We start from the raw sequence: 56,357 nt of genomic DNA, 5'->3' as shown, positions 1-56,357 counted from the left end.
GAGCATCACGTTGTAGGCGAGAAGAGTGCCGTCGCGCGTTTCGAGATAGCCGTATCCGGCGTTGATCTCTTGCGAGGAGTAGAAATCCTGCGACGGAACGTCGTCTGCCGTCTTCACTTCGAACGCGGGGGAGCTGCTCCCGTCAGCGGCCTCCACACGGTAGCCGGCGGCTGCCGCGACGTGGCGATAGATCAATGTGCCGTTGTCGTCCGCGGTGCCCGTCTGCACGACGCTGCCGTCGGCGTCGACGAGCTGCAACTCCGTTCCCGGCGTGGCGCCAACGAGGTACACCTGCTCGACGCTTCCGGTCACATCGAAGTCGGCCACCGGGGCCGGCTCGGGTGTCGTCGTCGGTTGTGGTGACGGGCTCTGCGTCGGTGCGGACGTCCCGTCGCTGCCGCAGGCAGAAACCAGAACGAGGACGGCAAGGCTCAAATGAAGCGCGCGAACGCGATCGAAGGTGGACATTGTTTTAAAGAGCTCCTGGGCAGAGGGGGCCGCGTGGACGTCGCGCGCACTCCTGTGGAGACTACGGATACTCTGCCAAACCTGTCAACGGCCGGTGGCCTCGCGTGTGGCGTGGATTCGGGGTGGCGGACGGTCAGGTGCAGGGAACGTGCGGAGCGCCTTGCGAGATGCCTGGCCGCGTCGGGCCCCGACCGGAGCGCCGGTCGAGTACCTCTTCTACCTGCCGGGAAACTTTGCTCCCTGGTGTCCGGGTGTGCGACACCCAAACGAAGCGCCCCTGATCCGGCCGATGGCGGCCTCGGGAGGCCTGGTGCGCACGGGAGAATGCCCATGGGTTGCCAGTCAGCTCAGCAGCCCCGGGGGCTATCGACCCGTTCGACTGAGCGCGGCTTCGACCCCGAAACGACGGGAGCGCCCCTTCAGGCGAGTTGCGCTACCGTCTTCCTGAGTCGGCTCGCTAGGGCTGCAGGTCGCCGGCGAGGGCGCGGACCGTCGGGTTGCGCATGAGCGCCTCGACACGTCGGTCCTGCGCGAGTGCCGCGAAGTTTCCGGAGCGTACGGCCCGCATCACTCCCTCGTCCTGAAGGAGGCTCTTTACGTTCGGGTCGTTCTGCAGGGACATCACCGAGTCGGCACCGCCGGGTTTCGAGAGGATGGCCTGTTGGACCGCCTGTGCCGTACCCGCGCCGTTCAGCTCATCGTCGGCCGATGCCGCGTCCGCCGCGCAACAGGTCAACATCATCGAGAAGCTCAGAGCCGCAACCGTTCGTCCCATCCCAGCCTCCAACGGAAGCGGTTCCCGAGCCGACCTGGCCGAGTGTGCTCCCTGGACGAAGTCATCGGAGGAATGAGGCGCTAGCTTGAGGCCCGGCGCCGTGCGGCGCCCGCTGTGTTGCGCGCCGTGGGGCTCGCGTCAGGCATACTTCCAGGTCTTCTGGGGCTCTGCTCCGGCCTGCCACTCCATGTTCTGGATGTCGAACCAGATCGGCAGGAGATACTTGACGTAGAACGCGTGCACGACGACGGCGCCCTGGTCGAGGTCCTTGTATTCCTTGATCTGGACGCGGTCGTCGCGCTTCTGGAACGTTCGACACTTTTCGAGCAGTTCATCGACCTCGCCGCGGTCCTCCATCAAGAGGCCCAGGTGATCGTAGCCGGGAGAGCGGATGGGGTTCGGGCTTTCCATCAGGAGAATGAACTGGCTCACGGTATCGTCGACCTGGAGGAGCAACCCTTGCTGGCCGAGGATCGGGACGTCCAGCGACTTCCACCCGAGAATCTCATCGTAGAAAGTTCGGATCTCGTCCTTCTTGGTGTCGTCGAGTTCCCCGACCGGGAACGTGAGTTCCATGTGGTTGAATCGCATCGTGCTCATGTGAGGCTCCCGTTAATCCGCCTGGCCGAAGCGCTGTGTGATCGAGAGCCACGACATGTCCTTGCGGGACTCCATCTCTTCATACGCGCGCTCGTAGCCGGTGTGCTTGATCTTCCACGTGTCGCCGACCTTCACGTACTCGTCCTTGTAGTACGCCGCGCCGCGGACCGTGATGCCCATCTCCTCGTTGATGAAGACATCTTCCAAGCCCCATTCTGCACGGGCGGTCGCGTCGCTCGTGACGTCGATCTCGGGGTGGTGGACGCGATGGCTCGAGAGAACCTTCGGGCTCCCCATCGACTCCTTGAAGAAGGCGATGATGGCGTCTCGTCCCTCGAAGGAGTACTTGCCGCCGCTATACGCGGCGGTGGCGTCTTCGGTGAAGCACTCGGCCATCTCGTCCCATCGCTTCTGATCGAGACAACGCATGTACTTGTACTTCAGTCGCTTGATGGCCTCGATGGTCTGTAGGTCGTACATATGCGTCTCCTTTGCGTTGCGTGTGGATCAGGCGAAAGCGCGTGGGCGGTCATCGCCGAGTCGATGTCCGACCAATGTTTCGTCGTCGATGTCGTCGGCGTGAACCCGGAGGAAGCTCCCCGCGATGGCGCCCTCGGGAATGCGGATGCGAGCGAAGTCGCGAGTGCGGCCGACGTTGCCCGCTTCCATCAGAACCTCGTGCTCTCGCCCGAGCTTCGTTTCCAGCAGTCGTTGGTGGGCGTGGGCCCCGATGGCGCGGAGGCGTGCCGCGCGGACCTTACGGACGGTCTTGGGAAGCTGTGGCATGCGCGCTGCGGGGGTTTCGGGTCGTGCGGAGTAGGGGAAGACGTGGAGGTAGACCAGCCCGAGCTCCTCGACGAGCTCGAGGGTCTGGTCGAACATCTGCTCGGTCTCGGTGGGGAAGCCCGCGATCAGATCGGCGCCGAAGACGACGTCGGGACGGAGGCGGCGTGCGCGCTCGGTCACCGCCCGCACGTCATCGCGCAGGTGGCGACGCTTCATTCTCTTGAGGATCACGTCGTCGCCGGCCTGGAGGCTCAGGTGGAGATGCGGCATGAGGCGGGGTTCTTCACTGAGCACGGACCAGAGGTCGTCGTCGATCTCGACGGGGTCGAGGGACGACAGCCGCAGCCGGCGAAGCTCCGGCACCTCTCGCAGGAGGCGCTGGACGAGCGTGCCGAGAGGTGGGTGTGCGGGAAGGTCGGCCCCGTAGGCGGTCAGGTCGACGCCGCTCAAGACGACCTCGCCGACGCCGGATCCGACGAGGAGGCGCACTTGCTCGATCACCCGTTCCGGGGGAATCGATCGCGACGGGCCGCGGCCGTACGGAATGATGCAGAAGGTGCAGCGATGATCGCATCCGTTCTGAACCTGGACGAACGCGCGGGTGTGCGTTTCGAATCCGCCGATCAGGTGCGAGGCCGTTTCGTTGACCTCGGCAATGTTGCTCACCCGGACCCGAGCCACGTGATTGGCCTCGGCGGTCCAGCTGGATGCCTCCATCTTCTCCCGGTTGCCGAGGACCTGGTCCACCTCGGGCATTTCGGCGAATCGGTCCGGCCAGATCTGAGCGGCGCAGCCCGTCACGACGATTCGTGCATGGGGGCGCTCTCGTCGCGTGCGTCGAATCGCTTGGCGTGCGTGGCGCTCGGCCTCGTTGGTGACGGCGCAGGTATTCACGACCACAAGGTCGTCGTCCGCGCCTTGGGCGAGGTTGCGGATGACCTCGCTCTCGTACGCGTTCAGCCGGCAGCCGAACGTGAGGATTTCGGGGGGGTGTCCCACAGGCGGGAATATCGGGGAAACGCGCCCCGCTGTCCATGTCGCCCGGTGGCGTCGATCGGGGTGCTTTCGGACCGGTGGGCCGCCCGTGCGACGGGACGGGCGGGTCCGTCCTGAGGAGAACTGGCGCGGGGGGCCGGGGCGCAGTAAACGAGGGGAGTTCCGGCGGATCTCAGCCGGGGTCGCAAACTACGGAGGAGAACCATGGCCAAGCACGCATTTCTTTCGGACGGATGGCTCGACACGCTGATCGCGCTGAACGAGGAGTACGCAGACAAGGTGCCGGCGCCCGCCGTGAAGATGCGCCTGAATCAGAACGTGAGCGGGGTTCCGTTCGGCGACGGCGCGGTGCAGATGCACACCGACACCACGCAGGGGAATCCGATTGTCGGGCGCGGACATCTCGAGAATCCCGAAGTCACGATCACGACCGACTACGAGACCGCTCGCGCGCTCGTCGTGATGGGCGACCAGGCCGCCGCGATGCAGGCCTTCATGTCGGGTAAGATCAAGGTCGACGGCGACATGACCAAGATCATGGTCCCGCCGCCGCCGAAGAACGATGCCCAGATCGAGCTCGATCAGAAGATCAAGGACATGACCGAGTAGGTCTGTCTTCAGCCGGTTTTGCGCTCCTGCGCGGTCGCTTCTTGCTCGCGGGCTTCTTCCCGCGAGCGGACGCGGCTGGCGCACGCTTCGCCGGTGCACCGACCAAATCGAGGAAGTCGGCCGCCATCTTCGGACCAGCACCGGCGTCCTCGTGCTTGAAGTACACGAGCGCTGTTTCGTCGGTTCCGAGGACCATCGACATCTACTCGCGGAGCGGTTCGACGGTGAGACTCGCCACGATGGAACCGGCACTGGCGCCTACGAAGACGTCGAAAAACCCGTGTACGAAGCCGCGTCCGAACGTGTCGTCCAATGCGGCGAGGCCGCCTCCGTTTAGTACCGATCCTGCATTCTTCGCCACCCGAGGAGAGCGCTCCTTTGGGAATATCGGTCGGCCGTCCCCCGGGTTCAAATCGGAGCCGGCCCGGTCCTCGGCCGGGCTCGATGGGACTTGCGCCGCGCCGCTCTCATTGATTGGCTGCAGGGGTAATGGCGTGGACCCGAGGTTCAGGCGCGTCCGGTCTCCGGAACTCTTCCGGGAGCTGGTTTCGTGCGCCTCTGGCGGCGCGAAAGCGCTGGCGAGAGTTCGCACCGCTGCGTGGCGAACTCGTCACGCCGGACGACGCGTCCCACGTCGGCTTGCCGCTCCCGTGGTTCCAGCACTTCGTCGAAGATCACTTCAGCGGGAGCGAAGTGCGGGCCGAGCAGTTGCGCTTCGCCATCGATGATCCGTCCATCCGCGATCTCCTTCGTTACAAGATCGAGCAGCTTCAGTTGTTCGAGGAGTTCAGTGAGGTCCTCGACGATAGGCTCAATCCGTATGACGCGATCGCGGCCGGCGTGGCCGACACCAGCTTGGCTGCCGTCGCTCGGGAGGTCTTCCCCGACCAGGCGGACGTCAGCGTTCGCGAGTTGATTCCGGAGATCCTGAGAAGGGCCGTGCGCGACTTTCTCGTCGGGAAAGATGGTCGACCGAGTGCACAGCGGGTGCGTCGAGCGATCGCGCGAGCTCGGGTCCGGCAGGACCAGTTCCGTGAGCTAGAGCCGTATCTAAAACGTCGCGTCGGCATCGACGCCGCGATCCAATCCGGGGCCGCGGACGACGCCCTTCATGGTCTGGCCCGTACCTGGTTTGACGAGAAGGAGTCGCTCTCGGTCGAACAGCTTCTGCTCGGTTCGCATGTCCCTGCCTTCGCCCGGGTTCTCGGCTGGCAGAAGATGATGAGCAACCTGGACCCGACCCCGGCTTCGCGATAGGTCGAGGCCCCGAAAGGGGTTCGTCCTATGCAGTTCGAAGAGATCGTTTCCGGGCTTCGTTTTCCCGAGGGCCCGATCGCCATGCCGAACGGCGACATCGTCGTTGTCGAGATAGAGCGCGGCACGCTCAGTCGTGTGACACCCGAGGGCAAGATCGAGGTCATCGCGGAAACGGGGGGCGGACCGAACGGCGCCGCGATCGGTCCGGACGGTCGTTGTTACGTCTGCAACAACGGCGGCTTCGCCTGGCATCGGGTCGGCGACATGCTGATCCCCGGAGACCAGCCGGACGACTACTCGGGCGGCCGGATCGAAGCGGTGAGCCTGGACGACGGCGCGATTGAGGTCCTGTACACCGAGTGTGACGGGAACCCGCTGCGCGGCCCGAACGACATTGTCTTCGATCGCGAAGGGGGTTTCTACTTCACGGATCTCGGCAAGTCGCACGGGCGGCAGATGGACCGAGGCGCGGTCTTCTACGCCAAGACCGACGGCTCCCTCGTCCGCGAGATCGTCTTTCCCGCGAACACGCCGAATGGAATCAGCCTCTCTCCCGACGAAACCCGACTCTACGTGGCCGAGACGGTTCCGGGGCGGGTCTTCGCCTACCACGTGAAGGAGCCCGGCGTGCTCGAGCGGCAGCTCCCGATGGAGGAATGCCTCGCCGGCGTTTCGGGCTACCAGTTCTTCGACTCGATGACGGTCGACGCGGACGGACATGTCTGCGTGGCGACGATCATCAACGGCGGGATTACGCGGATCTCGCCCGACGGTGCGACCGTCGAGCATTTCCCGACCGACGACCCTCTGACGACCAACATCTGCTTCGGCGGGGAAGGCCTACGGACGGCGTACGTGACTTTGTCTTCCAGCGGACGCCTGGTGAAGAGTACGTGGCCGACCGGCGGGTTGCCGCTCAACTTCTTGAACGTCTGACCGGGTTCAGGCCTTCGCGATCACGGTGTCGGCGTAGCCCCGCAGCGCGTCGAGCTTATCCTGAAGAGGGATGTCCGCGCCCGTGTAGACGTCGCGGAAGCCTACGACGACGTCGGTGACGCCTTCGTCTTCGAGCCGCTTGATCCCGTCGAGAGTGTACGCGTCGAGAGAGATCACGTGGACCTCGAAGGGCGTATTTTCCCGGCCATGCTCGCGGCGCAGGTCCTTCAGCCGGGTCAGGTAGCCGCGCATCTCTTCGGCGTCGCCTCCGGCGTGCATCCAACCGTCCCCCAGACGCGCTGCTCGCTTGAGCGCCGCTTCCGAATGTCCGCCGATCAGCATCGGGATCGGTTCGGTCGGTGTGGGCGAGATCTTGATCGCTTCTAGGTCGTAATACTTGCCGTGGAACTCGAAGAATCCGCCGGCGTTCAAGCCGCGGATGATTTCGATCATCTCGTTCATGCGTGTGCCGCGGCCCTTCCACTGGACGTCCATCACGCGGAAGTCGTCGGGCCAGGGGCTGAGCCCGATGCCAAAACCGAGGCGGTTGTTCGTGAGTGCGGCGATAGACGAGATGGATTTCGCGACGAGGACCGGGTGTCGGATCGGGAGCTTCACGACGAAAGTCGTGAAGCGCAGGGTCTTCGTGACGGCGCCGAGCCACGGGATGAGGGCGAACGGCTCGATGAACGGTTTGTCCTCGAGGAACTCCCGGTTGCCGTCGGGCGTATACGGGTACTTCGAGTCCGACTCTTTTGGGTAGCAAACGCTGTCCGGCACGACGAAGGAGGTCCATCCGGTTTCTTCGCATGCCTGTGCCAAGGGTGCGTAGTGGGTCACGTCGCACATCGATTCGGCGTATGAGAAGCGCATACTTCTCTCATAGCTGGACCGGGGTTCCGTTCAAGCGGCGCTTGTACCGCGCCCCGTCTGGGGGCTTGGCTGCGCGCCTGGGGGAGGTTGCGGGCGGCGCGCGCCTGCTGGTCCGGGGCAAACCGGTGCGAGCCGAGGTCGCCTGGAACGGGGCGACCATCATCACCGATGGGCTTCGGCTTCGTCAGATCCTGCACAACCTCGTTACGAACGCCGCACGAGCGCCCACCGAGGGCGCGATTTCGATCGGTGCGCCGCCGCACGGCGATCGTTGTCGGTTCACCGTGACGGATACCGGGGGCGGGATCCCGCGAGAGCGCCAGGACCAGATCTTCACGGCATCAGAGCAGGTCGACGCCGGTTCCGTCGAGGGGATCGGCCGCGGGCTTGCGATGGCTCGTCAACTCGCCGAAGTGATGGGGGGCGAGGTCACCGTGCACAGTGCTCCCGGCCGAGGGGCCGCATTCATCGTGGACCTGCCGGCCTCGGCCGTGCGTTGGAGCAACCCGGCCCAAAAAGCGACGGGCGCTGGTCTAGTTGCGACGGCGTTGCACTAGCGCTGGCGGACCGAGCGGCGGCGGCCAAACCCGGCCGTGCGGCTTTGCTTTGAACGGCGCCGGCGGTGGTTCGACTCCGCCCGGGACCTCTCGGTATTGGCGCGGAAGATCGGGCGGGGCAGGGTATCCGACTGTTCAGGGTCCACGGACTCGTTGAGTGCTCTCACAGAGAGTTCGACGGCGCCGCGCGGGCAGACCTTTAGCCGCAGTTCCTCCTCTGGTAGCGGTGCCCCTTGGACGGGGCTGGGGACAGGATGCTGAGACGGAACACGAGGGGAACCGTCGGCGCTTTGCTGGCGGGCTTCCTGCTGGCCTCGATCGGTGGCTGCGCCTCGACCCCGAGTTCGCTTGCACCTCGGTCGGTTGCTCTACCGACGGGTTCGTCGGGCGTCGTGGGCGCCTTCGAGGAGGACCGCAGGGGCGTGCTGACCCTGGCGCCGATGCTCGAGCAGGTTACGCCCGCCGTGGTGAACATCTCGGTGCGTTCCCGGGTCCAGGAGAGCAACAATCCGCTCCTCGGAGATCCGTTCTTCCGGCGCTTCTTCGGAGTTCCGGAAGATGTGGAGGAGGTCCCCGGCCGCGAAGTCGTGAGTGCCGGCTCGGGCGTCATCGTCGACGGTGCGGCGGGCTACATCCTGACCAACCACCATGTGATCGAAGACGCCGAGGAAGTCCGGGTCACCCTCCTGGACGGCCGGTGGTTCGTAGCGCGGCGAATCGGCAGTGATCCCGAGACCGACGTCGCGGTGCTTGACATCGACGCTTCGGGCCTCGACCAGATTCGTTTCGCGGACAGTGATCGGCTGCGCGTCGGCGATTTCGTGGTCGCGATTGGAAACCCCTTCGGCTTGGGGCAGACCGTTACCTCCGGGATCGTGAGCGCTTTGGGCCGCACCGGGCTGATTCCCGAGGGCTACGAAGACTTCATCCAGACGGATGCATCGATCAATCCGGGAAACTCCGGCGGTGCGCTCGTCGACAGCCTGGGGCGATTGGTCGGCCTCAATTCCGCCATTCTGGCGCCGAGCGGGAGCAATGTCGGGATCGGCTTCGCGGTGCCTAGCAACATCGCGCGCAACGTGATGCGCCAGCTACTCGAGCATGGGGAAGTGCGCCGCGGTCGTCTGGGCCTGCTCGTCCAGACACTCACCCCCGATCTCGCCGACGCGATGGACCTTCCGCGAGGGGCGGGAGCGCTCGTGAGCCAGGTTTCGCCGGATTCACCGGCAGGACGAGCCGGGATCGAGCGGGGTGACGTCATCATGTCGATGGACGGCGAAGCGGTACGGTCCTCGTCGGATCTCCGGGCGCGAGTGGGCATGCTCCCCATCGGCCGGCAGGTGACTCTGACGATCCTGCACGAGGGTTCGAAGTATGTCCTCCCAGTGACGGTCGAGGCTCGCTGAGCGCGCTCGTGTAGTCGCCAAAAAAGGCGGGTGGGCGGAGATCGTTCGCGGGCGCCTCAGGACCGAGGTCGTTCCCGGCGATCACTACGAGATGTTCGCGGCGGGGCACGTTGGCGCCCTCCAACGGGCGCTCCATGCGTTCGAGGTGGGCCGAGCGATGGCGGTGGGATCCAGACGGGACTCGGTGGCCTCTCGCTGGGGCTTTGCGGTTGCCCCGGGGCCGGGCGGTGGGTAGAAGCGACGGCGACGCCGCCGATGGCCCTGTTGCGAAGATTTTTCCGCGGCCCAGGGGGACAGCGCGTCGGGCACGCCACGGGTCGCGCCGGACGGCAGACCTTTGGACGTCTCCTCGAAGCGCTCCTGCCTCGCGCGGCACGCGTGTCGCTCGACGAGGTCCGTGACGTCGAGCGGGTTCTCGTGGTCAGGCCCAATTTTCGCATCGGCAACACACTGATGACGAACGCGATCATCCCCGCGCTCCGCGAGCGCTTCCCGGGGGCGCGGCTCGACTATCTTGCGGGTGACACCACGAGCAAGCTCCTCGAGAACCTTCCGATCGATGCGATCCATCCGATGTCGCGTAGCTACGTCGCGAAGCCGTGGGAGTTCGTCGCGTTGTTTCGACGGCTGCGCAGTGAGCGCTTCGACGTGGCGGTCGAGGCTGGGATGGGGTCGTTCTCCGGCGGGCTCTACTCGTACTTGAGCGGCGCGCGTTACCGGGTGGGGATCGAGGGCCCGGGCGAGCGCTTCATGAACGTCCTGTTCCCGCGGCCGGTGTGTATGCACGCGTACGACGATGCTCTGGAGATCGGCGATGCGCTGGGCATGGGGTGCTCGGATCGGCCGTTGTACGAAGTGGGGGCGGACGAGGCCGCGGCTGCAGTCCGGGTTCTCGATGAACTGGGACTGGTTCGGGCCGGTGTCGTGCAGACGTTTGTTGCCGTCTTCGTCGGCGGGCATCTGCACAAGCGTTGGCCGAATGAGCGTTGGGCGGAGTTCCTGCGGGCGCTGGACGCGGCCGGGATGCCCTTCGTCGTGCTCCTCGGGCCCGAGGAGGCCTCGCTGGACGGCTTCTATCGTACCGTGATCGGCACCCACGGGCGGATCCTTGCGCCCCAGCCGCTCCGGCTTTTTGCGGCCGTCCTGGGGCAGAGCGGCGCTCTCGTGACACCGGATTCCGGCCCGATGCATCTGGGCGTGGCGCTCGACGTGCCGACGATTGCCCTTCTGACAAGCGAGGATTCCAGCTTTTACGAGCCCCGCGGGCCGGCCGATCGGGCCGTCGTGGCGCCCGGGGTGGCCGAGGCGCTGGAGTTGGTGCTCGCGCATCCGATTGTTCGAGAGTCCTTGGCAGACCGGGCCTAGTTAAGGCATCCTTAGTGCGACGGTCGCGCCCGGGGGGAGCGGCCCGGGAGGCCCGGTGGACCCGAACGACCAACAACAGGAAGTCCTTTGGACGTACCGCTGGGAGATCCAGCCGGCGACGCCGGGGATTGCGGCGTGGTTGGTCGACGACGACGGCGTCACGGAGTCCGTCGGCCCGACTTTCCTCGCGTTCCAGGTGCGCGACGCGTCGGTCCGAACGTTCGCGTCCGTACCCAAGTTTGCCAGCGGCGGTCGCCGTGGTGGTCAACTCAAGTTTGCGGAGCCACCGGAGCACTTCCTGGAGGTGACAGGCGGCGAGAACGGCCTGTGGAGCCAGGAGGTGTTCGCATTCCTCCCCGCCGCGCTTCCGAGTTCGGAACGGATGCCCTGGTTCCGGGTCGGCGTACACGTCTTCTTCATCGAGGACGAAGCGCACGCGATCGCAGAAGAGCGCCGCGCCGCAATCGGCACTGAGGTCATGGTCGCCCACGCGGGCGCGGGGGCAGGGACGGGCGATGGCGGCTCGGGCGGTCCCGGTTTCGACCACGGCTCCGACTGAGCCGCAGACGCGTTTACCTCGATGTGGTCTCGTCTCGTAGCGTGCGCTTGAGGACCTTGCCCGCCGCGTTCCTCGGTAGCGGTTCGGTTCGAATCTCGATGCGGCTCGGTATCTTGAACGAAGCGATCCGGGCGGCGAGGTGCTCGCGCAGCACTTCCGGGTCGAGCGTCTCTCCCGGCTTCAAGTAGATCGCCGCGGCAACCTCTTCTCCGAGCCGATCGTGCGGCGTTCCGAAGACTGCGGCTTCATGCACCGCGGAGTGCTCGTAGACCGCCGCTTCGACTTCGGCGCAGTAGATGTTCTCGCCGCCGCGCAGGACCATGTCCTTGGCCCGGTCCTCGACGTAGATGAAGCCTTCGTTGTCGATCCGGCCGATGTCCCCGCTCCGGAGCCAGCCGTCCTGGAGGACCTCGGCGGTAGCTTCGGGCTTGTTCCAGTACCCACGGAACACGTTGGGTCCTCGGAAGCAGATCTCCCCCACTTCGCCGGGGCCGAGGGCCCTGCCGTTTACGTCGATCACGCGCATCTCGAGGACGGGAACCGTTCTGCCGGTACTCGTGGGCTTTCGAATGTAGTCGTCCCCGTCGTTCTGAGGGCCGTAGGCGCAGGTTTCGGTCATGCCGTAGCCGATGTTCGGTCGGGCCTTCGCGAAGGACTTGTCGACCCGGCGGACGAGCTCGGGCGGGGCCGGCGCACCGCCTCCACCGACGTTCATGAGGCTCGACGTGTCTCGCTTCGCGAAGTCGGGTGACTCCAGGAGATCCCAGGACATCGTGGGAACGCCGACGAAGTTCGTGACCCTCTCCCTCTCGATCAGTTCGAGGGCCCGTTCGGGGTTCCATTTGTACATCATCACGAGTTTCACCCCGGCGATGAACGCGTTCAGCATCACGGCGACCGATCCGGTGACGTGGAAGAGCGGAACGATCAAGATGAAGACGATCGGAAAGGGGTGTGGCGGTTGGCCGGCGCGCATTGCAGCGCGGACTTGGGCACGGCACCCAAAGGCCATGATGGCCGACAGGACGTTGCGATGAGTCGAGACGGCGCCCTTGGGAAAACCGGTCGTGCCGCTCGTGTAGAGAATGGTCGCGTCGTCATCGGGCTCGACGCGGACGTCCGGCAAGGTCGCGTTCGGCCGCAGGACGTCGTTCAGGTGCCTCGTGTTTGGCGGTAGTTCGCCTTCCGCGCGGACGGCGAGCGCCTGCAGGGCGCCGTTCTTCAGAGCCGGGGAGGCACGCTCTATTCGTTCGCGATCGGCGATCAAGATTTTCGCGCCTGAGTCTTCGATCCCGTAGGCCATCTCTTCCTCGGTCCACCAGGCGTTGAGCGAGACCGATACGGCACCGATCGATGTGATCGCGACGAAGCTTGCGACCCACTCCGGGTAATTCCTCATCCCGATCGCGACGCGGTCGCCCTTCGCGACGTCGTACTGGTTCACGAGCGCGTCGGCGATCTGGTCGGCCTTGGCCATGGTGTCGGCGAACGTCCAACGCTCGTCTTCGTAGACGAGGAAGATCCCGTCGCGGGTGCGGGCGGTGTCGAAGATGGCCCGGAGATTCGGCGCGGTGTTCTTGAAGTACTTGTACGTCTGACCGCGGACTTCGACGTCTTCGATCTCAAAACGTGCACCGGGTGCGGTGACTGTGGCGAGGGCGTCCTCGTATGTGGGTGCGGCCATCTACTGCTTCAGGTCGGGAGCGTAGCCGGCGGCGGCGTACGCGGCGCAGAAGGCTTCCTCGTCCCCCTGGAAGCGGGGGTCTTCGGCGACGAGGGCCGGCCGGAGTGGGCCCCAGAGGCTGCCTCCGAAGGAGCTGCTCCCGAGATTCTTCACGACCAGAACCATGTCGAGTCCGGGGTGGCCCATGATGAGCTGCCCACCGGCGCCGTTCGCGGTCCAGACGCCGACGTCGAGTTCCTGGTCGCACCCCCACGGAGCCTCGTAATTGCAGTCGGTCGCCTGCGAGATGCCATGGGGGAAGAAGGCGTTGATGGCGGGGGGCGTGCAGGCGTCGAGCGGGGCCTGGAACTTCAGGCCTCCGAGGATGCCACCGAAGTGATAGTTCGAGTTCGCCTCCAGCCAGGTGAGGTAGCCGTAGCTGGTATTGGCGTCTTCGAACGACGGGTGGGTCGTCTTGTAAATCCAGTCTTCGCTGAGAAGACGTTCGCCGTTCCAGACGCCGCGGTTGAGGATCAGAAGCCCGAGCCGCGCCATGTCGCGTGCGATGCCGTTCCAGGTCGATGCGAAGCTCTTGTCCGTCGCGCCGTCGGTCCACGTCGAGTTCCGAAAGCCGAGCTTCTGAACCATGTGCGTCTGCCAGAACTCCTCGATGTTGGCCCCGAGCCGCCCCGGGTCCTGCGCGATCACGGTGTTCACGACGTCGGAGAGCCGATTGATCTCTCGGCTGCCGCCCGCGTCGTAGCGATGTTCCTTGTTGCCGTAAGAGAGGTCTTCGTTGAACGCGACCATCCCGAGAACGTGCGCGATCTGCGCATCCGGATTGAACGTAACGGAGTCGAGCCAGTGATCGACCCGATCGGTGTCGCTGAGCGGCCCGGTCTTGCGGCCAGTGCGCTCGAAGTCGCGCGACTCATAGACGGCCATGCCGGTTACGGTCGCGGCCATGGTCTTCGTTGCAGAGAAGAGGCGCGTCGCCGTGTCGGGGCCGTCGGGGTAGTACTCGTGACAGAGCTTGCCGTACCGGACGACTGCCCACGGCCTCTCCAGTCGAGCGTCGGCGGCCTCGAGGAGATCGGGGTCGAGACCGCATTCCTCGCGAACCCGGTCGGTCGCGACGAGCTCCCAAGGGCCGGTGCCGGGATCGACGGTGGCTGGGACGGCGGGGGGGGTGGGCGTGCCGATGGTGTTGGAGTCGCCGCAGGCTGCGGCGAGGAGGGTCAGGGCTACGGCGGTGAGGAGTGCTCTTTGGGCTTTCGGCATGGACTGATCGTACCGGATTCTTGGGGGGGAGCGGAAGGTCTGGGTGGGGGTTCGGTCGGGCGGATTGATCAACTGGCCGGTTGCAGCTGCGAGTGAACTGGGCGACCAAGCGAGATCGTCTTGCCAACGATTGAATGTGTTCCCCGAAACGCTCGCGGGTCTACTCAACGACGGTCGGCCACGTCTCACGACGCTCCGGCGCCTCGCGATCGTGTTGAGTCGCGCGCTGGAGTCGCTGCATGCGCATGACATCACGCACGGGGATGTCACGCCGAGCAACGTTCTGCTGGACGAGGACGGAGTCGCGCACATCTCGGACTTCGGCTTGTCCGAGATCTAGGGCGTCGGGACCGTCGTCGGCCAACGTTCTCGGGCACGCTCGCCTACATGGCGCCCGAGCGTGCCTGGGGAGCGCCCGCCACTGCGCAGGCAGACATCTACGCGCGTGGCGGCCTCCGCTACGAGATCGCGACGGGGGCCGCGCCGCACGCGGGGTGCGATCCCGACGAACTTCTCCGGAGGAAGTCGGAAACCCTCCCGCCTCCGGTGACTGAAGCTGCTCCCACGATCCCGGAGGCGTACTTTCCCAATGAACGTCCGAAGGCGGAAGCGGTCGCCGGACTGGATTGCGCTGGAGATGATTCCGCGAGAGATCGTGCCGCGGACTTCATCGATCTCGTGGTGTTCGAATCCGTAAACCGCGGACCAACGAGGTTTGTCGGAGCCTTCATCGCGGTCGCACCTCTCCTTCGCCTTCGAGGCGAACAGGGGGAATTGGTTCGAGGGCGCTTTCGCCCTCATGCCACCGCTGCAAGATTTCACCCGCGGAGTGCTAACCACGGGCGACGGGTGTGAACCAACGGAGGCGGTCGGCAACTCAAGTGTGCGGTTCGCCGCACGTTCGTTCGATGCGCAAGGGCCATGCGGAATTCCTTGTAAGTCATTAATTTGCAAGGGAATTCGGCATTGAGAGGCGCCCTCTGCCTGCCCGAGGGACCGGGCCGGCGGGCTGGCACAGCGCTTGCTGTAGTCAGGGTCAAGGAGGAACTCATCATGGCCCCTAAAATCACGATGCTCGATCTGGTCACCGCCGTCTCCGAAGACGCTTCGTCCGAAGCTGAGCTGCTCGCCACGGTCGTCTACATGGTCAACAGCGGTCGCGTCCGCCTCGGGGGAAACTTCCGCGGCTGTCAGTTCGACTTGGAACAGCTCGCGACCGGAATCGCGGCGTAGTTCGAACCCGCAAACTCGCACGGAGGTCACCGTGGAAAGAATGGAAGCCAACCCCGAACTGCAGAAAGTCTACTTCGACGGTGCCGAGGTCGAAGTCTGGGAGAACCCCGACACCCACTTTGGCGCGAGCCCCTCGGACTTGAAGGGCTTCTTTGACGAGGGGAGCTGGGTCGCACTCTTCAACGCGATGACGCTCGCATCGTCCCCCGACTCGAGTGTTTGAGCTCGACGTCGGAAGCCCCCACCTCTGACTCGTTCGACGCGCTCTGCGAGTGAGAAGTGTGGGCTCCCAGGACCACACTAACGATAGGCGATTCACCACTTACCGGCCGTTCTGCATGATGGCCGGTAGGTGGTCGCCTTGGCCGGTCGGGAGGGGGATGTCGCGCATCGTGCGTCTCGCCGGGGAAATCGGCGTCGAATCCCACGCGGACGGCGGCGTCGCGGCAGCGCTCGAGCGAAGCAAGGCCGGCGTCGAGCACGTCAGATAACCTCTCGAGGCTCACGGCCGGCATTCCGAGTTCCCGACCGAGTTCGTCGATTTTGAAATAGGTCACACGGCGCCGGCGGTGTCTCGTACCGTCGTGAAGCCGCGCTTCAGCACCCGGCGCATGATCGGCGCGGCTTTGTACGCGACCAGCATCGCCGGCTTCCGGGTCATTGCCGCGAGATCCATGGCTGTGAGGGGCACGTGGACATGGGCCTCGATCAGGACGTGGTGGCCGTCGCGGATCTTCCCGGCCTCCGGGTCGAGCAGGTTCGGGTTGGTCAGGATGAGGAGTGGGCATGGCCCCTGATAGGCGCGATCTCCGGGTTCTTGGCCAGCCCGCCGCACGGGTTCATGTCTATTTCACAACTGCCCGATAATCTGGGAAGTTCCGACGAGAACTGGAGGACGAGATGGCGCAGGTCAGCTGGACCCAGGAGCAAGCACGAGCCTACCTGGCAGCGATGAAGTCGGTGGCCCTGGCACACCGACGCCCGGAATTGGATGCGATCGAGCGTGACATGCTCACGGCGACCGCGCGCCACGTTCTCCGCGAGGACATCGACGTGGATGCGTTGGCCCCGATCTCGCCGGAGGGGCTTGCTGCGGCACTTCCCGACAGGGAGCGCCGCGAACAGGTCGTGCAGTTCCTGGTCTTGATGCCGTACCTCGATGGCGTCGTCGACAAGCAAGAAGTTGCGATCGTCGACCGATTCGCAAGCGCTCTGGACGTCGCGCCCGACACGCTCATGTCGCTTCATCAGGTGCGTGACAAACGAATGAAGCGCCTCCTGTGGGACTACTCCCGGCGGAGCCTCGCCTCGGGGATCGTTCCCGGCGACGGGTTCCTTGGAAAACTCGGGACCGTCATCGAGAGCTTCCGCCAGTACCGAGGCGACGAGAACGTCGCTCGGCAGTACTACAAATACGAAACATTCCCGCGGGAGACGCTCGGCCGCGTGTTCTACGATTTCTACCGTGAGCGCCAGTTTCCGATTCCGGGAGAGAAGGGCAGCTTCAGCGAAGTCCTGGTCCCGCACGATCTCCTGCACATCCTCGGTGGGTTCAATACGGATATGGCCGGAGAGCTCGATGTGGCGGGGATGGAGGCCGGAATGTCGAAGTCCGGGATCGGCTACGAGCTTCTGCTCGAGGTCATCCTCGACTTCCATCTAGGGCTCACGTTTACGACGGCAGGACTCATCGATCCGGGAGTCGGGCATTTCCATCCAGATACCGTCATGACGGGTTTTGAGAGAGGAAGTCGGATGAACACCGATCTGTTCGTCGATTGGGACTGGCATGCGGTGATGGCGGAGGCTGTGGACGACCTCCGTGAGCGCTACGGCGTCACCGGAGTGACCGTCGTCGAGCTCCCCGCACCGACCCAGAACGACGCGCATCCGCCGCAGCCCGAATCCTGACCCCCGGCTGGGGGCGGACTCGCCGGACCCCATGCCCGATGCTAGCTCCGGCCCATGGCCACACCAATCAGTATCCGCGAAGCGAAAAATCTTCCGGGGATGCGGCTCCTCCTCCTCCAGGGACTCCCGAGTCCCTGGTCGCAGGCCGCGAAGGGCATCATGGAACGCAAGAAGATCCCGTATCTTCTGGTGAACTCCACGCCCGACGACCCTCCCGAGCTTCTTCGCGAGTGGAGTGGCCAGGAAAGCTATCCGGTCGCGGCTTGGGAGCAGGAGCGGCCCCGGAGCGGATGGGCTGAGATTCTCTTCCTGGCCGAGCGAGTTTCTTCGGAGCCGTCTCTGCTGCCGGCTACGCAGGCCGATCGGACACTCTTCTTTGGTCTCGCACACGAGATATGTGGCGAGATGGGCCTTGGTTGGTGTCGGCGCCTGCTCTCGATCCACGAGGGGCTAAGGACGAACCCGGAGGCAGGCTTCCTGCGGCACCTCGGTCAGGAGTACGGGTATCACTCCGCCGATGTTGCGGAGACGGCGATCGCGCGCTGCGTCTCGATCCTTCACCAGCTCGATTCGCTGTTGGAGCTCCGCCGGAACGAGGGCGATCAGTTCTTCTTCGGCAATCGTCTGGGCGCGCTCGACATCTATTGGGCGGCGTTCTCCAACTTGATCGAGCCGCTTCCGCCCGAGCAGTGTGCTCTTCCGGATGCGCTCCGCCCCATGTTCACCGCGCAGGACGAAGAGACCCGCGCCGCGTTTACGCCGGCGCTTCGTGCGCACCGGGATTTCGTGTTTCACGAATACCTGCGCCTCCCAATGGAGCTCTGAGAGCATGAATGATTGGGATCAACACCTAGGGCTCCGGATCCTCTCGGCCGACCGAGACGAGGTCGTCGCCGAGTACGACGTAGGGCCGAAGCATCATCAGCCCTACGGCATCGTTCATGGCGGGGTTCACTGTAGCGTGGTGGAGACGGTCTGCTCGACTGGTGCCGGCATGGACGCGCGGGCGCGCGGCTGCGGCGTCGTCGGGTTGGAGAACCATACGAGCTTCGTGCGGGCAGTTCGGTCCGGGCGCATTACGATTCGAGCGACGCCAGTGACGCGCGGGCGGCGGGTGCAACTCTGGGAGGCCACGTCGCGCGACGAAGAGGGGCGGATCGTCTCGACCGGTCGCGTGCGCCTCCTCTGTGTCGAGCAGGGCTCCGATCTGGCCGGCGAGCCGGTGGGGACGAAGACCGGCCCGTGAGGCCGGTTGTTCGAATCTAGCTCCGGCGGTTCGCGTTGGCCGCGGTCGCTTGGGCTGCGAGCCGGCGTCGGCCGCTCGTCAAGAGAAGGCCGAGTGCGAATGCGGCGATCAGGGCGAGGTTGAGCGCGGTGAGTGGGTCGGTGATCTGGGACATGTAGGCTGAATCCTGTGTTTTGTGGGAAATGACTCAAGCCGCATATCAACTGACGTGGCTTGAGGTCAACATGTTTGTGCGCCCGAGGTGCACAGGCATGGCCCACAGAACTGAGCCCCGGGCTCTAATCGCCGGAGGTACTACGCACCGAAGCCAGGCCCGCGAAGACGGGACCGTCGGTCGAGGGCTGAGGGAACGCCGGGTCGATGAAGTACTGCCCGATGAGGATGAACATCTCGTTCTCGGTGCTCTCCCCGCCGGTGATGTTGCAGGCGTCGCAGAAGCCGTCGCTGGCGCCCGGGGTGGAGTCGCAGGCGGCATCGTCGCCGGTTCCTGAACACGGCGCGCCGATGTTCCCGGCCGCGCAGGCAACCGGCTCACACGCGCCGAACGTCTGTCGCGCGCTCTCGGGGACGCGAGACGAGCGGGTGACCAGTTCGGGGTTCGGAGAGCCGTCGGCGTTCATGCCGTTGTTGTACCGCGCGCAGTAGCGAATGCGGCGGTCGGCCGGATCTTCAGAGTCGAACTCGAGCTCCGGGCTGAAGAACTGCTTGACAGGGTCGTTGTAGATGAAGTTCTCGTAGATCATCGTCCCGTCGGGGAGTTCGGCCCAGAAGTACTTTCCCTTCTCGTGGGTGTGGGACGTGAGCCCGAAGAGTCGCGCGCCCTGCGGGAGCTGCTCGGAGTTGCAGATGGTCTGCTCGGTGTAGGGCGCTGCCGTCGGACTGAATACCGCTTCGACGTTGAAGATCTGCTGTAGAGGGAAGGTCTGTTCTGCTGCGAACGGGAAGTTGATGCGGCCGTTGAGTAGGGTGTCTTCGTTCGTCAGGTTGAAGGCGTGCGAGCTCCAGTACGCGATCCCGCGCAGAGGCATCTGGCCGAACACGCCTTCGCGGAACTCAATGAATGCCTGCGCTTCTTGTGCACCACCGATCTGCTGGGCGGTGATCCCGAAGCCGCCGCCGGGCGGTCCGTACCCGATGCAGCCGATGGAGACCGGGTCGATCTCGGAGTGGCAGTAGCCGTCGTCCCCGCACGATCCGAGGTCGAGGGGATCACACACGTCGCTGTGGGAGGCGCCGCCGCCGCAGGTCCAGGTGCCGAAACTGGGATGGTCCACGCTGGTGTCGGGATCGAAGTCCGCGTGGATCAACACGAGGTGATGGCTCTGCGGATCCTGGCGGAGCTCCTGACCGGAGAAGCGGAAGTACAGACCCGTGGGATCGATCGCCCAGTCGGGAACCTGATCCGTGAAGTCGTAGTGCGTCGCGAAACAGATCTCGTGCTCGCTCGATGCCTTCAGCAGAACGGGGGGAAGGACGAACTGGATTCCCTCGCCGGCGGCGGGCGGGTCGAGGGGCTCGACGATGATCGGCTTGATCTCCGGGAGGCAGGCGCCGAGCAGGTCCTCGGTGCCGAGGACCGTCGCGTTTTCCGGAGCACCGGCGTAAATCCAAAGACGAAGGGCTTCGAGCTCGTCCTCCGAGATGGGCGGGAGCCCGCTGGGCATCGTGGCGCCCGCAACGGTGATGCTCGGATCGAGCTTCGCGGCGACCTTCAGCCAAAGGTGGCTGCGGTCCTTGTCGCCGGGCTCGATGAGTCGCCAGCGACTGCCGACGGAGTCCACCTGGAAGAGGTTCTGGTAGGCCACGTCCGGGCTCAGGTCGAGACCCCCGGCGGCGGAGCTGCCGTGGCAGACCTGCTGCGTGCAGCCGCGCTGCTCGAAGATGTTGGCCTGGATCGCCTTGAACGTGCTTCCGAATACCTCACCCGTGCTGCAGGAGGGCTCTCCAGGGGGAGGCTCGACGGGCGGTTCCGGCTCGGTCGGGGGCTCCGTGGGCCCGGTGCTCCTACCCACACCGCTGGTAGCGTCGCTGCCGCAGCCTGCGGTGAGGAAAAGGCAGATCGCCAGCAATGCTGGCGTGGAAAATGAGAAAATGCGACGCGTCATCGGGGCCCCCTGATCGGCCGATGTATCACGACCGCCGTCGGGAGCTTACGGGCTGTTCCAGCTTGTTTTCAACCTGATCTTTTTTGAGACGCCGGGAGGGCTCGAAAGTTTGATGGTTTTCGCACGCGGGGGGCCTGGGCGTGTCGCCCGAAGCCCCCCCACGGCTCGTTCCGGTTACTCGATGAAGTTGATGTTGAACGGGGGTAGGCCGGTGTCGATCGGGGATGACGTCACTTCGGAGTCGTCGGCGGCGAACACCCGGATGCCTGGATTCGTGAAGTCTTGGCTCGCGAGGAAGAGCTGATCGGTGACCAAATCGTACTCCACGTCGGGCAGGTAGGCCGCGCCCGTCGCCAGCGTCGAGACGAGTTCCCCGGTGGAAGGATTGAAGCGCACGAGGCTGTTGTTGAAGTCGGCGTCGGAGACGACGGCGTAGCCGCGGGTGTCGGAAACGAGGGTGAAGTCGACAATGTTGCCGCCGAGTTCCGCCTCGGTGATGAAGTGTCCCTCTGCTGTGGCGGTGACCGGGTCGATGCGCTCGATGCCGCCGTCCAACGCGCCGAAGTCGCCGACCTCCGCAACCAGGATCTTGCCGTCCGGGTCGAGAAGGAGTCCCTTCGTCTCGGCGAACGGGTTCGGAGCTGAGAGTTCGATGCTGTCGATGAGCTCATCGGTGTCGGTGTCGATGACGGCGAGCATGCTCGTCGCGGTCGGGACGAAGTTGTCGAGGCGTTGCAGGCTCACGTAGAGCAGCCCATTGGTGATCACCATTCGATTGGCCTCCGGAAACCCATCGGCATCGGCGAGGGAGGAGAGGTCGATCTCCTGAATCACGAAGTCTGAGCAGTCCTGGCTGGGACGCAGGTTCACGACCGCGACGCCGCCGGCGTACAGAGCGACGTAGCCTTTGTCGCCGAGCACGACGATGTCCTGCGGATTCTTGCCGTTGCCGACGGAGCACTGCCAAAGCGTGGTGTAGTCGTTCGTTCCGTCGAGGGCCTGGATGTTGTCCGCGCCGAATCGGTTGATGACGTACAAGACGGACCCGTGGGCGCGCGCGATGGAATCGCTGTGCAAGGTGCGGTCGTCGGTCGTGACGGACGTGGGGTTGCTGACGGGCAGCGTTGCGAACGAGCTGCTGGTGAAGTCGGTGGTGAGAACTACGGCGACTCGCTCGAGAGTCGGGCTCGGGGCCGGAGCCGGCGTGGCCGTCGGGTTCGGGTTCTCGCCGCCACCGCCGTCGTCGCTCCCGCCGCCACCGCAAGCGGCGAGGAGTGCGGTCAGGCCGAGTGTAGCCATGAATTTGGTCGGATTGCTGAAGTGCTTCACGAATTCTCCTGCGGGGCACCGTTCCATCGGTAAGCCACGGTTCCAAACAACGAGCGTCCCGGCAGGGGGAAGCCGGCGACGTCCTCGATCTGATTGTCGGTGATGTTTCTCGCCTCGAACGTGAACGTGAGAGGCATCGAAGAGAGCGCGTACTGGAGCCCAAGGGAGTGCAGGAGCCGGTTCGGTACGTCGATGAGGTTCGCGCGATCGAGGAAGTTCCCTGATGTGAACGAGAGTTCGTAGAAGGGAACGAGGTCCCACGGGTGGTAGTCGATTCGTGTGTAGGCCTCGTTCTGCGGAATGCCGGGGAGCTGTTTGCCGTTGCGCGAGGGGGCGGCGCTGCGGTCGCGCGCATCCTGGTAGGTGTAATTGGCGGTGAAGCCGATGCGCTCCCAGGCTTGGAACGCGGTCGAAAGCTCGATGCCCCAGATCTCGGCGCTTCCGATGTTTCGCGGTACGGACGTGCGCTGGGAGTTCTGTATGAAGAGGATCAGGTCGTCGACGTCGCGCCAGAAGAAGACGGCCTCGGCGCGGAGTGCGTCGAGCGGGCCCCACGTAGCCTGCTGGGCGTCGAATCCGAAGTCGACGTTCCAGCCCTTTTCCGGAACGAGGTCGGGGTTGCCGACGATCGAGCCGCGGTTGCCGAAGAGTTCGGAGAAATTCGGGAAGCGTCCGTACCTGCCTGCATTCGTCTTGGCCCAGAGCCAGGGCTGGATGGTGTAGCGGGCGCCGATGCGCGGCGTGAAGAGATGCTGGGTGCCGCCGCTCGAGTCGTCGGTCACTTGGCCGGTCGCGTCGACGAAGCCACCGAAGTCGTCGTGCACGAGCTCGTAGCGGAACTGCCCATCGACGAGGAGATCGTCGTCGAGCAGGCTCATCGTGTCGCCGACGCCGACGTCGAACGAGATCCGCGACTGGGTGACGTCCATCGGGTCGGGCGTGATCAGGTCGCGCGGTACGAGCACTTCTCCGCCGAGGTCGATGCGGCCCTCGAGGAGATGACGGCCGACGGACTCGGCGCCGTGTACGTTCGCTCCCGAAGCGAACGTGCGGAAGCGCGTGTTCCGTCGCCCGAGGCCGATGTCTCCCTTCGGATCCTCGAAGCGTTCTTCCTCGTAGATGAAGAAGAGGGTGGCATCGAACTCGGTCGGTAGATTCTCGAGGCCATCGCCCTCGAATCGCAGGTAACTCAGGTTTCGTAGTTCGAAGAGGTTCGCTTCTTTCGATTGGAACGAGCCGATGCCGGGCACGCCCTGGTCGTTGATGAAGAACTCGTTCATCGCGACGACTCTCGACCGGGCAGACACCTCGCGAACCACCTTCAGGATGACGTCGCCCGAGTTGAACGCGTTGTTCTCGCGTCGGACCCGCTCGTCGTCGTGTGGGTTCACGGGAGTGCCGTTGTCATCGTCGAACGGGAAGTCGCCTTCGGAACCTAGATAGTTGAACGAGCCCAAAAGCCCCCAGTCGCCGAGCATTCCGGACGCGGTGAGACTGGCCTGCCTCGTTCCGAACGATCCGCCGCCGGCGAGAAACGAAAGGGAGGGGGTCTCCCCCGGATCCTTCGTGACCAGGTTGATCACGCCGCCCAGTGCGGAGGCGCCGACCGACAAGGGCGTCGCTCCCCGGTAGACCTCAATTCGCTGGAGTGGCTCGAGCGGGAGGCCCGCGAGATTCACGGTTTCACTTCGCGCGCGGGTGAGCGGGACATCGTCGAAGTAGATTCGGACCTGCCCGGACGTCGCACCGCGGACGGATACCGTTGCGAAATCGCCGAGCCCGCCGAACCGGCGCACCTGAAGTCCGGCCGTCTCGGACAAGACCTGGGCGACGGTCTTGAACTCTTCCGCCTGTTGGGTGACTTCGATCACGGTCGCAAACGCGGTCGCATCGGTGACGGTGCGCAGCGAGGTTTCCGTCACCTCGAGATTCTCGATGTCGATCGGGACTTCGCGCACGGGCTCGGACTCTGGTTGCGCGACGTCCGGCGTGGCAACTGCGGCGGCGTCTGCCTCGTCCTGCGCGAGCACGGGGCGAGGCCCGAGTGTCAGTGTGGCGCACACCAGAGCGCACGCCAGAAAAGCTCGCCGCCTCAAGCGGATGCCCGGTCGGCCATTTCGTCCTTCTATGAAGATAGGAGACCCCGCGTCCTCACATCCCGGAGAACCTCGAGCATCGGCCGCGTGGGCTAGGTTTCCTGACTCGTCGGCGACCTACTACGCGCTGCCTTCCCATCCCTGCGGGGACAGTGGCCTTCGTGCGCTTTCGTTCCGACTTACAGTGGCGGGAGCCGTGCCGGTGTTTCACCGGCTTCCCTCACGCCTACGCGATCTTGTCGTTGGTGCTAGCGAACCTCCGCGGACCCTGTCAACCGGGCCCGGGCCGGAAGGCCCGGTCGTGGAGCGCTCTTCGGCTGGAAGCCGAATGGCTCTATGATCCGCCCGGAAGGATGGCCATGTCGGAACTCACCTGTTTGGGCTGCGGATCCACGATCCCCGCCGACGTGGAGAAGTGCCCCACGTGCGCCGTCGAGATCGCGGGGCGCTGCGGGGCATGCGAGCAGCCGGTCCATCTGACGTTCGTCTACTGCCCCGCATGCGGGGACGGCATCGGTACCGATGAGCGTCGCGTCGCGCTGGCCAGTTCGTTCCGTCGCTTGCGTGAGCAGATGCCGGCCGGTCTCGCGGAGAAGGTTCTCGCGACGCGCGGGCGAATCGATGGCGAGCGCAAACAGGTGTCGGTCCTGTTCTGTGATCTGGTGAGTTCCGCTTCGATTGCGGAAGCGATGGACCCGGAGGAGTTCCGCGATCTTCTCGATCGCTACCTAGCGGTGGTGTTTCACGAAGTCGGTCGTGCGGAAGGTCTCGTGAATCAGATCGCCGGCGACGGAGTCATGGCCTTGTTCGGCGCGCCGCTCGCACACGAGGACGCGCCGATGCGCTCGGTTCAGGCGGCAATCGCGGTGCGCGACGGGCTCGCTTCGCTCAGTGATTCGCTGCGAGCCGAAGGCCGTCCGGCTCTGACCGCGCGGATCGGACTCAACACCGGGCCCGTGATCGTCGGCACGGTCGGCGGCGATCTCAAGCTGGACTACACGGCGATCGGCGATACGACGAACCTCGCGGCGCGGCTGCAGTCACTCGCGCGCCCGGGAGCGATTCTTCTCAGCGAGTCGCTCCAACGTCTCGTTGCCGAGCACTTCGAACTCCGGCCTCTCGGCCCACAAGCGATTCGGGGCAAGGCGCTGCCCGTCGCCGTGTTCGAGGTCGAAAGCGCGCTCGCGACGAAGACGCCGCTGTCGGGGCGCGCGTTGCGCTCGGCTCTGTTCGTCGGGCGCGAAGAGGAGCTTGCGTGTCTGGAGGCCGCCTTCGAGCGCGCGGCGCAGGGGCAGGGGCAAGCGGTCGGGATCGTCGGTCACGCCGGGGTCGGTGCGTCACGGCTCGTCACCGAGTTCGTTCGGCGTTTGGAAGCGCGGTCCAGCACGGTGCTCTGGGCCCAGTGCTTCTCGTACACGCAACGGGCAGCGTACCGCCCCTTCGTCGGTTCGCTCAAGAGCCACGTCCTTCCGGAAGGCGGAAGCGAAGACGCGGCTGCGGCGCGGCTGAGCCGGGTTTTCGCCGAGGCGGGAGCCCCCTCCGGCGACGCATCGGCCACGTTGGCGCGTCTGTTGGGACTCGACGCCGGCGGCTCCACTGGGCTCGAGGGGGCTGAGCTTCGTCACGCGACGATCGACTCGGTCACCGGCTTCCTTCTGGCGGAGAGCCGGAGTGCCCCCTTGGTCCTCGTGTTGGAGGATGCGCAGTGGATCGACGAGGCGTCCAAGGAACTCCTGGGCGTCTTGGTTGAGCGAACCCCGGCGGCGGCCGTACTGGTCGTCTGCACCTATCGCCCGGACTCCCCGGTCCCCTGGGTGCACGACCAGGACGTCGAAGAAATCGAGCTGGCGAGTCTCACGCGGAAACAGACGGCGGCGATCGTGCACGCGATTGCCGGCGGCGAAGCCCCGCCCGAGATCGTCGACGCCGTGCACGATCGGGCGGAAGGGAATCCGTTCTTCACAGAAGAGGTCACGCGAGAGTTGCTCGAAACGGGTGTGCTGGTCGAGGCGGGGGACGGGACGTTCACGGCGCGCTCCTTCGCCGAGATCGAGGTGCCCGTTACGGTGCACGAGATCGTCGCAGCTCGCCTCGATCGACTGCCGCTGGAGGAGAAGCGCGTACTTCAGGTGGCTTCCGTGATGGGGCGGCACTTCTCCGCGCCTCTGGTGGAGGAGCTGCTGTCGCCCGACGGGATCGAAGTCGGCGATCGCCTGGCAGCGCTTCGCGACGCGGGAGTCGTGCGGCTCTCGACGAGCGGCGCGGCGCACGACTTCGTCTTCGAGCAGGCCCTCACGCAAGAGGTCGCCTATCAAGGACTGCTCTTGAAGCAGCGCCGCCAGCTGCACAACGCAATCGCGGAGGCTCTCTCGCGTCGCCATGGGACCGACCCGGGTGAACACAGCGCGGTGCTCGCGTACCACTTTCGCAACGGAGAGAGCCACGACGAGGCCCTCACCCACCTCTTTGCCGCGGCGGCCCACGCGGAGACCGTTCCCGCGTACGGAACGGCCGCGCACCTGTACCGGCAGGCGTGGGAGATCGCGCGTCGCGATACGGCGGGTGAGGGCGCGGCCCGGCAGGCGCTATTCTCGGGCTCTCGACTCCTCTGGCTCGCCGCGGTTTTCGGCGAAGGGAGGGAAGCTGCGATCGAGTCGATGGGAGGGGAGATCGAGCGCCTTTTGGATCTCGTGGGGACCGCTCAGGATCGTATCGCGGTCGAGACGTTCCAGGGACTCTTGCGCGTGTTCGGTGCGGCCGAACAGCACGTGAGTGGCCTCGAGCGTCTGATCCGCGCGCGCGACCTCGCGCAAGCGGAGGAAGAGGTGGAATGGTCCTGGCGCGTTCGCCGCGGCCTCGCGGTGGGGTACGCCCTCGACGGCCGGTTCGAGGAGGCTGCGGAATGCGCGGAGACCGTGCTCGCCGAGGTTACCGCGACTCCGCAGGCCGAGCACGTTCCGGACCTCTTGCTTGGGGCGCGAGTCTCCCGTGACGCGGTGTTGCTTTACCGTGACGATCTCGACGACGCTCTGACGGCGTCGACTAAGACTTTTCATCTGGCGACCGAAATCGGGAATCGGACCGTGCGGATCATATCGGCGGGTCAAGTCGCGTCGGTGTTCCTGTTGCGCGGGGAACTCGCAGCGGCCTTGGCGTGGGCGCAGGAGGGGTTGGCGCTGGCCGCCGCCGTGGGTTCGAGCAGTGGCGTTCCGAACCTGGCGGCGATCGCGGTTCTCGCCGGGCGAGGCGAGGGCGCGCCGATCGACGAGGAGCGCCTTCTCCGGCAGATCGAGAACAACCTGGCAGGGGCCGTGGGCGTACAGCAGTTGCTGCGGTTCGCCACGGAGGCCTTTCTCGCCGCGGGGCATCCGGAACGCGCCGAGCGGGTGGCGCAGAGTGTGCGTCGTCGCGCGGGCGGTCGCCTACGTCGCGCACAAAGCGCGTGCGATCTCGGGGCCGTCGCGTTGCGGCAGGGCTCGGAGTCCTGGAAGCGCGCGGACTATTTCTTCGAGGAAGCGGTTCGCGTTGCACGGGAGATTCATGCGCCGACGACGCTTGCGGCCGCCCTGGCTGGTCGCGCCCGACTCTTCACAGAGCGTGGCGAGAAGAAGAAGGCCAAGTCGTGTCGTGAAGAGGCAGAGAGGATCGCGACGACGGTTGGGCTGCGTTGGCAGTTCGGCAACGATTAGTGCACCGCTCTCGACAGCGCCGTTTGGGCTTCAGTCGATATAGCCGAGGGCGCGCAGCCGCTTCTTTTCGTCTTCAGTCGGTGTCCGGTGCGCCGCGGGCTTCTCGCGCACCTTCTTGGCTGCGGTGTGCAGCAGCGGTTCGAGCTCCGCCCGAACCTCTGGCTGCTCTCCTTCGGGAATGCGCGTCGGCGGCGACGTGCGGGTGTCGAAGAGCTCGACCTTCTGGAAGTCGTCCGCGGCTCCGTTGCGCTGGGGCGTGCCGCGAAGCTCCCACGGGCCACGGCGAATCGCCGTCTTGTGGTTCGAGGTGACGGTATAGGTCACCCGGATGGTCGAAGCGGCGGTTTCGGGTGTGCGAATCGCTGCGCTCAGGTCCCGGCCTGCAAGGCCACGCGGTGGGGAAACGTCGGTCAGCGCGGCAATCGTCGGGAAGACGTCGACCAGAGACGCGGGCGTCGGGTTCCGAAGCCCACGCGGGAGCGCGGGATGACGGAGAACCAGCGGCACGCGGACGGACGGCTCGTTCAGCAGCTTCCCGTGCTGAAAGTAGTAGCGCCCCTCACCGAGGCTCTCGCCATGGTCGGCGGTCAGCACGATGAGCGTGGTGTCGAGTGTCCCGGAGGACTCCAAGGCGGCACGGAGACGGCCGACCTCGATGTCGGTTCCGATGATCTCCCCGTCGTAACGACGGACGTAATCGATGACTCGGGAGTGCTCGGGCAGCTGTTGGTACTTCGGGATGACCCCGTAGCCGTAGTTCTGCTCGACCTTGGGAAGCTCTCGCGCCAGTGGAGGTGTGTCCGGATACTCGAGCGCGGCGCTGCGATCCGACGCGGACGAATTGTAAGGACCGTGCGGGTCCATGAAGTGAATCCAGAGAAACCAGGGCGCCTTGGCCGTCTCGAGCCATGCGATCGCCTTGTCGGTTCCGGCCTTGTCGCGAAAGAACCAGTGGTCGGCGAAGGCTTCGAAGCGGCCGAATCCCTGGCCGAAGCCGTTTTGGATCGCGCCGTTTCCGTAGAACGCGGCCGTGTCATAGCCGGCTTCGGCGAAGGTCTCTCCGATGGTCGTCAAGCCGTCGGGAAGCTCGCCGAAGTTCTCCCGTACACCGTGACCGTCCGCGTGACGTGAGGTGAGAAGGGACGCGAGCGCCGGCGCGGTCGTCGGGACGGGGGTGATCGCGTCGGTGAAGAGGACGCCCTCGGATGCGAGGCGGTCGATCTCCGGGGAGGTTGGTAGGCGATAGCCGTACGCTCCGAGGTGGTCCGCCCGCAGGGTGTCGACGGTGATCAGCAGTACATTGGGCCGCGTGCCGTCCGGAGAGACCAGGCTCGCGTCGGTCGGGCTGCTGAAAGCCACGCTCGCCGCGGCGACTATGACGGAGAACCGGAGACGTCCGATTTGAAGGCGGCGTCGCGCGCGCAGAGAGTCAGCCACTGGGCTGGGAGGCTAGCCCGGCCCTCTTCATGCGTCAAAATCCCGCGTAGTGGCTCGTGAGGAGTCTGGAAGGCTAAAGCTCAGGCAGGAGGACACGCATGTACGAGCACGTTTTGTACGACGTCGACGACCCGGTCGCGACGATCACGCTCAATCGCCCTAAGCAGCTCAACGCCTGGACCGACCAGATGGCGGCCGAGATGAAGCACGCCGTAGGGCGGGCGGAGTCCGATTCGAACGTCGTCGCGATCGTGCTGACGGGCGCCGAGCGGGGCTTTTGTGCGGGCGCGGACATGAAGCTTCTCAAGTCCATCCAGGCGGGGGCGCGACCCGATGCACCCGACACCGCCCTGGACGCCGATCCGGGCCGCGCGGAGATGCAGGACTATCGAGGCCCGTACACGTACCTGATCTCGGTACGGAAGCCGGTGATCGCCGCGATCAATGGGCCGGTCGCAGGGATGGCGGTGCCCATCATCGCGGCCTGCGACCTTCGGTTCGCATCGGACCGTGCCGTCTTCACGACGGCCTTCTCCAGGCGTGGTCTTATCGCGGAGTGGGGATCGAGCTGGCTTCTGCCTCGCCTCGTGGGCCCCGCGCACGCGATGGACATCCTGTTCTCGGCGCGGAAGTTCGACGCCGCCGAAGCCGAGCGGATCGGCCTCGTGAATCGGGTGTTGCCGCACGACGAGTTGCTCTCGTTCGTGCGCTCTTACGTCGAGGATTTGGCAGCGAACTGCTCGCCGACCTCGGTTTCGCTCATGAAAAAGCAAGTGTGGGAGCAGCTCGACGGCACCCTCGGCCCCGCCGAGAAGGATTCGATCAAGCTGATGTTCGAGAGCTTCGAGCGGCCCGATTTCAAGGAGGGGGTTGATGCCTTCCTGGAGAAGCGGCGCCCCCAATTCCCCCGCATCGACGGGTCCAAGTAGCCGACGGGCGTCCGCCGCCAGGTTTGGTACACAAACACGATTGTCGAAAAACGGAAGTGAGGAGGTCCGATGAATCTCGAGTTCTCCGAGGATCAGAAGTTCATTCAGAAGAACGCCCGTGAGTATCTCACCGAGCACGGGACGCTAGGCGTTTGCCGCCGTGTGCTCGAGTCCGACGAACCCTACGCGCAAGATCTGTGGAAGGGTGTCGCGGAGATGGGATGGCTGGGAACGGCCGTACCCGAAGAGTACGGCGGCACCGGCCTAGGCCACCTGGAGCTAGTCTTGATCGCCCAGGAAGTCGGTCGTGCACTCGCGCCGATTCCTTTCTCGTCGTCGGTTTACCTGGCGACTGAGGCCTTGATGCAGTTTGGCAGCGAAGAGCAGAAGAAGCAGTGGCTTCCCGGCTTGTGTAGCGGCGAGCGCATCGGGACCTTCGCCGCCGTCGAGATGCTCGGCGACCCGGAGTTGGACGAAGTCGAGTCCTCGTTCTCGGGTGGCAAGCTCAGCGGCCAGAAGGTCCCGGTTCTCGACGGAGACGTCGCGAACCTGGCAATCGTTCTGGCCAAAGACGGGGCGGGGCACTCCCTGCTTGTCGTCGACCTCGCCGGAGCCGGCGTGACACGCGCGGCGCTCGAGTCGTTCGACCCGAGCCGCTCACAGGCGCGCCTCTCCTTCGATGGCGCGGCGGCCGAGGTTCTCGGTGAAGCCGGGAAGGGGGTCGAGCAGGCCGAGCGTCTACTCGATCGTGCCGCCGTCATGATGGGTTTCGAGCAGATCGGTGGTTCGGAACGCGCGCTCGACGTGACTCGTGAGTACACAATGGGCCGTTATGCCTTTGGTCGTCCGATCGCGTCGTTCCAAGCTCTGAAGCATCGGATGGCCGACATGTACGCGCAGAACCAGATTGCTCTCTCCAACGGCTACTACGCCTCCTGGGCGCTCAGCACGGGGAACGAGGAGCTGGCGCTGGCTGCCTGCAACGTACGGGTCGCCGCGAGCGACGCGTTCGTTCTCGCCGCCGAGGAGATGATCCAGATGCACGGCGGTGTCGGATACACGTGGGAGTTCGACTGCCACCTGTTCTATCGCCGTGCGAAACTCTTGGGGCTCGCACTGGGCAGCGCGAGCGCCTGGCGCGAGAAGCTCATCCGTCGTCTGGAAGCCGGCGTCGGCGCCGCAGCCTGAGAAGAGCGGAGGATTCAGCATGAATTTCGAAGATACTCCTGAAGAAGCAGAGTTCCGCGCGCGCTGTCGCGCGTGGCTCGAGAAGAACGCGAAGCGCCGCGACTCGAACTCGCCTGCCAACCCCTTCGGCGGTGAGCGGGAGACCGACGATATGATCGCCGACGCCAAAGCCTGGCAGACGAAGAAGTTCGACGAGGGCTGGGCGTGTCTGACGTGGCCGAAGGAGTTCGGCGGTCAGGCCCTGGGTCGCATGGAAGCGGTCATCTGGAGCCAGGAAGAGGCCAAGTTCGAGATACCGCCGAACGTCTACCAGATCGGGCACGGGATGCTGGGCCCGACGATCATGGCGCACGGCACGCCGGAACAGAAGGACAAGTACGTAAAGCAGATGGCGCGCGGCCAGGAGATCTGGTGCCAGCTCTTCAGCGAGCCGGCCGCCGGATCGGACCTCGCTGGTCTGCGGACGACGGCCGTGCGTGATGGCGACGACTGGATCATCAACGGTCAGAAGATCTGGAGCACCGGCGCGCACTACTGCGACTGGGGCATGATTGTCACGCGGACGGACCCCGATGCGCCCAAGCACAAGGGGCTTACCTACTTCATCCTGGACATGCGCTCCGAGGGCGTCGAGGCGCGGCCGATCAAACAGATCAGCGGCGCTGCCGGATTCAACGAGGTGTTCTTCACCGACGTGCGCGTGCCCGATTCGAATCGGCTCGCGGGTGTCGGGGATGGGTGGCAGGTCGCACTTACCACGTTGATGAACGAGCGGGTTGCGATCGGTGCGGGCGGTGCGGGCGGTGGTTTTCACCGTCTTCTCGATCTCGCGCGCCGCAGCCGGCGCAACGGGAAGTCGGCGCTCGAGGATTCTTCGGTGCGCCAGCAGTTGGCCGACTTCTACGTCACCAGCAAGGGTTTGCAGTACACCGGCTACCGGACGTTGTCCGCTCTTCTGCGTGGTGACACGCCGGGGCCCGAGGGCGCCATCGGAAAGGCGATCGGCGCTCCGATGATGCAGCAGATGGCGTCGTTTGCGCAGGATCTGCAGGGAACCGTCGGAGGCCTCGTCGACAAGGACGTCGTCGGTGACGACGGGACCTGGCAGGACATGTATCTGGGCGCGCCCGGAATGCGCATTGCAGGTGGTACCGACGAGGTACTCCGCAACATCATCGCAGAGCGCGTGCTCGGGTTGCCTCCCGAGATGCGCGTGGACAAAGGCAAGCCGTTCCGCGAGATTCCGACGGGTCCGCAGGACGACTAACCGGCTTTTGGTGCCGAGCGCGCAGGAACGTGCGCTCGGCACCAGACCATCTCAGGCGATCGCGCCGATCTCGCGCAGATACAAGCTTCCCCAAAGGAAGGTCTGCGCAATGTTCGATGCGATCGATCCCGGTGCGGTCCGGATTACGTCGTAGTACGCTACGATCTCGAGTGCGTGCGCGATGCAAAGGATCCAGAAAACCGCGCGACCGAGTCTCGCAAGCGGTACGGGTGTCTGTTCGGGAATCGATGCGAGTCCCCAAATCCAAACCGCGCCCACTATCACTTGGCTCATCTTCCGACCTCCCCGGGCATTTGCCCGCCGCCCCCACATCGAGTCAGGCGGATCGCGCGACCTTTGGGAAGCGGGAGTAGGCCCCATGGGGCGGTGCCGCGTTTGAGGAGGCTCTCGCGCGATCAGGCCGCTTGAGGAGGCGCACGCGATATGGGAGTTCCAACGCCGGAGGAATGACGATGGGACGACTGGACGGCAAGGTAGCTATGATCACGGGCGCGGCGTCGGGCATCGGTGCCGCGTGCGCCGATCGGTTCGCCCGCGAAGGTGCGGCGATTGTGGGACTCGATCTCGCGCCGCCATCCGGCGAAGCCTGGGAGGCCGTGGCCCAAGGTGCTCCTGCCGTGAGCGCGCACGGCGCCGACGTGACGAACGAGCCGGCCATCGAAGCTGCGGTGGAGGAGGTCGTTCGGAAGCACGGGAAGATCGACGTGTTGGTGAACGCGGCTGGTGTCTCGGGTGTGGGTGCGGCGCACGAACTCTCGGTCGAGGACTGGGACCGCGTCGTCGACGTGAACCTGAAGGGCTCCTTCATCGTTGCGAAGCACGCCCTGAAGCCCATGATGGCCGCGGGCTCCGGGAGCATCGTGCACGTCGCGAGTGTCGAGGGTTTCGAGGGGCTCCCCAGTCAGCTCGCCTACAACGCCTCGAAGGGCGGGGTCGTACTCATGACCCGAAACATGGCGATCGACTACGCGCCGCATGGGATTCGGGTGAACTGCCTTTGCCCGGGGGCCATCGATACGCCGATGCTGGCCGGCTTGCAGGCCGTCCCGCAGATTCGCGACCAGATGAGAAAGTTCCACGCCCTCGATCGATTTGGTCGCCCCGAGGAGGTGGCCGCGGCCGCGCTCTTCCTCGCGTCGGAGGATGCGTCGTTCGTCACCGGCCATCCTCTAGTGGTCGATGGCGGCTGGACCGCCGGCCGTCGTCTCGACTACCGCGTCGATTAGACGTCGCTGCGCCGCGGGAATTCGATCGGCATCGGGGTCGCGCCCTTCTGTCCCAAGGGGAGGTGTGGTTTCGTCGTCACCCGCGCGTGACAGTAGAACGGCCCGCGCGCGGGACGCTGTCATCGGCCGGGGACACCGGCGCCCGTCGAGGCCGAAAAACGACCGTTGTACGGTCCACTGAGGGTGGCATGGCCGTTGCGCTGTTGTCGGGGTGAACTCGAAAAGGAGGACACCCAGTGAAGATGGACAGCATGACGATGGCGGAGATTTCGAGCAACATCGTATCGAGCCTCGGGGGCACCCAGGCGCGCGTTCCGAATCGCACGGACGGAGCGAACATCATCGCTCCGGAGACGCTTCTTCCCACGCAGCTCCCGACGGCGGGAGACGAGCTCGCGACACGGGCGGGCGTGAGGGGCCTCATGCTGGCGATCCTCGAGGACGCGGTATATTGCCTCGCGGATGTTTCCAGCACCTGCGCGAAGAAGCGCATGGAGGCGCGGAAGGCCGAGACCTGGATCCGCCAGCCGGGCGACGACTGGCTCTTCTCGTTCGACAGCATCTGCCGAGTCCTGGATCTGATCCCGGAGGACCTCCGGTTCCGACTCCTTTCGGTACCGCCGGGGGAGGTAGTTCCGCAGACCGGGCGCCGTCGCCGCAGCCACCGCGTGGACCGGGGCAAGCGCAAGCGCTCCTCTCGCGGCGCGGGCCAGGAGACCGGTTTGGAAGGCTCGATCTACGAAGAGGAAATGCAGCTGGAGATCGCCGGCTGAAGGGTGCGTGAACCAGGGCGGGGGGACCGAACCGGGCGGATTCGGTCCCCTTAAGAAGCAAGGGTTTGCGGTGGGTGCTCCCTACCGAAGGAGATCCGCCGCCTCAGGCCCCTGGCTGAATCAGCATCAACGATCCCGGACGTCTTCTCAGAGATCTCTGACAAGGGAGACTGCCCGGCGATGGCGCAGGCCATCGGGAAGCTTCACAAGCTGCGCCAGCAGGAAAATTTCCCGACCCAAGATCTAGGGAAGGCCATCCGCACAGACCCCGGTCTCTACGAGAGCCTCATGGAGTCGCTTCGTGCGGCCCTAGTCGCTCAGGGACTCGCGGAACAAGCCAACCTGGTGAATCCCGAAGGGGCGTATCTGCTTGGGCTGTTCTCGAATCTCGGTCGTCTCTGGCTTGCCGCGCACTACCGGGGTGAGTTGGCGCGGGCCACCGAGCGCAGGACGAACTCAATCTCTCGAAAGGGCGCGTGCGTGGGGTTCTCGACGCGGCTCTGGAGTTGCTGAGCGAGCAGGCCGAGGCTCTGGGGATGGGTTCCTCTGCGCCCAAGCGGGGAGCCTCGCCCGCGATCGACTCCGTGGCTACTCGGCAGCGATCATCGCTCCGAGGCGTTTGAGCTGTGCCGTGCCCGCGCCGAGTGTGTACTCGATCTGCTTCGCCCACAGGTAGTAGCGCTGGATCGGGTAATCGACGTCGATCGAGATACCGCCGTGGACGTGGAGCGCGGCGTGCCCGATGCGACTGCCACCTTCGCCCGCCCAGAACTTCGCCGTCGCGACTTCTCGGTCCGAAGGCATCTCGTCGGCCAAGCGGGTCGCAGCCTGCCACATGGTGAGACCGATGGCTTCGTTGTCGATGAAGCAGTCGCCCATCCGCTGGCTCACGGCCTGGAATGTCGCGATGGGTTTGTCGAATTGCTTTCTCTCGCCGGCGTACTCGGCCGTGATCTGCATCGCCGACTGCGCGACCCCGGTTGCGACGGCGCAAAGACCGGTGAGCGCTCGGTCGAGGATCCAGCCTAGGACTTCGGCACCGTTGTCGGTCGAGCCGAGAACCGCGCTCGCCGGGACGATGACGCCGTCGAGAGTCATCTTGTAGTGGCTCTCCCAGTTGAAGGTTTCCTGGGCTTCGAGCCGCACGCCGGCTGCATGGGGTTCGACGAGGAATACGGCGATTCCGCCACCGTCGAGCCGGGCCGGGACGAGCACCCGCTTTGCCTGCTCGGCGATCGGGACTCCGATCTTAGAGCCGTCCAGGCGGAAACCGCCGGCGGTCTTGGTGGCCGTGGTGATCGGGTTGCGCGGATCGGTACCGATCTCGCCGAGGGCAGCGGTCAGCAGGGTCTCGCCCTGCGCCACCCCGGGGAGGAGCCCGCTCTTTTGCTCGTCGCTGCCGAATCGGGCGAGGGGCAGGGCCCCGTAGACCACCGTCGGGAGGAACGGCACGTGAGAGACCGCTTTTCCGATCTGTTCGAGCACGAGGCAGACCTCGACGAAGCCGGCGCCCGCGCCGCCCTGCTCTTCAGGGATCGCGATGCCGATCAGCCCGGCCTGGGCGAGCTTCGCCCAGGCGTCGCGGTCGATGCACTCGCTGGATTCTTCGAGGGCTTTGCGGGATTCGAGCGTCGCTTGATCGGTGAGAATCTTCCCGGAGAGATCCGAGATCGCGTTCTGTTCGTCGGTGAGAGAGAAGTCCATGGTCGGTCTCCTAGAACCGCGGTGCCACGGGCATGTGAAGCCCGAACATCGCGATGAGATCGCGTTGCATCTCGTTCACGCCGCCGCCGAACGTGAGGATGTGAAGGGAACGCAGCATTTGAGCGACGCGGCCGTCCGCAATCACGTCGGGAGCGTCGGGTCGAAGGTTCGCCTGCGGGCCCATGATCTCGAGCATGCTGCGGAGCGCTTCGAGATAGAACTCGGTCCCGAAGACCTTCACCGTCGACGCGTGCGCGGGATCGAGGGGCATGTTCTGCTCGGCCCGCCAGGCCACCTTGAAGTTCATCAACCGAAGGAAGTCGAGCTGCGCATAGATGCGTGCGATTGCGAGCTGAACCCACTGTTCGTCGATGACCCGCGTCCCGTCGGCGTTGGTGGTGTCCTTCGTCCACTGAACGACCGTCTCGAACAGGCCTTCGATCATGCCCGAGCTGCAAAGCGTGACACGCTCGTTGTTGAGCTGGTTCACGATGAGCGACCAGCCGCCGTTCAACTCGCCCACGAGATTGCCGACGGGGATGCGGACATCCTCATAGAACGTGCAGTTGGTGTTGAAGTTGCCCATGTTCTTGATGGGCTGCACCTTGAAGCCTTGTGTGTCGGCTGGGACGATTACGATGGAGATGCCCTTGTGGCGCTTCTCCTCTTCGTTCGTCCGGACCGCCAGCCACACGTAGTCGACGTCGGTTGCGAGACTCGTGAAGATCTTCTGTCCGTTGATGACGAACTGGTCTCCGTCGCGGACGGCTTTCGTCTGTAGCGACGCGAGGTCGGTTCCGGCGCTCGGCTCAGTGTAGCCGATCGCGAAGTGGATCTCGCCCTTCAGGATCTTCGGCAGGAAGAACGCTTTGTGCTCTTCCGAGCCGTACTTCATGATCGTGGGCGCGACGGAGTTCACGGTCAACATCGGGACGGGCGCGCCGACCCGCATGGATTCGTCGAAAAAGATGAACTGCTCGATCGGGGTCATGCCTCGTCCGCCGAATTCCTTCGGCCATCCGATTCCGAGCCAGCCGTCTTCGCCCATCTGTCGAACGACTTTGCGGACGGCGGGGCCCACGCCCTCGCTCTTCCGGACCTCTTTCATGATCTCTGGCGTGAGCAGCCCCGCGTAGTACTCGCGGAGTTCTTGCCGGAGGGCGTCGTGTTCCGGGGTGTAAGCGAGCTTCACAAAGAGGTTGCTATGGAAGATCGTGGGGCGCGGCAAGCTCCCCTTAGGTTGACGCCTGGGAAGGGCCGGTGCTAGCCGTGCGCCTCGTCGGCGCGGGGGAACGTGCCGGCGAGAGGGGGTGCGATGCGTATGGGCGGTGTGAAGAGATGCGTCGTTTGTTCAGTGATCCCGATGCCGCCGGTACCCAGGGCGTGAAACTCCGGAGCGTCGGACTCCGGGGGATGCGCGGTGACGGTCGGACGGGGGAGGACCTTCTGCTCAAGAAGGAAGTTCGTCTGCATGCTGGCGCCTTCGATGATCCGTTCTTCTTCGACCGGGACGCTTTCCTCTGGGAGGGCGGACGCGCGCTCTGCGACGGAGGTACATCGGACTCGTTCGCGCGGCGGGAAGCCTCTGCCGTCGTGTTGGAGGTGCCTCTCTTTGGGATGGGGACGCCGACGTTCGGGTTGTGGGCGCGAACCCGGGCGTTCGGCAATCAGGTCGATCGAATGGGGTTCGCGGGCATCAATGGGTTGCTAGTTCCCGAGCATGCGCGCGGCGCCTTCAACCGCGGGCAGCCGAAGAACGACGTGGTGGTGTTTCCGAGGTAATCTACGATGCGTTGACGGGGATCGAGAGCGACCCCGGGGATGCACTCGGTGTCGCCAGCTTCTATCTCCCGGACGTTCTCGCACTCGATCTCGCTGAGCCGGCAACCTATCCGAACGGTCGGCGTCTCGAGGAGGATGTCGTGGGCTTCGCCCCTCGGTTCCTTGGCGGCACGTCTCCCCCGTCGACCGATTGTGTCGATGCGAACTACAAGCCCTTTGGTCAGACGTTCCCGTATCTGGCGATTGCAACGACGGGCCTGACACGACGTTCCCCGGAGCACCGGAGTTGTGTGACGCGCGCGACTCGGACTGCGAGGGCTTACTGGTGGACGAGTTCACGAACTCGGACAGCGATCCCGCGCCGGGTTGCGTCGACATGGACATCGACGACGACAACGACGGATCCTTCGACGACCAGGACTGCGCCCCGACCGATCGGGGGGCTCTTGTCCAAGGGTCGCGCTCCGAGTTAACTGGGCCCATGGCGCCCAAGATCAGACGTTTCCAGGCAAGCGAGACGAAGGAAACGGTCCTCGAGGTTCTCCAAGAGGACGGAGTTGTCGTCGTCGAAGGGTTGCTCGAGCCAGGCCTTCGCGACCAGATCAACCGGGACTTCGACCCCTACATGGCGAACGCCGCGCTCACGACGCCTGACCTGAACGATCTCAGTCAAGCGTTCTACGGTGACAAGACGCGCCGGATCGGTGCGCTTCCCGCCAAGTCCCGCGCGTTCTGTGACGTGCTCACGAACCCACTGCTCCTCGGCGTTTGCGATGAGATCTTGCTGCCGGCGTGCTCCAGCTACCAGATGAACGTCGGCCAGGTGCTCGAGGTCGGCCCCGGCGCGGTCTGTCAGATGTTGCACCGGGACGAGGACGTCTGGGTGCACGTCCCGCGCCCCGCGCCGATGTTCCAGGTGGCCACGATGACGGCCCTCGTCGACTTCACCGGGGAGACCGGTGCGACGCGCATCGTCCCCGGAAGTCATACGTGGGACCCGCAGCGGCAGGCCGAGGAGCACGATGTCGCCATCGCGGAGATGCCCGCGGGTTCGGTAGCGATCTATCTCGGCCGAACGCTCCACGGTGCCGGGACCAATCGGACCGCGGATCAGTGGCGTCGCGGGATCCACCTGAGCTACCTGGTCGGTTGGCTTCGCACGGAGGAGAACAACTACCTGGGTGTTCCTCCCGAGGTGGCGCGTGATCTCCCGGAACAGGCACAGGAGCTTCTCGGGTATGCGATGCACGACGCGATCGAGGCTGGCGGTGGCGTCGCCGGCTTTGTCGAGATGCGCGATCCGATGAAGATGCTTCGAGCGAGCAAGGAGCAGGCGGCCTAGATGGAGGACGTCTGGACTCCTCACCACCCTGGGGCTCCGAAGTAGGGACGTTCGTTAGTCCCGGCAGTTTGTTTAATCGTCACTCTCGTCGGGGGTACCTTCGGTGGTTGGTCCTGATGTCCGGCGGCCGTCCCGGGAGCTTCCACTGAATTCGGCCGACAACGACGCCCTCACCCTACGGTTGGTCTCCGCGGCGACGCGCGTCCGCATCGTCTCCTTGTCGGGGGGCTCGACGGCTTCGGTGGGTAGAGGGGTCAGTTCAGAAGAAGCCGGGCGCGTAGAGGCGGAAGCGGAGTCCGCCAGCCCAGTCGTACTCGGAGCTTTACTGGCCGGCGAGAGAGAAGTGCCGGGTGAGGATGAACTCGGCGCCCACGGTGTACTCCCCGTCGGTGACGGTGTCGTACTCGCCGTCCGCGTGGCGGCGTCGAACTCGATGACGGTGGTTTCCATGGGCGAGACGTTGATCGTGTGCTTGAGCGGCGCGTAGGCGCCCTGGCCGTTCAGTACCCGGTAGAAGTGGCCGTAGAGGTGCATCGGGTGGTTCATCATCGTGCGGTTCGACATCTCGAAGCGGACGCGTTCCCCCTTCTTGATGCGGATCGTGTCATCGGGGCGCAGGATCTCGCCGTTCGTGCTCCACACGTAGCGATCCATGTCACCGGTGAGGTTCATCTTCACGATGCGTGGCGGTTTCGGACCGGGATCGTCGTATCCCACGCCGTCCGCCACATGGCGCGCGGATAGCCGGCGTTCATCGTGTTGCGGTAGCAGTCCGGGCGGGGGACGTCGGGTGCCGTGGTTCGCTCGCCGGTGCCGAGAACGCCGGCCACGTGTCCGGAGCCGTCCTGGGCGGTCGCGCACGTGGATGCGCGCGACGTCGCCTTCGGTAAACTCGAGTACCGGGCCCGGGATGCCGCCGTTCACCGTGAGCGCCTTTACCGGCTCACCCGTGAAGTCGACTTCTTGCGTCGCGATCGTCAGGTTGTACTCGGCGACCTTCGCGAACGCCTGCGTCGTCGGGAGGGCCATTGCCAGAATCACCAGTGTGGCCCACGTCGCGTTTCTCCGCACTCCGATTCTCCGCTTTCGCAGGAGCAGCAGATTTCGCGCAGCGGAGGTTTAGGCCTCGAGGCGCGGACGAGGGCCCGGGTCAAGCACCGCCGGCAGGAACGCTCGTGGATGCACGGTCGCTTTCTGGGGGCAGGGTGAACCGGGGTTGTCCGGCGGGAGTGAACGGCGGTTTCGCTAGCGAACGGAACCCGGCCGGGGGACACGGCAAGGCGTGTCCCCGGAATTCCCGGTCCTTAGAACCGGTACGAGACCTCGCCGCCGTAGGTGCGAGGAGGCTCGTAGAAGCGGTTCGCGACGCCGAAGGTCGAGATGACCGGCGTGACGTACGCGAAGTACTCCTCGCTGAGCAGGTTCTTGCCCCAGAGGGCGACTTGCGCGCGATCATCCCAGAAGTCGTACGAGAGGCGCGCATTGATCGCGTTCCAGCCGACGGCCTTCGCCTGAGGAACCTCGGGGCCGAGCCAGTTGACGGCACTCTGGTAAGCCCACTCTATGCGCGGCGTGAGCCAGCCGTCGAGCCAGGCGCCGTCGCCCGTCTCCACGCCAAAGGAGTACTGCGCAGAGATGAACGTCTGCAGCTTCGGTGTAGCGCGGAGACTCTGACCGGTACGGTCGATCTCCTGGCCGTCCAGGTCGGACAGTGCGTTCGGGAAGGCGTCGTACGTGGCGTCGGTGTAGCCGACGTTGCCCTGGATCATCAGCCCGTCCATCGGACGGGTCATGGTCTCGATTTCGAAGCCCTTCGTCGTCGCCCTACTGGCGTTGAGCGTGAGTCGCTGGATGATGGGGACTCCGTCCGGGTCGAGGCCGAGGTCCTTGATCGAGGTCTCCTGGATGTCGTCGTACTTTCCGTAGAAGAGCGCGATGTTCATCGTGACCATCGAGTCGAAGCCGATCGTCTTGAAGCCGACTTCGAAGTTCTCAAGGGTCTCGGGGTCGAACGCGAACTGCGAGGCGTCGACATTTCCGCGGGGCTGCGAGACGCCGTTGAATCCGCCGCCTTTGAAGCCCTGCGAATACGTGAAGTAGCCCATCAGGTGATCGATGGGGGTATCGAACAACAAGTCCTCCGGCACGCTGAGCGCGAGGCTGCCCATCGGGGTCCAGGCTTCGAAGACCTTCCGGCCCTCGAGGGGAAGGCCGACCGCCGTGTCTGTCCGCGGGTCGAACTGCGCGAACGTGAGGCCCTTCTTGTCCTGCGTGTAGCGGATGCCGCCGGTGAGGCTCGCCCACTCGGTGATGTCGGCCGTGGCCTGCCCGAAGACGGCCCACGTCCAGTTGTCGATGTTGGTCTCGCTGAGCGTGACCCGGTTCAGGCCGCCCGGGGTGAGCAGGACGCTCTGCGTGCGCCCATCGAAGCCCGTTTCGAAGAAACCGAAGGCGCCCACCACGTAGCTGAGGCGACTGTCGAGGGCGGAACCATTGAGCAGGAGCTCGGGGTTGTACTGCTGTTGGGTTCCGGGCTTACCGTTCAGCACACCACCGCCGGCGCTGGAGTTCTGCACGGCCATGAAGCGGGTGCCGTCGATGTCCGTGCGTAGGCGGGGGTTCTGCTGACGCCAGGACATGACGCCGCGCAGGGACAGCTCTTCGAGGGGGCCGACGTCGCCGATGTCGTACTCGGCGATCCCCCAGGTTCCGTAGCTCTCGGTGTCGGCGAGTCCGATGGTGTTCAGTTCCCCTTCGAAGGGGCTGGAATTCTCACAGCTCTTGAAGAAGCCCGGCGGGAGGGCCCCGGACAGCGCCGGCTCGTCGTCCACGACCACGCACTGTGAGCCTCGCGCGTGATTGCGTGCGCGTGACCATGTTCCGAAGACGTCGATCGTGAGATCGTCCGTCGGAAGGAACCGCAATGAGCCGAGGAACGAGATGTTCGACGGGTCGTTCGCATACGTGTCCGCGAAGGTGTTGTAGTAGTAGCCCTGCGAGTTGATCGTCGACATCGCGAAACGGCTGTAGAGCATGTCGTCGATGATCGGGAGGTTCAGCATCGCGCGCGTGTCCACGCTGCCGAAGTTCGATGGCCGCACCATGGCGAACCCTTCGAGCTCGGCGTGTGCTTTCACGCTTCGTACGTTGATCGCGCCGCCCACTGTGTTCTTGCCGAAGAGCGTGCCCTGCGGTCCGCGCAGCACTTCGATCTGCTGGACGTCTACGACGTCGATCAGCGTGCCGAACGTTCGAGGGATGTAGACGCCGTCGATGTACATTCCGACGCCGGGGTCGAACGCGATCGCTGGGGCCGAGGTGCCGACACCACGAATACGGATGTTCACCTGCTGGCCGGTGAGAGCGCCCTCGAAGGTGAGGTTGGGAACGAGCTGCTGGATTCCGTCGAGTCGTTGGACGCCGTGCTCCCGCAACTCGGTCTCGCCGAGCGCGGTCACGGCGACCGGGGTGTCCTCCAGGAACTCGTCGCGACGCCGCGCCTGAACCACTATCTCCTCGACTTCGCGAGTGGCCCGGCGTGACAGCCCGGTGTTCGCACCGCCCAACGCCTCCTCGCCCTGTGCCTCCGCTGCGTCGGCCTCGTACTCCTCGCCGTCGAGCGGGCCTTGTTTGTCGATCGCCTGGAGTTGGTAATCCGAGGGTGACTCGATTGGGCCGTCCTGTGCGTTGGAAGACAGGGGCAGCGCGTTGAGCGCTAACGCGAAGATGGTGCAGAACGCGAATCGTGTCATCGATGGGGCCTCCGGGCATCCCTCAGGGCATACCTCTTGCGTGCGCAGTGCTTTGAGGACCCCTCCACAGCATCACGTTGCGCCGATGGCGCAAGGAGATCGGATTCCCCATATTGAATAATGTACAATTTTATGGATTTCTGCCCAGGCATCCCGGGACCACCGCGGCCGCCCGCTAGAGGTAGTTGATCATTTCAGGAATTCCACAGCGAAAACGAGGGCCCGGCCGCCCCGTGAAAGGGACCAGCCCCGGTCTCGATCGAGCGCGCATCGTCCGAGCGGCGTTGAAGCATATCGATCGCCACGGCATCGAGGCGGTCGGGGTGAGGCAGTTGGCTGCCGAGCTCGGGGTCGCGCCCAACGCCCTGTACTCGTACGTCCGGGACAAGGACGACATCATCCACGGTGCGGTCGAGCTGGCATTCGGGAATCTGGAGATTCCCCAGGCGAGCGGTGAGACCTGGCAGGAGAGGATCATCGGGCTCTGTCGGTGGCTTCGCCAAAGGCTCCTCGAGCACCCGGAACTCGTGAGCGTTCCGCGATTTACCGAGGGCGCCCCGTTTCCGTTCATAAGTTTCCCGACGACGGTGGGGATGACGCTGCAGGAGGCCGGACTCGAAGGGCAGGAGTTGATCGAGACGACCTTCGCGATTTTCTATCACACGGTCGGATTCGTCACGATGGAGGTCGCTCGTGCGCAGCACGGCGTGCCCACGGAAAGCGACGAGTTCCTCGTTTCCCAATTAGATGCGGAGAAATTTGATGCGGCCGCGTTCGAGAAGGTGGCGGAGCTCGTCCCGTTGATCCGTACGCTCGATCTCAGCTCGGTCTTCGAGCGCAGCTTGCGCGCGATGTTGAATGGTCTGTGAGGGGGGGTTCTCGATGACGTGCGATCTGTCCCGTCTGGTGGTGCTGCTGATCTTCGTCGGGCTGGTCGTGGTGGTCGAAGTCCGCGCGGAGGAACCTCCCTTCGAGCGAACGGAGAAGCGTGAGTCCTGTGCCGAGTACGAGGCGTTGCGCCGCCCGATGTTTGGCGACTTGCACGTGCACACGAGCTACTCGTTCGACTCCTACATCTCGAGCCAGCGCAACGATCCCGCTGCCGCGTATCGCTATGCGAAGGGTGAGCCGATTACGTTGCCCGACGAGGACGGTGAGCAGAAGATCATCGCGCAGATTCAGAGACCCCTGGACTTCGCGTCGGTCACCGATCACTCGGAGTACTTCGGGCAGATCAACGTGTGTACGACGGATCCTTGGCGTGCAGGCTATTGGTGGCCCCACTGCGTGATGACGCGTTCGTCCAATCTGTGGGTGCAGCTGTTCTCCGCGTCTTGGTGGACGTCGCTCGGGGGGATGTCGGAAAATGACCCCTCGCGGTCCTTCGCCTGCACTCTCTCGGACTGCGACGAGGCGCGGTCCGATACGTGGAGTCTGATCCAGCAGGCGGCGGAGGAGGCCTATGACCGCTCTGCGGACTGCAGCTTCACCTCGTTCGTCGGGTACGAGTACACGGACGCGCCCGAGACGAACAACATGCATCGGAACGTGATCTTTCGGAACGAATCCGTCACCGACAACGCAATCTCGACTTACGACACCGGCTCCTACAACTTTCCGAAGCTGTGGCAGTTGTTGCGTGAGCAGTGCATCGAAGGCGGCGAGGGATGCGATGTGATGGCCATCCCGCACAACCCGAATCTGGCGGGCGGACTCATGTTCCGCGACCCCGAAACTCCCGAGGAGGCGACGGAGCGGCTGTTCTTCGAGCCAGTCGTGGAACTGACGCAGCACAAGGCATCCTCGGAGTGCAGGTTCGATCGCCTCGAGCGGCGCGGGCTCTTCACCGAAGACGAGCAGTGCACTTTCGAGCAGGTGGTCGCGGACAATCTCTCAATGTTGGGCTCGGTCCACGGGAAGGTTCGAACCGAGCGCGCGGCCGCCGTGCCGATCGAAGAGTTCGCGCGCCGAAACATGGTGCGCAACGCACTAAAGGACGGGCTCGCTCTTGGTGAGAAGTCCGGCACCAACCCGTTCGCCATGGGCTTCATCGGCAGCACGGACACGCACAGCGCGACCCCGGGTGCGGCCGAGGAGGACAACTACCTTGGTCACCTGGGCCGGCGGGATTCCGGCTATCGCAACGTCCAGGATCATTTCTTCTCCAACCCGGGTGGCCATGCGGTCGTCTGGGCTGAGGAAAACTCGCGCGACGCGATCTTCGCGGGGCTTCGCCGCAAGGAGGCCTACGCCACGAGTGGGACGCGGCCGATCGTTCGCTTCTTCGGGGGCTCGTCCCTTTCCGCCGATCTTTGCAACGCACCGGACATGATCGCGCGTGCCTACGCCCAAGGCGTTCCCATGGGGGGGCGCTTCTCGGGCGGCTCGGCCGCCGAGCCGCTGCGCTTCCTCGTGAGCGCTCTGAAGGATCCCGGCATTCCCGGTCACCCGGGAACGGATCTTCAGCGGATCCAGGTCATCAAGGGCTGGCTCGACGCGGATGGCGAGACGCACGAGGCGGTCTACGACGTCGCCGGCGATGTCGACAACGGCGCGGGGATCGATGAGGAAACCTGTGCTCCTACGGGAACCGGAGCGCAATCTCTCTGCGCCGTCTGGGAAGATCCCGAGTTCGATTCGAGCCAGGCGGCTTTCTACTACGTCCGCGTCCTCGAGAATCCGACGTGTCGCTGGAGCACTCTGCAGTGCCAGGCCGCCGGGGTGAATCCGTTCGCGGGCGACTGCGAGGCGCAGGCGACCGCGGCCACGGCCCGCGCGCAGGACCGGGGCGGCGAGGGCGACATCTACGGGAAGTGCTGCTTACGCGAAGAAGAGCAGCCCTTCTACTCGCCGGTCCTCCAAGAGCGCGCCTGGACGTCGCCGATCTGGTACGAGGTCGCCGGGTCGTAGGCGGCGCTCACTGTCCGCGGGCTTTGAACTTCGTCCCGTCGTTTTTCTTGGACTCTACGAAGGTCGCCTCCCAGCACTCCGCGCTCGGGCTGTCGTTGGCGTGGAGCTGAACGGTGACCGGTAGGACGAGCGGCAGTGTCGGCGTTGCGAGGAGCGGGCCCCTGGCCTTCACGGCGATGTGGGCTTTCGTTCCATCGCCTTCCTTGAGACCAAGACGATCGATGCCCTCCGGCGCACCGCCGGAGAAGCCGGCGATGTCGACCGTGACGCTCCGGGGGCACCGGCTGCGGGCACCGGGGTTCGCGCGAGGACCCCCAAGAGGAGGAGGCGAGCCGGGAGTGGCGCTGGGATTCGCTCGAGGTGCATGCCGGACTCTCTTTGGTCGGTGGGGCAGGGGCCGTTCCTCGGAGCTTGCCCGGAGCGGGAACGCCGCTTCAATCGATAAGCTTGGGGCTGTCCTAGTGGTGCGGTACCCTCGACCCCCATGGCGGATGCGACGGGAGCGGACCGAGCCGACACGGCGATTCTTCTGGTGTGCTGCCCGGACCAGCGGGGAATCGTGGCGGCGCTGTCGCAGGGGCTCTACGGCCTGGGTGCGAACATCCTCGATGCCGATCAACATACCGACCCGAAGGCCGGCCAGTTCTTCCAGCGGATCCGCTTCGACGTGTCCGAGGTCGGCTGCGACCGCAACGCACTCGAAGCAGCGGTCTCCGAGGTGGGCTCGAAGTACGAGATGCAATGGTCTTTGCGCTACGGCGACGACCGCAAGAGGATCGCTGTATTCGTCTCGAAGTACGACCATTGCCTGTACGATCTCCTGCTGCGTGAGCGGTCGGGGGAGCTCGAGGGCGACATTGTGCTGGTGGTCTCGAACCACCCCGATCTGGAGCCCGTCGCGAAGCAGTTCGAGATTCCGTTCCACGTCTTCCCGATCACCAAGGAGACCAAGGCGGAGCAGGAGGCGAAGGAGATCGCGCTCCTTGGCGAGAGTCAGATCGATCTCATCGTGCTCGCGCGATACATGCAGGTTTTGACGGGGGAGTTCATCGAGACTTTCCCGTCGCGGATCATCAACATCCACCACTCGTTTCTTCCCGCGTTTCTCGGCGGGCGGCCGTATCAGCAGGCGCATGAACGGGGCGTGAAGCTGATCGGGGCGACGGCGCACTACGCCACGATGGATCTGGATGAGGGACCGATCATCGAGCAGGATGTCAGCCGCGCTTCGCACCGGGACGGAGTCGCCGACCTGGTCCGACGGGGTCGCGATCTCGAGCGGGTGGTTTTGGCTCGTGCCGTTCGGCGCCATCTGGAGGACCGGGTCCTGGCCTACGGGCACAAGACGGTCGTCTTCGAGTAGGTTTGGGCACCGGGCGCGTCAGCTTATCTAGAGATTACGACACTGCGAGTGACGATTTCCCGCGTAGCCGCCTTCTCACGCCCGCAGCAATCCTGCGTGAACAACCTGAACGCGAGACTCCGGTCACCGACATTCCCGCGTGCGTCGCTGCCGACCGGCGCGGACGCATCGAGGAGGCGATCAACGCCGTCCAGCGCCAGTTCGAGAAGCGTTGCGTCGGGGTGGATGCCCGCGGGCTCTCGCGGGTGCCCGGGATCGGAACCGACGCGAGTACGATCGTCGGTGCGGTGAACGACAATGGGGGCGTGGTCGTCGAGTTGGTGTACGGCTCCCATGAGACCGCGTCGGCGGCGCGTGTAGCCGAGCCGAACATCAAGGATTGTCAGGCGGGCGTCACCGAAGGCCTTCACCTCTGTCAGGACGCGATCGTCGTCCAATTTCAGCAGTGTGTGAACACCGCTCTCTGGGTCGGCAAAGAACCCGTGCCCGAAGGCGCGACGACCGTCGCCGACCTGAGTGCGTGCATCGACTTCGATCCTCGAGGGCGCGTTGCGCGACGGCGCGGATGTCGCGGCTTGTGGTGACGGGAGCTGCTCCAGTTCCTGCGGTTGCGGAACGGTCGCTTTCGTCAGCAGCGGCGTTGATTTGGGCTATCTCGGCGGCGTCCGTGCTTGCGCCGAGACCACATCCCAGGATTCGTCGGGATCGAAGGTCTCGATCTTGGACACGATCTCTGTCGTATCCGGGCCGAGGTCTTTCTCGTAGATGACGCCGGTCTGATTCACGAGGAACGTCATCACGCCGGACGCCTCGTACTTCGCCGGTGAGGCGAGGAGGGCGAAGCCCTTCGTCATCGCTCCGTCCACGACGTAGTCCGCCGCCCCACCGTGAGCCGCCGCCCCCTGGGCCCGCAGGACTCGGTAGACGTAGCCGTAGAGCGGGTCGCCGAAGCCCTGTTTGGGCGCGTAGCCGGCCGCCCGCGCTGCGGCGAAGGCCGCACCGAGCGGGCTGGGCTCGCTGCCCTCCGCGTTCGGCCAGTACAGGCCGTTCTTCTGGTCGTCGCTGCTCGCGATGAACTGAGCGTATTGCGGTTTGCCGTCGAGCGGATTGCGATCGTGGTACTCCTGCTCAGCGTCGACGAAGGCCAGGCAGGCCTGGATCGCACCGAGCTCGTTCCGCCCGATCCGTCGGTTCAGGATCTCGTCCTGTCCGCGCGCGGTGTCGAATCTCCAACCCTTGCTCGTATCGACGAGTGGGATCGGGAACGGCCAATCGGTCTTGCCGGCATCGAGCACCTGGGAGTCATCGAGTCCGGCCGACCAGTGATGCTTTGCCCCGTAGTCGGCGACGAACTCGTCGCGCCGCGATTTGTCCGCGACCGGGTCGCCCGAAGAGATCAGGCTCTCGGACTCCGGCCCGAAGATAGCGACGAGTGCGGCTGTGTCGTCGGCCTTGGCGGCCGCGAGCAACGCCGCGCCCGCAGCTTCGGGTGTTTGGAAGGTCTTCTGCCCGTCGTCCGCCGATGCGAACGAGGGGGTGAGGAAAAGGGCAGTCGCAGCAAGGAGGCCTGCGGTCGTCACGTGGTTCTTCATAGAGATCATGTCGACTTCCTCCTATCGTCCGCGCCGCCCGCCGCCGCCGCGCCCACCGCCGCCGCGCCCACCGCCGCCACGCCCACCGCCGCCACGACCGCCCCCGCCGCCGAAGCTGTGCCCGCCACCACCGCCGCCGCGGTTGAAGGAGCTCCCACGACTGGAGCGCCCGCGATCGGAGTTGCGCCGTGCGCTGTTGCCGTTGCCGCCTCCCTGGAAGGCACCGCCTCGCGAAGACCGGTTGGAGCCGCCGAGGGAGCTCCCGCGCGACGAGTGCTGACCCGCGCCGCCGAAGGCACCGCTCCTTCCGTTCTTGCCTTTGAACTTGTCTGCGCCGCCGCTCGCGATGTCCTTGCGGCCCTGGTCTGCTCGGCCGCGGAAGGAGTCACGCGACTTCCGGTCCTTCGCACTGCGGTCGCCGCCATACTTGTCGCGCGAACTCTGGTCTCGGTACGAGACGCCCTTTCGGTGGTCACTGTTGTGGTTCCAGTTCGAGTTGTTGATGTTGGTCTTGTTGAAGTTGTTGTATTTGTTGACGTTGACATTGACGTTCGAGCGGCCCCAGTTGCAGCCGCCCCAGAGTGCGCCACCGACGGCCAAGCCGACTCCGAAGGAGAGTGTGGAACCGATGAACGCATACCCCGGCGGGTAGTAGTAGAAGGGCGGATAGGCGGGATAGGGCCAGGCACCGTAGACGACAGTCGGGTTGTAGGTTGGGACGTAGACAATCTGCGGGTCGGCCGGTTCAATGATGATTGTCTGGGTCTGTGTTCCGGTGGGCGCGTTCTCGACCTTCACGGTTTGCTGTTGGTTGCTCTCGAGGTTGCCCTCTTTCTTGGCCTTCCCGCGCAGCACCTGGACCGAGTTCATCACGTCCTTCTGCTGAGCGAGGAACGCGTCGCCGAGCTGGGTAGTCCAGTCGAGCTTGTCGTTCATCATGTCGAGCGCCTGCGGGAACGCGGTAAGCGACTTGACGCTCGCATCCCAGGACTGCTTCTCGAGTGCATCCTCGAGAGCCTTCTCCTTGAGGTCGGGGTTGCTCTTTACCCAACGTGCTGCCTCGACCACCTCGAGCGGGTACGTCGAGGCCATCAAGACCTGTGCGACCAGTGAGTCCGGGTAGAGTGCGATCGGCGCCACGAGCTGTTCGAGTTGCTCGGTGCTGAGCGGAGCGGAGTCGGACGAGCCGCTACTCTGTGCCCACGCCGGTGGTAGGGCCACCAGGAACGCCAGGAACAGGGCGAGCCCATGGACCCCGGCAGAGCGGGAAAGGTGGAGTGTCTGCATCGATCTTCCCTCCGCGGCGACTTCAAAAGATGGCCACGCGCAGGGTAACGATACGCACGTCGCCGGCGGTCTGCCAAACCCCGGGGCCACGCGAGGGTGCTCTAGCGGCCTTCGAAAGTGGGGCGCTTCTTTTCGAGGAATGCTTGAATCGCTGCTCGTCCATCCGAGGTCCGGGCGGCGTCGGCGATGGCGCGTGCTTCGAGTTCCATCTGGCCTTCGAGGCTCTCGTCAGAGAGGACGAGTTTCTTCAGGAGCCCGTAGGCCTCGGTCGGCCCCGCGGCGAGCGTAGTGGCGAGCTTCTCGGCCTCGACCGCGAGGTCGGCATCCGGCACGACGCGATTGACGAGTCCCCAGTCGAGGGCTTCGGCGGCACTCAGCTGGCGGTTCGAGATCATCAGCTCGAGAGTACGGCGACGTCCGAGAACACGGGGGAGGAAGAACGTGGAGCTGCCGTCGGGCGTGAGTCCGGCGGCGGTGTAGGCCATCGTGAAGTTGGCCGACTCTCCGCAGATCGCGAGGTCGGTCGATACGGCGAGGCTGAAGCCGGCGCCGGCAGCGGCCCCGTTCACGGCGGCGATGACCGGTGCGCGCAGGCGGGCGAAGCGGGAGATCGCCGCGTGAAGGTACATCGTGAGTTCCTTCAAGAGGATCGGCGTTCGATCGCCCGCCGCACCGAAGGAGCGCAGGTCGCCTCCGGCGCAGAACATCTTGCTCTCGGGTGCGGCTTTGATGAGGACGGCGCGCACCGAGGGGTCTTCGTCGCACTCCATCGCGGCGTACGCGAGCTGCTGCGCGACGGCCAGGTCGATCGCGTTCGCGGCCTTGGGCCGGTTCAGAGTCACATGGGCGACACCGTCGCGCACCTCGTACAAGACGCTCTCGAATTCCATCCCTGAGGGATGGTGATCGGCCCGCGAAGAGTCAAGGTTTTGGCCCGGAGGCCGCGCGATCGACGTTCTCAGCCGGGGCGGGCGTCGAGGGGCGTCGCGGAAGCCGCTTCACTCGGAGCGCCGGCGAGTTTCGCGTCGAGCAGGATCACGATGCCGGGCGCCTGGCGCACGTATCCCTCGAGGCGTCCGCTCACCTGTACGCTCTCGTTCTGTTTCCACACCGCCTCGTCGGGTTGCTGCTTCGTGTAGGCGAGGACGATGACGCCGCTTGCCGGATGGACGAGGTTCGTCCGGTAGCGATAGCCGCGCGGCCCGTAGAGATCGCCTTCGGTCGGCTCACCAAACGCCTCGACCGTCGCCTTCCATCCCGGTGGTTGCACCCAGCGATTCGCGTACGCTCGCGTCGCGTCGTCGGGACCTCCGTTCTCGATGAGTCCGCGGAGGCGCCGGTCGAGTTCGGCGGGGTCGGTTTCGACGAGAAAGGTCTGCGGCCCGACCGGAGCAAAGGTGAAGATGGCGCCCTCGTCGATCGGTGCCGGCGGGGGGCCGTAACCCGAACAGCCCAACAGCAGGAGGGACAGGGCCGCCGCCAAAGACATGCGTCCGTTCATCGTTCGAGCGTAGCGGGGGTGCCGAGGCGAGGCGAGGGCGCCCCACCATCCTGCAAGTCTCAGGCGGCAATCTTTCTGGGTGTGGACATTCTGTAGTCTCAGCGGTTTCTCTAATCGTCACTCTTGTGACGGTTTCTTCGGGGGAGCCTTCGCTGGTTCGTCCCGATCTCCGGCGGGACTCGCTCCGACCCGACAGAGATTCACGCGCCTCGATCGTGCACATCAGCCCACGTCCTGGAGTCAGGCCGGCCGAGTTGGGACGGGGGCCTCACTCTCGCTGGTACAGGGGCGGGGTCGATCCCGACGGATCTGACGGTCCGAAATGGCCTTTTGCTTGTTGGTTCCTCTCGAATCGGATAGCGGTTGCGCCGCAGCGGCTCGGAGGTAGGGCCGTCCAGCCATCGATCGACATAGAAGGGGGATTCTGGATGCGACAGCTCCGCGGCTTCGTTCTCACGTTTTTCATCTCTTTCCTGTTCGTGCTCGGCCCTGGACTCCGTGAAGCCAGCGCGTGGTGTTGGTGGAACTGCAATTACGCGAAGACGAAGTACCCTATCGTCCTTGCGCACGGGGCGGCGGGCTTCGATGAGCTGTTCGGTGTCTACGAATACTTCTACGCCATCCCGAGCTACCTGGAGGCCAAGGGTGCGACGGTCTTCACGACGGAGGTGAGCCAGCTGAACTCGACCGAAGTTCGCGGCGAGCAGCTCATCGATCAGATCGAGGTCATCACCGCGATCACCGGGAAGTCGAAGGTGAACCTGATCGGCCACAGTCACGGCGGTCTCGACGTACGGTACGTCGCCGCCGTTCGCCCTGATCTGGTCGCGTCAGTGACTTCGGTCGGGACACCGCACAAGGGCGCAGATCTGGCCGACTACCTCGCCGAAAACGTCGAGGGCGGGAGTTTTACGGAGGGCGTTCTGGCGTTCTTCGCCAATAGTCTGGCAACGGTCATCGGGATCGTTTCTGGGACGACGAATCCTCAGGATGGTCTCGCGGCGCTCGATTCGCTCACCTCCGCGGGGGCGGCCACTTTCAACGCCAGCTATCCGCAAGGGATTCCCGGGAGTTCGTGCGGGGAGGGCGCGAAGGTCGTGTCGGGGGTTCGCTACTACTCGTGGTCGGGCACCGGCGTCTTGACCAACGTGCTCGACATCTCGGATCCCGCGATGGGCCTCACCTCTCTCTTCTACGGCGAAGCCAACGACGGTCTCGTGGGCCGCTGTAGTTCGCACCTGGGGGACGTGATCCGGGACAACTACTTCCACAACCATCTCGACGAGGTGAATCAGGCGTTCGGCTTGGTCTCGATCTTCGATTCGAACCCCAAGTCAGTCTTCCGAACGCACGCCAACCGGCTGAAGAAGAAAGGCCTCTGACGTCGGGGCTTCGAGGGGTGTGATGGGCAAGATCGGCTGGGGCGCGTTGCTGCTCGTGGTCGGCGTGATCGCCGTGACGATCGGCGACCGAGCCCTTCGGCCGGAGGTCGGGACTGCAGCCTCGCAGCGCATCGCCGGCACGGGTCGCTCCGAGCCGGTTGCGCGCGGCGAAGTAGAAGGTCGATTCGTCTCTGAGGGGCGTCCGTCGGTCTCCCGCGGGCCCCGACAGCCGGGCTCGCTACGCGGGACCGATGTCGACGGAGGCTTCGTCGTCGACGCGTCCGGGCGATTCGTCGTCACCCCGGATGCCCTCGATCTCTTCGAGTACTTCTTCGTCGCCCGCGGCGAGGAGTCGGACCAGGAGATCGTTGAGCGGGTCGCGTCCGAGATCGATCGCCGCCTTGATCCCCCCGCCTCGGACGCGGCACTCGCTCTTCTCGATCGATACCTCGACTACCGACATCAGGCGGAGGCCCTGGCGGCAGGCACCGATCCGGGGCGTTCCCCGGCCGAGACGTTCGAAGCGGTCGTCGAGCTTCGACGGAGTGTCTTTGGCGCGGATGCCGACCTCCTCTTCGGGCGCGATGAGGCGCGCACTCGGATGGCGCTAGCGCAGCGCGAGATTGCGGCCGATCCGGCGTTGGAAACGGGGGAACGTGCCGCCCTCATCGAGGCGTTGTACGCCGAGTTGCCCGAGCGAGAGCGCGCGGCCCGGGAGCGGGCGACCGCGCCCGCTCGGCTCCTGCGGAAGGAGGCGAACTTACATTCGTTGGGGGCGGAGCCGGCGGATCTCGACGAGCACCGCCGGGAGGCGTTCGGTGATGCCGCAGCCGCGCGACTCGCCGAACTGGACCGCACGCGCGCTGCATGGAACGAACGGGTCTCTGTTTACCAGGACGAGCGCGATGCACTCCTCGCGGCGCCAAGGCTGTCGGAGCGTGAACGAAGCGATGCTCTGCAGGCGCTGCTCGAGGAGAACTTCGAAGGACCCGAGCGCCTCCGGATGGAGGCGTTGGAGCGCATCTCGGAGCAGGCGTCGACCTCCTAGTCGGCCTGGCCGGCCCGGCGATTGACGGCTTGTCACCCCGTCGGGTCGGCGTTAGCAGATTCGTGTTCGGAACCTATGGTAGATGCCTCGTCGGGGCGGCGAGCGAACTTTGATGAGTACTTCTTCTTGTGAAACGCCACACATTACACGGCGAATGCGCCATCATATTGGCAAACTTTTCCTTGAGGCCCCGCCTGCGCGAAGGTTATACTTAACTTCCGAAACTTGGGTCACTTCCCGTGAAGCCCGCCGCAAAGATAACCGCCCGAAGCCACGTTCCCGGCCGCCGAACCAAACGCCGCCGCGTTCCAGTGCTGCAGCACGCGGTGCCGATGGACAGACGTGCGAAAGTGTTCATCGTCAGTTCGGCCTTCGGTTTCCTCGTTGTCGCGGGGATGACGTACGCCGGCATGCGTGATGCACGCGTGCTGAGTACCGGGATGTTCTTCGCGGTGATCGGGCCCATGTGCTTGACGGCTCTCCATCTCAAGTCGTACCTGCCTCGCGCGTATCAGGTGCGGAAGCGGGAGTTGCTGAACATCCCCGCCGGCATCCCGCTCGGCGTCGGGGTGTTCTACGTGTGGAAGATCTTTCCCGCGATGTACACCGCGGTGGAAGACGTCGTGTGGCGCCCGTCCGAGGTTGCTGGCGGCGCGTATCTCGAAGGGATGCAGATCGCGCTCGATACCGCCGGAGGGTACTTTCTCGGGTTGATTCTGGGGGCGCTTCTGGTCAGCCTGCAGGCTGCCGTGTGGGTGCTTCCGGCGTACTTCTTGTCGAAGGCGATCGCCAAGCCGGTCGAAGACCAGGTCGAGGATTTCTACCACCAAAAGATCCGTCAGAGCACGCGTCAGGTGGTGGGTCGGCCGAGTCGGCTGACGAAGTTCAAGGTCGGCGGCGAGTTAGCGGAGACGAAGGTTCAGCTGCGCATGTACGGCACGATGCTCTGCCTGTTCAGCGGCCTCGTCACGATCTTGATCCTGGCTTGGGTCACGCCTCTTCGCTGAGGCGGCGACTGCTCCGGGCCGACACGCGGCGCAGGTGCTGCGGGAAGCTGCTGCACTCAGGGTGCAGCAGCAGGCTTCGACGGCTACCGTTCCGGGTGTTCCGGCGCTCTCGTGAAACCCGTCCAAGAATCTCTTTACCCGGCCTCCGAGGTTCCCCCCGAGGGCTGGCGGGGACGGCTCGTCGCGCGGCTCGACTCGCGTGGAACCTATCCCTCGTGGGTCTTGTTCGCGGCGCTCGGTGGCACGTTCGCTGCGACGTTCCCGGTGACGATCCTCACGATCTCGCTGGGCTCGATCGCGGAGGAGTTCGGCGCGAAGGAGACGACGGTTGCGTGGGTGATTTCCGCGCCGCTTCTGATGTCGGCCGTCGCCTTGCCACTGCTCGGGAAGCTCGGAGATCTACACGGCCATCGCCGCGTCTTCCTGACCGGATTCGGGATCGCCACCGTGGCCGCAGTGACTACGGCGTTCGCCTGGGACTTGCTGTCTTTGATCGGGCTACGGACCGTGGCCGCGGTGGTGGGCGGTGCGACGCAGCCTACGGCCATGGCCCTCATCCTGAGCGTACATCGCCCCGAGGAGCGGGTTCGCGCGATGGGCTGGTGGTCGATGACGTCGGCCGCAGCGCCGGCCTTCGGGCTCATCGCGGGCGGGCCCCTCGTCGAACTGCTGGGCTGGCGGACGGTGTTCGTCGTTCAGGCGGGTCTGTCGGCCCTTGCTCTGGCCTTGGCGTACGTCGTGCTTCGGGAGACGCCTCGTCGCAACGCGCGGTTCGACGTCGTGGGGACCGCAGTGCTCGGGCTGGGCGTCTGCTGTCTCATGTTCGCGCTTGGGCGCGTTCGAGATGTCTCCGCTTCGGATCCGGTCCTGTGGAGTGCCGTCGGTCTCGGGATCGCGGCCTTGATGGCCTTCGTCTGGGTGGAGCGCCGCGCGGTGGCTCCGCTTCTCCCGCTCGAGTTCTTCGCGAATGCGAACTTCAGCGCCTCCATCGCGTCGAACGCGTTCAACGCTGCGGCGTACATGGGTGCGTTTGCGGTGGCGCCTCTGCTGTTCCTCTCGGTCTTCGAGTACTCCATTACGGCGACCGCCGGGATTATGCTCCTGCG

General features: G+C 65.1%; 55 protein-coding genes, 1 pseudogene and 1 riboswitch (2 of these 57 cut by a window edge). Of the genes and pseudogenes, 31 read left to right on the top strand and 25 right to left on the bottom strand.

Going from position 1 to position 56,357, the window contains the following annotated elements; all coding sequences use genetic code 11:
* From P8R42_23675 to mtaB, 5 genes are all read right to left on the bottom strand, one after another.
* A protein-coding gene (locus P8R42_23675) for a CocE/NonD family hydrolase (protein ID MDG2307598.1) crosses the window boundary here: on the bottom strand, positions 1–468 show its beginning. Its footprint begins 1,773 nt before the window's first position; the window shows 468 of its 2,241 coding nt (coding positions 1–468); the start codon lies at positions 466–468; its stop codon lies off the left edge, out of view.
* 457 nt (positions 469–925) lie between these two features.
* Positions 926–1,243, bottom strand: a complete 318-nt coding sequence (locus P8R42_23670) for a hypothetical protein (GenBank protein ID MDG2307597.1) — start codon at positions 1,241–1,243, stop codon at positions 926–928.
* Between the two features lie 138 nt (positions 1,244–1,381).
* Positions 1,382–1,843 (bottom strand): hypothetical protein, encoded by a 462-nt coding sequence (locus tag P8R42_23665; GenBank protein MDG2307596.1) that lies wholly within the window; start codon positions 1,841–1,843, stop codon positions 1,382–1,384.
* A gap of 12 nt (positions 1,844–1,855) precedes the next feature.
* Complete coding sequence (locus P8R42_23660; protein MDG2307595.1) at positions 1,856–2,323, bottom strand: nuclear transport factor 2 family protein; 468 nt, start codon at positions 2,321–2,323, stop codon at positions 1,856–1,858.
* Between the two features lie 27 nt (positions 2,324–2,350).
* Positions 2,351–3,628, bottom strand: coding sequence for a tRNA (N(6)-L-threonylcarbamoyladenosine(37)-C(2))-methylthiotransferase MtaB (mtaB, locus tag P8R42_23655; GenBank protein MDG2307594.1), 1,278 nt, complete (start codon positions 3,626–3,628; stop codon positions 2,351–2,353).
* 201 nt (positions 3,629–3,829) lie between these two features.
* Here mtaB and P8R42_23650 point away from each other — a divergent pair, with 201 nt between their 5' ends.
* Positions 3,830–4,234: an SCP2 sterol-binding domain-containing protein gene (locus P8R42_23650; protein ID MDG2307593.1), complete on the top strand. Its 405-nt coding sequence runs from the start codon at positions 3,830–3,832 to the stop codon at positions 4,232–4,234.
* A gap of 202 nt (positions 4,235–4,436) precedes the next feature.
* Here the strand turns inward: P8R42_23650 and P8R42_23645 are convergent, their stop codons facing one another.
* Complete coding sequence (locus P8R42_23645) at positions 4,437–4,595, bottom strand: hypothetical protein (GenBank protein ID MDG2307592.1); 159 nt, start codon at positions 4,593–4,595, stop codon at positions 4,437–4,439.
* A gap of 128 nt (positions 4,596–4,723) precedes the next feature.
* Here P8R42_23645 and P8R42_23640 point away from each other — a divergent pair, with 128 nt between their 5' ends.
* Together P8R42_23640 and P8R42_23635 are read left to right on the top strand one after the other, a co-directional pair.
* Positions 4,724–5,491, top strand: coding sequence for a hypothetical protein (locus tag P8R42_23640; protein MDG2307591.1), 768 nt, complete (start codon positions 4,724–4,726; stop codon positions 5,489–5,491).
* 27 nt (positions 5,492–5,518) lie between these two features.
* The gene (locus tag P8R42_23635; protein MDG2307590.1) at positions 5,519–6,427 is read left to right on the top strand and encodes an SMP-30/gluconolactonase/LRE family protein; all 909 of its coding nucleotides are present in this window, start codon (positions 5,519–5,521) and stop codon (positions 6,425–6,427) included.
* A gap of 6 nt (positions 6,428–6,433) precedes the next feature.
* Here the strand turns inward: P8R42_23635 and P8R42_23630 are convergent, their stop codons facing one another.
* Positions 6,434–7,300, bottom strand: a complete 867-nt coding sequence (locus tag P8R42_23630; protein MDG2307589.1) for a TIGR03619 family F420-dependent LLM class oxidoreductase — start codon at positions 7,298–7,300, stop codon at positions 6,434–6,436.
* Here P8R42_23630 and P8R42_23625 point away from each other — a divergent pair.
* From P8R42_23625 to P8R42_23610, 4 genes are all read left to right on the top strand, one after another.
* Positions 7,288–7,857, top strand: a complete 570-nt coding sequence (locus tag P8R42_23625; GenBank protein MDG2307588.1) for an ATP-binding protein — start codon at positions 7,288–7,290, stop codon at positions 7,855–7,857. The two genes, P8R42_23630 and P8R42_23625, sit on opposite strands and share 13 nt — an antisense overlap.
* 254 nt (positions 7,858–8,111) lie before the next feature.
* Positions 8,112–9,263: a Do family serine endopeptidase gene (locus P8R42_23620; protein ID MDG2307587.1), complete on the top strand. Its 1,152-nt coding sequence runs from the start codon at positions 8,112–8,114 to the stop codon at positions 9,261–9,263.
* Positions 9,264–9,527: 264 nt separating this feature from the next.
* A complete protein-coding gene (locus P8R42_23615) occupies positions 9,528–10,628 on the top strand; it encodes a glycosyltransferase family 9 protein (GenBank protein ID MDG2307586.1) in 1,101 nt (366 codons plus the stop codon).
* A gap of 55 nt (positions 10,629–10,683) precedes the next feature.
* Entirely contained in the window at positions 10,684–11,187 is a 504-nt protein-coding gene (locus P8R42_23610) for a hypothetical protein (protein MDG2307585.1), read from the top strand.
* A gap of 13 nt (positions 11,188–11,200) precedes the next feature.
* Here P8R42_23610 and P8R42_23605 read toward each other — a convergent pair whose 3' ends face one another.
* Entirely contained in the window at positions 11,201–12,871 is a 1,671-nt protein-coding gene (locus P8R42_23605; protein MDG2307584.1) for a class I adenylate-forming enzyme family protein, read from the bottom strand.
* Entirely contained in the window at positions 12,872–14,131 is a 1,260-nt protein-coding gene (locus P8R42_23600; protein ID MDG2307583.1) for a hypothetical protein, read from the bottom strand.
* Between the two features lie 136 nt (positions 14,132–14,267).
* Here P8R42_23600 and P8R42_23595 point away from each other — a divergent pair, with 136 nt between their 5' ends.
* The 3 genes from P8R42_23595 (at position 14,268) to P8R42_23585 (ending at position 15,587) form a co-directional block, all read left to right on the top strand.
* A complete protein-coding gene (locus P8R42_23595; protein ID MDG2307582.1) occupies positions 14,268–14,471 on the top strand; it encodes a protein kinase in 204 nt (67 codons plus the stop codon).
* Between the two features lie 713 nt (positions 14,472–15,184).
* Complete coding sequence (locus tag P8R42_23590; GenBank protein ID MDG2307581.1) at positions 15,185–15,364, top strand: hypothetical protein; 180 nt, start codon at positions 15,185–15,187, stop codon at positions 15,362–15,364.
* A gap of 31 nt (positions 15,365–15,395) precedes the next feature.
* Complete coding sequence (locus P8R42_23585; protein ID MDG2307580.1) at positions 15,396–15,587, top strand: hypothetical protein; 192 nt, start codon at positions 15,396–15,398, stop codon at positions 15,585–15,587.
* A 330-nt stretch (positions 15,588–15,917) separates the two neighbouring features.
* Here P8R42_23585 and P8R42_23580 read toward each other — a convergent pair whose 3' ends face one another.
* Positions 15,918–16,199 (bottom strand): hypothetical protein, encoded by a 282-nt coding sequence (locus tag P8R42_23580; protein MDG2307579.1) that lies wholly within the window; start codon positions 16,197–16,199, stop codon positions 15,918–15,920.
* A gap of 65 nt (positions 16,200–16,264) precedes the next feature.
* On the opposite strand from P8R42_23580, the gene P8R42_23575 reads away from it, so the two are divergent.
* Genes P8R42_23575 through P8R42_23565 form a run of 3 tightly spaced genes read left to right on the top strand, consistent with a single transcriptional unit; the run spans position 16,265 to position 18,521 of the window.
* A complete protein-coding gene (locus P8R42_23575) occupies positions 16,265–17,275 on the top strand; it encodes a hypothetical protein (GenBank protein ID MDG2307578.1) in 1,011 nt (336 codons plus the stop codon).
* Between the two features lie 54 nt (positions 17,276–17,329).
* On the top strand, positions 17,330–18,100 hold the full coding sequence (locus P8R42_23570; GenBank protein MDG2307577.1) for a hypothetical protein: 771 nt from the start codon (positions 17,330–17,332) through the stop codon (positions 18,098–18,100).
* 4 nt (positions 18,101–18,104) lie between these two features.
* On the top strand, positions 18,105–18,521 hold the full coding sequence (locus P8R42_23565; GenBank protein MDG2307576.1) for a PaaI family thioesterase: 417 nt from the start codon (positions 18,105–18,107) through the stop codon (positions 18,519–18,521).
* A 16-nt stretch (positions 18,522–18,537) separates the two neighbouring features.
* On the opposite strand, the gene P8R42_23560 is transcribed toward P8R42_23565, so the two are convergent.
* The 4 genes from P8R42_23560 to P8R42_23545 form a co-directional block, all read right to left on the bottom strand.
* A complete protein-coding gene (locus tag P8R42_23560) occupies positions 18,538–18,675 on the bottom strand; it encodes a hypothetical protein (protein MDG2307575.1) in 138 nt (45 codons plus the stop codon).
* Positions 18,676–18,799: 124 nt separating this feature from the next.
* Positions 18,800–20,626, bottom strand: a complete 1,827-nt coding sequence (locus P8R42_23555) for a hypothetical protein (GenBank protein MDG2307574.1) — start codon at positions 20,624–20,626, stop codon at positions 18,800–18,802.
* A gap of 174 nt (positions 20,627–20,800) precedes the next feature.
* Positions 20,801–21,955 carry a hypothetical protein gene (locus tag P8R42_23550; protein MDG2307573.1) on the bottom strand — a complete coding sequence of 385 codons (1,155 nt, stop codon included), beginning with the start codon at positions 21,953–21,955 and terminating at the stop codon, positions 20,801–20,803.
* Positions 21,952–23,985, bottom strand: coding sequence for a TonB-dependent receptor (locus tag P8R42_23545; protein ID MDG2307572.1), 2,034 nt, complete (start codon positions 23,983–23,985; stop codon positions 21,952–21,954). Before P8R42_23545 ends, P8R42_23550 begins: the two co-directional genes overlap by 4 nt.
* A gap of 160 nt (positions 23,986–24,145) precedes the next feature.
* Positions 24,146–24,272: riboswitch (cobalamin riboswitch) on the bottom strand.
* A gap of 138 nt (positions 24,273–24,410) precedes the next feature.
* On the opposite strand from P8R42_23545, the gene P8R42_23540 reads away from it, so the two are divergent.
* The gene (locus tag P8R42_23540; protein MDG2307571.1) at positions 24,411–27,740 is read left to right on the top strand and encodes an AAA family ATPase; all 3,330 of its coding nucleotides are present in this window, start codon (positions 24,411–24,413) and stop codon (positions 27,738–27,740) included.
* 30 nt (positions 27,741–27,770) lie between these two features.
* Here P8R42_23540 and P8R42_23535 read toward each other — a convergent pair whose 3' ends face one another.
* On the bottom strand, positions 27,771–29,099 hold the full coding sequence (locus P8R42_23535) for a sulfatase (GenBank protein ID MDG2307570.1): 1,329 nt from the start codon (positions 29,097–29,099) through the stop codon (positions 27,771–27,773).
* Between the two features lie 176 nt (positions 29,100–29,275).
* Here P8R42_23535 and P8R42_23530 point away from each other — a divergent pair, with 176 nt between their 5' ends.
* The 3 genes from P8R42_23530 to P8R42_23520 all read left to right on the top strand — a co-directional run bounded on the left by P8R42_23530 (position 29,276) and on the right by P8R42_23520 (position 32,561).
* On the top strand, positions 29,276–30,106 hold the full coding sequence (locus P8R42_23530) for an enoyl-CoA hydratase-related protein (GenBank protein ID MDG2307569.1): 831 nt from the start codon (positions 29,276–29,278) through the stop codon (positions 30,104–30,106).
* 69 nt (positions 30,107–30,175) lie between these two features.
* Positions 30,176–31,294, top strand: coding sequence for an acyl-CoA/acyl-ACP dehydrogenase (locus tag P8R42_23525; GenBank protein ID MDG2307568.1), 1,119 nt, complete (start codon positions 30,176–30,178; stop codon positions 31,292–31,294).
* Positions 31,295–31,313: 19 nt separating this feature from the next.
* On the top strand, positions 31,314–32,561 hold the full coding sequence (locus P8R42_23520) for an acyl-CoA dehydrogenase family protein (GenBank protein ID MDG2307567.1): 1,248 nt from the start codon (positions 31,314–31,316) through the stop codon (positions 32,559–32,561).
* 51 nt (positions 32,562–32,612) lie between these two features.
* Here the strand turns inward: P8R42_23520 and P8R42_23515 are convergent, their stop codons facing one another.
* Positions 32,613–32,855: a hypothetical protein gene (locus tag P8R42_23515; GenBank protein MDG2307566.1), complete on the bottom strand. Its 243-nt coding sequence runs from the start codon at positions 32,853–32,855 to the stop codon at positions 32,613–32,615.
* A gap of 179 nt (positions 32,856–33,034) precedes the next feature.
* Between P8R42_23515 and P8R42_23510 the strand changes: the two genes are divergently transcribed.
* The 3 genes from P8R42_23510 (at position 33,035) to P8R42_23500 (ending at position 35,094) form a co-directional block, all read left to right on the top strand.
* Positions 33,035–33,808, top strand: coding sequence for an SDR family NAD(P)-dependent oxidoreductase (locus P8R42_23510; protein ID MDG2307565.1), 774 nt, complete (start codon positions 33,035–33,037; stop codon positions 33,806–33,808).
* A 236-nt stretch (positions 33,809–34,044) separates the two neighbouring features.
* A complete protein-coding gene (locus P8R42_23505) occupies positions 34,045–34,581 on the top strand; it encodes a hypothetical protein (GenBank protein MDG2307564.1) in 537 nt (178 codons plus the stop codon).
* A 180-nt stretch (positions 34,582–34,761) separates the two neighbouring features.
* A complete protein-coding gene (locus P8R42_23500) occupies positions 34,762–35,094 on the top strand; it encodes an HDOD domain-containing protein (protein ID MDG2307563.1) in 333 nt (110 codons plus the stop codon).
* A gap of 75 nt (positions 35,095–35,169) precedes the next feature.
* On the opposite strand, the gene P8R42_23495 is transcribed toward P8R42_23500, so the two are convergent.
* A complete protein-coding gene (locus tag P8R42_23495) occupies positions 35,170–36,285 on the bottom strand; it encodes an acyl-CoA/acyl-ACP dehydrogenase (protein MDG2307562.1) in 1,116 nt (371 codons plus the stop codon).
* A 10-nt stretch (positions 36,286–36,295) separates the two neighbouring features.
* A complete protein-coding gene (locus tag P8R42_23490) occupies positions 36,296–37,477 on the bottom strand; it encodes an acyl-CoA dehydrogenase family protein (GenBank protein MDG2307561.1) in 1,182 nt (393 codons plus the stop codon).
* Positions 37,478–37,623: 146 nt separating this feature from the next.
* Between P8R42_23490 and P8R42_23485 the strand changes: the two genes are divergently transcribed.
* The 3 genes from P8R42_23485 to P8R42_23475 are packed head-to-tail and all read left to right on the top strand — an operon-like array spanning position 37,624 to position 39,409.
* Entirely contained in the window at positions 37,624–38,067 is a 444-nt protein-coding gene (locus P8R42_23485; GenBank protein ID MDG2307560.1) for a hypothetical protein, read from the top strand.
* 11 nt (positions 38,068–38,078) lie between these two features.
* Positions 38,079–38,540: a DUF4331 family protein gene (locus P8R42_23480; protein MDG2307559.1), complete on the top strand. Its 462-nt coding sequence runs from the start codon at positions 38,079–38,081 to the stop codon at positions 38,538–38,540.
* Positions 38,444–39,409: a phytanoyl-CoA dioxygenase family protein gene (locus P8R42_23475; protein MDG2307558.1), complete on the top strand. Its 966-nt coding sequence runs from the start codon at positions 38,444–38,446 to the stop codon at positions 39,407–39,409. The genes P8R42_23480 and P8R42_23475 overlap by 97 nt, the downstream gene beginning before the upstream one ends.
* Positions 39,410–39,829: 420 nt before the next feature.
* Here P8R42_23475 and P8R42_23470 read toward each other — a convergent pair.
* Both P8R42_23470 and P8R42_23465 read right to left on the bottom strand, forming a co-directional pair.
* Positions 39,830–40,102, bottom strand: a pseudogene (locus P8R42_23470) (multicopper oxidase domain-containing protein).
* Between the two features lie 611 nt (positions 40,103–40,713).
* Complete coding sequence (locus P8R42_23465; GenBank protein MDG2307557.1) at positions 40,714–43,161, bottom strand: TonB-dependent receptor; 2,448 nt, start codon at positions 43,159–43,161, stop codon at positions 40,714–40,716.
* A gap of 233 nt (positions 43,162–43,394) precedes the next feature.
* Between P8R42_23465 and P8R42_23460 the strand changes: the two genes are divergently transcribed.
* Both P8R42_23460 and P8R42_23455 read left to right on the top strand, forming a co-directional pair.
* Positions 43,395–44,030: a TetR/AcrR family transcriptional regulator gene (locus tag P8R42_23460; protein MDG2307556.1), complete on the top strand. Its 636-nt coding sequence runs from the start codon at positions 43,395–43,397 to the stop codon at positions 44,028–44,030.
* Between the two features lie 13 nt (positions 44,031–44,043).
* The gene (locus P8R42_23455) at positions 44,044–46,071 is read left to right on the top strand and encodes a DUF3604 domain-containing protein (GenBank protein MDG2307555.1); all 2,028 of its coding nucleotides are present in this window, start codon (positions 44,044–44,046) and stop codon (positions 46,069–46,071) included.
* Positions 46,072–46,078: 7 nt separating this feature from the next.
* Here P8R42_23455 and P8R42_23450 read toward each other — a convergent pair whose 3' ends face one another.
* A complete protein-coding gene (locus P8R42_23450) occupies positions 46,079–46,243 on the bottom strand; it encodes a hypothetical protein (GenBank protein ID MDG2307554.1) in 165 nt (54 codons plus the stop codon).
* A gap of 312 nt (positions 46,244–46,555) precedes the next feature.
* Here P8R42_23450 and purU point away from each other — a divergent pair, with 312 nt between their 5' ends.
* Entirely contained in the window at positions 46,556–47,434 is an 879-nt protein-coding gene (gene purU / locus P8R42_23445) for a formyltetrahydrofolate deformylase (GenBank protein MDG2307553.1), read from the top strand.
* A gap of 2 nt (positions 47,435–47,436) precedes the next feature.
* Positions 47,437–48,018 (top strand): hypothetical protein, encoded by a 582-nt coding sequence (locus tag P8R42_23440; GenBank protein MDG2307552.1) that lies wholly within the window; start codon positions 47,437–47,439, stop codon positions 48,016–48,018.
* Positions 48,019–48,084: 66 nt separating this feature from the next.
* Here the strand turns inward: P8R42_23440 and P8R42_23435 are convergent, their stop codons facing one another.
* The 4 genes from P8R42_23435 to P8R42_23420 all read right to left on the bottom strand — a co-directional run bounded on the left by P8R42_23435 (position 48,085) and on the right by P8R42_23420 (position 51,814).
* Positions 48,085–49,035: a DUF2950 family protein gene (locus tag P8R42_23435; protein ID MDG2307551.1), complete on the bottom strand. Its 951-nt coding sequence runs from the start codon at positions 49,033–49,035 to the stop codon at positions 48,085–48,087.
* 12 nt (positions 49,036–49,047) lie between these two features.
* Positions 49,048–50,313, bottom strand: a complete 1,266-nt coding sequence (locus tag P8R42_23430; GenBank protein ID MDG2307550.1) for a DUF3300 domain-containing protein — start codon at positions 50,311–50,313, stop codon at positions 49,048–49,050.
* A 101-nt stretch (positions 50,314–50,414) separates the two neighbouring features.
* Positions 50,415–51,203, bottom strand: coding sequence for an enoyl-CoA hydratase-related protein (locus P8R42_23425; GenBank protein ID MDG2307549.1), 789 nt, complete (start codon positions 51,201–51,203; stop codon positions 50,415–50,417).
* 68 nt (positions 51,204–51,271) lie between these two features.
* Complete coding sequence (locus tag P8R42_23420) at positions 51,272–51,814, bottom strand: hypothetical protein (protein ID MDG2307548.1); 543 nt, start codon at positions 51,812–51,814, stop codon at positions 51,272–51,274.
* A gap of 428 nt (positions 51,815–52,242) precedes the next feature.
* Here P8R42_23420 and P8R42_23415 point away from each other — a divergent pair, with 428 nt between their 5' ends.
* From P8R42_23415 to P8R42_23400, 4 genes are all read left to right on the top strand, one after another.
* Positions 52,243–53,196: a triacylglycerol lipase gene (locus tag P8R42_23415; GenBank protein ID MDG2307547.1), complete on the top strand. Its 954-nt coding sequence runs from the start codon at positions 52,243–52,245 to the stop codon at positions 53,194–53,196.
* Between the two features lie 22 nt (positions 53,197–53,218).
* Positions 53,219–54,244, top strand: a complete 1,026-nt coding sequence (locus P8R42_23410; GenBank protein ID MDG2307546.1) for a lipase secretion chaperone — start codon at positions 53,219–53,221, stop codon at positions 54,242–54,244.
* A 332-nt stretch (positions 54,245–54,576) separates the two neighbouring features.
* Complete coding sequence (locus tag P8R42_23405; protein ID MDG2307545.1) at positions 54,577–55,251, top strand: hypothetical protein; 675 nt, start codon at positions 54,577–54,579, stop codon at positions 55,249–55,251.
* A 111-nt stretch (positions 55,252–55,362) separates the two neighbouring features.
* Positions 55,363–56,357 carry the 5' portion of an MFS transporter gene (locus tag P8R42_23400; protein MDG2307544.1) on the top strand. 439 nt of this gene lie beyond the right edge of the window, so 995 of the gene's 1,434 nt are visible here — the first part of the coding sequence; its start codon is at positions 55,363–55,365; its stop codon lies off the right edge, out of view.

Source organism: Candidatus Binatia bacterium, from assembly GCA_029243485.1.
In the GTDB taxonomy this organism is placed as follows: Bacteria; Desulfobacterota; Binatia; order UBA12015; family UBA12015; genus VGTG01.
This window is presented reverse-complemented; position numbering and strand designations above follow the sequence as displayed.

Excerpts from the sequence above, each read along its gene's own strand:
- P8R42_23410 (MDG2307546.1), top strand. The coding sequence starts at position 53,219 with ATGGGCAAGATCGGCTGGGGCGCGTTGCTGCTCGTGGTCGGCGTGATC.
- P8R42_23465 (MDG2307557.1), bottom strand. The coding sequence starts at position 43,161 with ATGACACGATTCGCGTTCTGCACCATCTTCGCGTTAGCGCTCAACGCG.
- P8R42_23670 (MDG2307597.1), bottom strand. The coding sequence starts at position 1,243 with ATGGGACGAACGGTTGCGGCTCTGAGCTTCTCGATGATGTTGACCTGT.
- P8R42_23430 (MDG2307550.1), bottom strand. The coding sequence starts at position 50,313 with ATGCAGACACTCCACCTTTCCCGCTCTGCCGGGGTCCATGGGCTCGCC.
- P8R42_23510 (MDG2307565.1), top strand. The coding sequence starts at position 33,035 with ATGGGACGACTGGACGGCAAGGTAGCTATGATCACGGGCGCGGCGTCG.
- P8R42_23640 (MDG2307591.1), top strand. The coding sequence starts at position 4,724 with ATGGCGTGGACCCGAGGTTCAGGCGCGTCCGGTCTCCGGAACTCTTCC.
- P8R42_23405 (MDG2307545.1), top strand. The coding sequence starts at position 54,577 with ATGGACAGACGTGCGAAAGTGTTCATCGTCAGTTCGGCCTTCGGTTTC.
- P8R42_23565 (MDG2307576.1), top strand. The coding sequence starts at position 18,105 with ATGAATGATTGGGATCAACACCTAGGGCTCCGGATCCTCTCGGCCGAC.
- P8R42_23540 (MDG2307571.1), top strand. The coding sequence starts at position 24,411 with ATGTCGGAACTCACCTGTTTGGGCTGCGGATCCACGATCCCCGCCGAC.
- purU (MDG2307553.1), top strand. The coding sequence starts at position 46,556 with ATGGCGGATGCGACGGGAGCGGACCGAGCCGACACGGCGATTCTTCTG.
- P8R42_23455 (MDG2307555.1), top strand. The coding sequence starts at position 44,044 with ATGACGTGCGATCTGTCCCGTCTGGTGGTGCTGCTGATCTTCGTCGGG.
- P8R42_23570 (MDG2307577.1), top strand. The coding sequence starts at position 17,330 with ATGGCCACACCAATCAGTATCCGCGAAGCGAAAAATCTTCCGGGGATG.
- P8R42_23500 (MDG2307563.1), top strand. The coding sequence starts at position 34,762 with ATGGCGCAGGCCATCGGGAAGCTTCACAAGCTGCGCCAGCAGGAAAAT.
- P8R42_23560 (MDG2307575.1), bottom strand. The coding sequence starts at position 18,675 with ATGTCCCAGATCACCGACCCACTCACCGCGCTCAACCTCGCCCTGATC.
- P8R42_23415 (MDG2307547.1), top strand. The coding sequence starts at position 52,243 with ATGCGACAGCTCCGCGGCTTCGTTCTCACGTTTTTCATCTCTTTCCTG.
- P8R42_23520 (MDG2307567.1), top strand. The coding sequence starts at position 31,314 with ATGAATTTCGAAGATACTCCTGAAGAAGCAGAGTTCCGCGCGCGCTGT.
- P8R42_23475 (MDG2307558.1), top strand. The coding sequence starts at position 38,444 with ATGGACATCGACGACGACAACGACGGATCCTTCGACGACCAGGACTGC.
- P8R42_23530 (MDG2307569.1), top strand. The coding sequence starts at position 29,276 with ATGTACGAGCACGTTTTGTACGACGTCGACGACCCGGTCGCGACGATC.
- P8R42_23625 (MDG2307588.1), top strand. The coding sequence starts at position 7,288 with ATGAGAAGCGCATACTTCTCTCATAGCTGGACCGGGGTTCCGTTCAAG.
- P8R42_23515 (MDG2307566.1), bottom strand. The coding sequence starts at position 32,855 with ATGAGCCAAGTGATAGTGGGCGCGGTTTGGATTTGGGGACTCGCATCG.
- P8R42_23425 (MDG2307549.1), bottom strand. The coding sequence starts at position 51,203 with ATGGAATTCGAGAGCGTCTTGTACGAGGTGCGCGACGGTGTCGCCCAT.
- P8R42_23665 (MDG2307596.1), bottom strand. The coding sequence starts at position 1,843 with ATGAGCACGATGCGATTCAACCACATGGAACTCACGTTCCCGGTCGGG.
- P8R42_23650 (MDG2307593.1), top strand. The coding sequence starts at position 3,830 with ATGGCCAAGCACGCATTTCTTTCGGACGGATGGCTCGACACGCTGATC.
- P8R42_23630 (MDG2307589.1), bottom strand. The coding sequence starts at position 7,300 with ATGCGCTTCTCATACGCCGAATCGATGTGCGACGTGACCCACTACGCA.
- P8R42_23635 (MDG2307590.1), top strand. The coding sequence starts at position 5,519 with ATGCAGTTCGAAGAGATCGTTTCCGGGCTTCGTTTTCCCGAGGGCCCG.
- P8R42_23575 (MDG2307578.1), top strand. The coding sequence starts at position 16,265 with ATGGCGCAGGTCAGCTGGACCCAGGAGCAAGCACGAGCCTACCTGGCA.
- P8R42_23420 (MDG2307548.1), bottom strand. The coding sequence starts at position 51,814 with ATGAACGGACGCATGTCTTTGGCGGCGGCCCTGTCCCTCCTGCTGTTG.
- P8R42_23620 (MDG2307587.1), top strand. The coding sequence starts at position 8,112 with ATGCTGAGACGGAACACGAGGGGAACCGTCGGCGCTTTGCTGGCGGGC.
- P8R42_23660 (MDG2307595.1), bottom strand. The coding sequence starts at position 2,323 with ATGTACGACCTACAGACCATCGAGGCCATCAAGCGACTGAAGTACAAG.
- P8R42_23590 (MDG2307581.1), top strand. The coding sequence starts at position 15,185 with ATGGCCCCTAAAATCACGATGCTCGATCTGGTCACCGCCGTCTCCGAA.
- P8R42_23600 (MDG2307583.1), bottom strand. The coding sequence starts at position 14,131 with ATGCCGAAAGCCCAAAGAGCACTCCTCACCGCCGTAGCCCTGACCCTC.
- P8R42_23605 (MDG2307584.1), bottom strand. The coding sequence starts at position 12,871 with ATGGCCGCACCCACATACGAGGACGCCCTCGCCACAGTCACCGCACCC.
- P8R42_23435 (MDG2307551.1), bottom strand. The coding sequence starts at position 49,035 with ATGATCTCTATGAAGAACCACGTGACGACCGCAGGCCTCCTTGCTGCG.
- P8R42_23485 (MDG2307560.1), top strand. The coding sequence starts at position 37,624 with ATGCGTCGTTTGTTCAGTGATCCCGATGCCGCCGGTACCCAGGGCGTG.
- P8R42_23495 (MDG2307562.1), bottom strand. The coding sequence starts at position 36,285 with ATGGACTTCTCTCTCACCGACGAACAGAACGCGATCTCGGATCTCTCC.
- P8R42_23525 (MDG2307568.1), top strand. The coding sequence starts at position 30,176 with ATGAATCTCGAGTTCTCCGAGGATCAGAAGTTCATTCAGAAGAACGCC.
- P8R42_23555 (MDG2307574.1), bottom strand. The coding sequence starts at position 20,626 with ATGACGCGTCGCATTTTCTCATTTTCCACGCCAGCATTGCTGGCGATC.